Source organism: Rhodopseudomonas palustris, from assembly GCF_003031265.1.
Taxonomy (GTDB): domain Bacteria; phylum Pseudomonadota; class Alphaproteobacteria; order Rhizobiales; family Xanthobacteraceae; genus Rhodopseudomonas; species Rhodopseudomonas palustris_H.
Genome location: NZ_CP019966.1, coordinates 3,978,735 through 4,036,163, shown reverse-complemented (window position 1 = coordinate 4,036,163; position 57,429 = coordinate 3,978,735). Strand labels below are relative to the sequence as shown.

At 65.6% G+C, this 57,429-nt stretch carries 50 protein-coding genes (1 of these 50 cut by a window edge); 26 read left to right on the top strand and 24 right to left on the bottom strand.

Features of this window, described 5'->3' with window-relative positions; all coding sequences use genetic code 11:
* From urtD to RPPS3_RS18755, 10 genes are all read left to right on the top strand, one after another.
* On the top strand, positions 1-522 hold the 3' portion of the coding sequence (gene urtD / locus RPPS3_RS18800; RefSeq protein ID WP_107345422.1) for an urea ABC transporter ATP-binding protein UrtD. Its footprint begins 243 nt before the window's first position; 522 of the gene's 765 nt are visible here — the last part of the coding sequence; its start codon lies off the left edge, out of view; it ends in the stop codon at positions 520-522.
* Positions 523-742: 220 nt separating this feature from the next.
* Entirely contained in the window at positions 743-1,438 is a 696-nt protein-coding gene (gene urtE, locus RPPS3_RS18795) for an urea ABC transporter ATP-binding subunit UrtE (RefSeq protein WP_107345421.1), read from the top strand.
* 250 nt (positions 1,439-1,688) lie between these two features.
* Complete coding sequence (locus RPPS3_RS18790) at positions 1,689-2,528, top strand: urease accessory protein UreD (RefSeq protein ID WP_199852232.1); 840 nt, start codon at positions 1,689-1,691, stop codon at positions 2,526-2,528.
* Between the two features lie 46 nt (positions 2,529-2,574).
* Positions 2,575-2,877 carry an urease subunit gamma gene (locus tag RPPS3_RS18785; protein WP_011159202.1) on the top strand — a complete coding sequence of 101 codons (303 nt, stop codon included), beginning with the start codon at positions 2,575-2,577 and terminating at the stop codon, positions 2,875-2,877.
* A 159-nt stretch (positions 2,878-3,036) separates the two neighbouring features.
* Positions 3,037-3,342 carry an urease subunit beta gene (locus RPPS3_RS18780; protein WP_107345419.1) on the top strand — a complete coding sequence of 102 codons (306 nt, stop codon included), beginning with the start codon at positions 3,037-3,039 and terminating at the stop codon, positions 3,340-3,342.
* Complete coding sequence (locus RPPS3_RS18775) at positions 3,342-3,878, top strand: HD domain-containing protein (RefSeq protein ID WP_107345418.1); 537 nt, start codon at positions 3,342-3,344, stop codon at positions 3,876-3,878. The genes RPPS3_RS18780 and RPPS3_RS18775 overlap by 1 nt, the downstream gene beginning before the upstream one ends.
* On the top strand, positions 3,875-5,587 hold the full coding sequence (gene ureC / locus RPPS3_RS18770; RefSeq protein WP_107345417.1) for an urease subunit alpha: 1,713 nt from the start codon (positions 3,875-3,877) through the stop codon (positions 5,585-5,587). Before RPPS3_RS18775 ends, ureC begins: the two co-directional genes overlap by 4 nt.
* A gap of 293 nt (positions 5,588-5,880) precedes the next feature.
* Complete coding sequence (locus RPPS3_RS18765; RefSeq protein WP_107345416.1) at positions 5,881-6,180, top strand: putative quinol monooxygenase; 300 nt, start codon at positions 5,881-5,883, stop codon at positions 6,178-6,180.
* Between the two features lie 8 nt (positions 6,181-6,188).
* Positions 6,189-6,842 (top strand): urease accessory protein UreE, encoded by a 654-nt coding sequence (locus tag RPPS3_RS18760; protein ID WP_107345415.1) that lies wholly within the window; start codon positions 6,189-6,191, stop codon positions 6,840-6,842.
* Positions 6,832-7,554, top strand: coding sequence for an urease accessory protein UreF (locus RPPS3_RS18755; RefSeq protein ID WP_107345414.1), 723 nt, complete (start codon positions 6,832-6,834; stop codon positions 7,552-7,554). Before RPPS3_RS18760 ends, RPPS3_RS18755 begins: the two co-directional genes overlap by 11 nt.
* Before the next feature lie 152 nt (positions 7,555-7,706).
* Here RPPS3_RS18755 and RPPS3_RS18750 read toward each other — a convergent pair whose 3' ends face one another.
* Positions 7,707-9,269, bottom strand: coding sequence for an AMP-binding protein (locus RPPS3_RS18750; protein WP_107345413.1), 1,563 nt, complete (start codon positions 9,267-9,269; stop codon positions 7,707-7,709).
* A 111-nt stretch (positions 9,270-9,380) separates the two neighbouring features.
* Between RPPS3_RS18750 and RPPS3_RS18745 the strand changes: the two genes are divergently transcribed.
* Both RPPS3_RS18745 and RPPS3_RS18740 read left to right on the top strand, forming a co-directional pair.
* Positions 9,381-10,343 (top strand): NAD(P)H-dependent flavin oxidoreductase, encoded by a 963-nt coding sequence (locus tag RPPS3_RS18745; RefSeq protein ID WP_107345412.1) that lies wholly within the window; start codon positions 9,381-9,383, stop codon positions 10,341-10,343.
* A gap of 79 nt (positions 10,344-10,422) precedes the next feature.
* Positions 10,423-11,475, top strand: coding sequence for an alcohol dehydrogenase (locus tag RPPS3_RS18740; protein ID WP_107345411.1), 1,053 nt, complete (start codon positions 10,423-10,425; stop codon positions 11,473-11,475).
* 112 nt (positions 11,476-11,587) lie between these two features.
* Here the strand turns inward: RPPS3_RS18740 and mobA are convergent, their stop codons facing one another.
* Complete coding sequence (mobA, locus tag RPPS3_RS18735) at positions 11,588-12,208, bottom strand: molybdenum cofactor guanylyltransferase MobA (RefSeq protein ID WP_107345410.1); 621 nt, start codon at positions 12,206-12,208, stop codon at positions 11,588-11,590.
* 126 nt (positions 12,209-12,334) lie between these two features.
* Between mobA and RPPS3_RS18730 the strand changes: the two genes are divergently transcribed.
* Positions 12,335-12,592 (top strand): sulfurtransferase TusA family protein, encoded by a 258-nt coding sequence (locus tag RPPS3_RS18730; protein WP_107345409.1) that lies wholly within the window; start codon positions 12,335-12,337, stop codon positions 12,590-12,592.
* Positions 12,593-12,624: 32 nt separating this feature from the next.
* Here the strand turns inward: RPPS3_RS18730 and RPPS3_RS24900 are convergent, their stop codons facing one another.
* Positions 12,625-13,077 (bottom strand): hypothetical protein, encoded by a 453-nt coding sequence (locus tag RPPS3_RS24900; protein ID WP_159060696.1) that lies wholly within the window; start codon positions 13,075-13,077, stop codon positions 12,625-12,627.
* A gap of 465 nt (positions 13,078-13,542) precedes the next feature.
* Entirely contained in the window at positions 13,543-14,427 is an 885-nt protein-coding gene (locus RPPS3_RS18720; RefSeq protein WP_107345407.1) for a Ku protein, read from the bottom strand.
* A 133-nt stretch (positions 14,428-14,560) separates the two neighbouring features.
* Here RPPS3_RS18720 and ligD point away from each other — a divergent pair, with 133 nt between their 5' ends.
* Positions 14,561-17,305 carry a DNA ligase D gene (gene ligD / locus RPPS3_RS18715; RefSeq protein WP_107345406.1) on the top strand — a complete coding sequence of 915 codons (2,745 nt, stop codon included), beginning with the start codon at positions 14,561-14,563 and terminating at the stop codon, positions 17,303-17,305.
* Between the two features lie 107 nt (positions 17,306-17,412).
* On the opposite strand, the gene RPPS3_RS18710 is transcribed toward ligD, so the two are convergent.
* Positions 17,413-17,577, bottom strand: coding sequence for a DUF3309 family protein (locus RPPS3_RS18710; protein ID WP_013501467.1), 165 nt, complete (start codon positions 17,575-17,577; stop codon positions 17,413-17,415).
* A gap of 178 nt (positions 17,578-17,755) precedes the next feature.
* Between RPPS3_RS18710 and RPPS3_RS18705 the strand changes: the two genes are divergently transcribed.
* Entirely contained in the window at positions 17,756-18,064 is a 309-nt protein-coding gene (locus RPPS3_RS18705) for a polyhydroxyalkanoic acid system family protein (RefSeq protein WP_107345405.1), read from the top strand.
* Positions 18,065-18,461: 397 nt separating this feature from the next.
* Here the strand turns inward: RPPS3_RS18705 and treY are convergent, their stop codons facing one another.
* The 6 genes from treY to RPPS3_RS18675 form a co-directional block, all read right to left on the bottom strand.
* Entirely contained in the window at positions 18,462-21,248 is a 2,787-nt protein-coding gene (gene treY / locus RPPS3_RS18700; protein WP_107345404.1) for a malto-oligosyltrehalose synthase, read from the bottom strand.
* Positions 21,249-23,021, bottom strand: a complete 1,773-nt coding sequence (gene treZ / locus RPPS3_RS18695) for a malto-oligosyltrehalose trehalohydrolase (protein ID WP_107345403.1) — start codon at positions 23,019-23,021, stop codon at positions 21,249-21,251.
* Complete coding sequence (gene glgX / locus RPPS3_RS18690) at positions 23,018-25,099, bottom strand: glycogen debranching protein GlgX (RefSeq protein ID WP_107345402.1); 2,082 nt, start codon at positions 25,097-25,099, stop codon at positions 23,018-23,020. The genes treZ and glgX overlap by 4 nt, the downstream gene beginning before the upstream one ends.
* Before the next feature lie 234 nt (positions 25,100-25,333).
* On the bottom strand, positions 25,334-27,484 hold the full coding sequence (gene glgB, locus RPPS3_RS18685; protein ID WP_107345401.1) for a 1,4-alpha-glucan branching protein GlgB: 2,151 nt from the start codon (positions 27,482-27,484) through the stop codon (positions 25,334-25,336).
* Entirely contained in the window at positions 27,481-30,783 is a 3,303-nt protein-coding gene (treS, locus tag RPPS3_RS18680) for a maltose alpha-D-glucosyltransferase (RefSeq protein WP_107346679.1), read from the bottom strand. Before treS ends, glgB begins: the two co-directional genes overlap by 4 nt.
* 11 nt (positions 30,784-30,794) lie before the next feature.
* Positions 30,795-32,750, bottom strand: coding sequence for an alpha-1,4-glucan--maltose-1-phosphate maltosyltransferase (locus RPPS3_RS18675; RefSeq protein WP_107345400.1), 1,956 nt, complete (start codon positions 32,748-32,750; stop codon positions 30,795-30,797).
* A 207-nt stretch (positions 32,751-32,957) separates the two neighbouring features.
* On the opposite strand from RPPS3_RS18675, the gene malQ reads away from it, so the two are divergent.
* Both malQ and RPPS3_RS18665 read left to right on the top strand, forming a co-directional pair.
* Complete coding sequence (malQ, locus tag RPPS3_RS18670; RefSeq protein WP_107345399.1) at positions 32,958-34,916, top strand: 4-alpha-glucanotransferase; 1,959 nt, start codon at positions 32,958-32,960, stop codon at positions 34,914-34,916.
* A gap of 4 nt (positions 34,917-34,920) precedes the next feature.
* Entirely contained in the window at positions 34,921-36,729 is a 1,809-nt protein-coding gene (locus RPPS3_RS18665; RefSeq protein ID WP_107345398.1) for a glycoside hydrolase family 15 protein, read from the top strand.
* On the opposite strand, the gene RPPS3_RS18660 is transcribed toward RPPS3_RS18665, so the two are convergent.
* The 8 genes from RPPS3_RS18660 to RPPS3_RS18625 form a co-directional block, all read right to left on the bottom strand.
* On the bottom strand, positions 36,726-37,544 hold the full coding sequence (locus RPPS3_RS18660; protein WP_107345397.1) for a Cof-type HAD-IIB family hydrolase: 819 nt from the start codon (positions 37,542-37,544) through the stop codon (positions 36,726-36,728). The genes RPPS3_RS18665 and RPPS3_RS18660 overlap by 4 nt on opposite strands.
* Before the next feature lie 120 nt (positions 37,545-37,664).
* Positions 37,665-38,213 (bottom strand): gluconokinase, encoded by a 549-nt coding sequence (locus RPPS3_RS18655; protein WP_107345396.1) that lies wholly within the window; start codon positions 38,211-38,213, stop codon positions 37,665-37,667.
* Positions 38,197-38,937, bottom strand: a complete 741-nt coding sequence (gene pgl / locus RPPS3_RS18650; RefSeq protein ID WP_107345395.1) for a 6-phosphogluconolactonase — start codon at positions 38,935-38,937, stop codon at positions 38,197-38,199. Before pgl ends, RPPS3_RS18655 begins: the two co-directional genes overlap by 17 nt.
* A gap of 3 nt (positions 38,938-38,940) precedes the next feature.
* A complete protein-coding gene (zwf, locus tag RPPS3_RS18645) occupies positions 38,941-40,455 on the bottom strand; it encodes a glucose-6-phosphate dehydrogenase (RefSeq protein ID WP_107345394.1) in 1,515 nt (504 codons plus the stop codon).
* A complete protein-coding gene (gnd, locus tag RPPS3_RS18640) occupies positions 40,452-41,492 on the bottom strand; it encodes a phosphogluconate dehydrogenase (NAD(+)-dependent, decarboxylating) (protein WP_107345393.1) in 1,041 nt (346 codons plus the stop codon). The genes zwf and gnd overlap by 4 nt, the downstream gene beginning before the upstream one ends.
* A gap of 173 nt (positions 41,493-41,665) precedes the next feature.
* Positions 41,666-44,518, bottom strand: coding sequence for a bifunctional transaldolase/phosoglucose isomerase (locus tag RPPS3_RS18635; RefSeq protein WP_107345392.1), 2,853 nt, complete (start codon positions 44,516-44,518; stop codon positions 41,666-41,668).
* 216 nt (positions 44,519-44,734) lie between these two features.
* Positions 44,735-45,409 carry a DUF4286 family protein gene (locus RPPS3_RS18630; protein WP_107345391.1) on the bottom strand — a complete coding sequence of 225 codons (675 nt, stop codon included), beginning with the start codon at positions 45,407-45,409 and terminating at the stop codon, positions 44,735-44,737.
* A gap of 18 nt (positions 45,410-45,427) precedes the next feature.
* On the bottom strand, positions 45,428-45,910 hold the full coding sequence (locus tag RPPS3_RS18625) for a winged helix-turn-helix transcriptional regulator (protein WP_107345390.1): 483 nt from the start codon (positions 45,908-45,910) through the stop codon (positions 45,428-45,430).
* A 97-nt stretch (positions 45,911-46,007) separates the two neighbouring features.
* Here RPPS3_RS18625 and RPPS3_RS18620 point away from each other — a divergent pair, with 97 nt between their 5' ends.
* Complete coding sequence (locus RPPS3_RS18620; protein WP_107345389.1) at positions 46,008-46,781, top strand: SDR family NAD(P)-dependent oxidoreductase; 774 nt, start codon at positions 46,008-46,010, stop codon at positions 46,779-46,781.
* A 9-nt stretch (positions 46,782-46,790) separates the two neighbouring features.
* Here the strand turns inward: RPPS3_RS18620 and pip are convergent, their stop codons facing one another.
* On the bottom strand, positions 46,791-47,780 hold the full coding sequence (pip, locus tag RPPS3_RS18615) for a prolyl aminopeptidase (RefSeq protein ID WP_107345388.1): 990 nt from the start codon (positions 47,778-47,780) through the stop codon (positions 46,791-46,793).
* A gap of 136 nt (positions 47,781-47,916) precedes the next feature.
* On the opposite strand from pip, the gene RPPS3_RS18610 reads away from it, so the two are divergent.
* From RPPS3_RS18610 to RPPS3_RS18595, 4 genes are all read left to right on the top strand, one after another.
* Entirely contained in the window at positions 47,917-48,174 is a 258-nt protein-coding gene (locus RPPS3_RS18610; protein ID WP_107345387.1) for a DUF6894 family protein, read from the top strand.
* 71 nt (positions 48,175-48,245) lie between these two features.
* Entirely contained in the window at positions 48,246-49,643 is a 1,398-nt protein-coding gene (locus RPPS3_RS18605) for an amidase family protein (RefSeq protein WP_107345386.1), read from the top strand.
* Positions 49,644-49,661: 18 nt separating this feature from the next.
* Positions 49,662-50,138: a glutathione peroxidase gene (locus RPPS3_RS18600; protein ID WP_107345385.1), complete on the top strand. Its 477-nt coding sequence runs from the start codon at positions 49,662-49,664 to the stop codon at positions 50,136-50,138.
* Positions 50,135-50,389 carry a DUF3297 family protein gene (locus tag RPPS3_RS18595; protein ID WP_012497047.1) on the top strand — a complete coding sequence of 85 codons (255 nt, stop codon included), beginning with the start codon at positions 50,135-50,137 and terminating at the stop codon, positions 50,387-50,389. Before RPPS3_RS18600 ends, RPPS3_RS18595 begins: the two co-directional genes overlap by 4 nt.
* Before the next feature lie 843 nt (positions 50,390-51,232).
* Here the strand turns inward: RPPS3_RS18595 and RPPS3_RS18585 are convergent.
* Complete coding sequence (locus RPPS3_RS18585; protein WP_107345383.1) at positions 51,233-51,574, bottom strand: GIY-YIG nuclease family protein; 342 nt, start codon at positions 51,572-51,574, stop codon at positions 51,233-51,235.
* 114 nt (positions 51,575-51,688) lie between these two features.
* Between RPPS3_RS18585 and RPPS3_RS18580 the strand changes: the two genes are divergently transcribed.
* From RPPS3_RS18580 to RPPS3_RS18565, 4 genes are all read left to right on the top strand, one after another.
* On the top strand, positions 51,689-52,075 hold the full coding sequence (locus RPPS3_RS18580) for a hypothetical protein (protein ID WP_107346678.1): 387 nt from the start codon (positions 51,689-51,691) through the stop codon (positions 52,073-52,075).
* 150 nt (positions 52,076-52,225) lie between these two features.
* A complete protein-coding gene (locus RPPS3_RS18575) occupies positions 52,226-53,155 on the top strand; it encodes an SMP-30/gluconolactonase/LRE family protein (protein ID WP_107345382.1) in 930 nt (309 codons plus the stop codon).
* Between the two features lie 163 nt (positions 53,156-53,318).
* Positions 53,319-53,915: a GNAT family N-acetyltransferase gene (locus tag RPPS3_RS18570; protein ID WP_107345381.1), complete on the top strand. Its 597-nt coding sequence runs from the start codon at positions 53,319-53,321 to the stop codon at positions 53,913-53,915.
* Between the two features lie 140 nt (positions 53,916-54,055).
* The gene (locus RPPS3_RS18565) at positions 54,056-54,340 is read left to right on the top strand and encodes a hypothetical protein (protein WP_107345380.1); all 285 of its coding nucleotides are present in this window, start codon (positions 54,056-54,058) and stop codon (positions 54,338-54,340) included.
* Between the two features lie 123 nt (positions 54,341-54,463).
* Here RPPS3_RS18565 and RPPS3_RS18555 read toward each other — a convergent pair whose 3' ends face one another.
* The 3 genes from RPPS3_RS18555 to RPPS3_RS18545 are packed head-to-tail and all read right to left on the bottom strand — an operon-like array spanning position 54,464 to position 57,287.
* Positions 54,464-55,453: a PDR/VanB family oxidoreductase gene (locus RPPS3_RS18555; RefSeq protein WP_107345379.1), complete on the bottom strand. Its 990-nt coding sequence runs from the start codon at positions 55,451-55,453 to the stop codon at positions 54,464-54,466.
* 31 nt (positions 55,454-55,484) lie between these two features.
* Positions 55,485-56,240, bottom strand: a complete 756-nt coding sequence (locus tag RPPS3_RS18550) for a GntR family transcriptional regulator (protein WP_107345378.1) — start codon at positions 56,238-56,240, stop codon at positions 55,485-55,487.
* Positions 56,241-56,243: 3 nt separating this feature from the next.
* Entirely contained in the window at positions 56,244-57,287 is a 1,044-nt protein-coding gene (locus RPPS3_RS18545) for an aromatic ring-hydroxylating dioxygenase subunit alpha (RefSeq protein WP_107345377.1), read from the bottom strand.
* Positions 57,288-57,429 lie beyond the last annotated feature (142 nt).

The following is a 57,429-nucleotide window of genomic DNA, read 5'->3' as shown; positions in this document are numbered from 1 at the left end:
GAGACCGAGATCGCCAAGCTCGGCATCGGCCGCAAATTCCAGAAGCCGACGGTGTTCGAAAGCCAAACCATCGAGGATAATCTGCTGCTGGCCCTCAACGTCGATCACAGCGTCCGCGGCACGCTGTTCTGGCGGCGGAGCAGGGACGAGAGTGAGCGGATCGAGCGCGTACTCGACATCATCCGCTTGCGCGACGCCCGCGACCGGCTCGCCGGCTCGCTGTCGCACGGCCAGAAGCAGTGGCTTGAGATCGGCATGCTGCTGGCACAGGACCCCAAGGTGTTGCTGGTCGACGAACCGGTCGCCGGCATGACCGACGTCGAAACCCAGCAGACCGCGGAGCTGCTGCGCGAGATCAACAGCCACGACAAGACCGTGATGGTGGTCGAGCACGACATGACCTTCGTGCGCGAACTCGGCGTCAAGGTCACGTGCCTGCACGAAGGCACGGTGCTGGCCGAGGGCACGATCGACGACGTGTCTGCCAATGAGCGGGTCGTGGAAGTGTATCTGGGGCGCTGAGGATGATTCTTGCTGGGTTGTTTCTCGCGCCGTCTCCCCACGCTGCACCGTCATCGCCCGCGCTGGCGGGCGACCCAGTATCCCAGGGCGCCGCGTGTTTACCGCAACGCTGCGGCGTACCGGATCCCCCGCATCCGCGGGGGGATGACGGCCGTGGACGGGACGACGGCCGTGCCGAGTACGCCGGCTCTTGCTGAAGTTACATATTGAGGACGAGCCCATGCTCACCGTCGACAACATCAATCTGTACTACGGCGCCGCGCAGGCGCTCCGCGGCGTGTCGATCGCGGCGGAGCCCGGCAAGGTCACTTGCGTGCTCGGCCGCAACGGCGTCGGCAAGACCAGCCTGCTGCGTGCGCTGGTGGGCCAGCAGCCGATCTCGTCCGGCGCGATCACCTTCGACGGCACCGACATCTCGCATCTGAAGCCGTATGAGCGAGCGCGGCGCGGCATCTCGCTGGTGCCGCAGGGCCGTGAGATCTTTCCGCTGCTCACGGTCGAAGAAAACCTCAAGACCGGCTATGCGCCGCTGAAGCGCGCCGACAAGTCGATCCCCGACGACGTGTTCTCGTTGTTTCCGGTGCTCAACTCGATGCTGAAGCGGCGCGGCGGCGACCTGTCCGGCGGCCAGCAGCAGCAGCTCGCGATCGGCCGCGCGCTGGTGATGCGGCCCAAGGTGCTGCTGCTCGACGAGCCGACCGAGGGCATTCAACCGTCGATCATCAAGGACATCGGCCGGGCGATTTCGTATTTGCGCAATCTCGGCAACATCGCCATTGTGCTGGTCGAACAATATCTCGATTTCGCCTGCGAGCTCGGCGACAGCTTCGCGGTGATGGATCGCGGCGCAGTGAAGTACACCTGCGACCGCGCCAGCCTCGACCCCGCCGAGATCAGCCGGCAGATGGCGCTGTAGGACGGCTTTTGACTCATCAGCTTCGGCATCACCACGCGCGCCTCTCTTCACCTCTCCCCGCGCGCGGGGAGAGGTCGATCGGCGTCGCGCAGCGATGCCGATCGGGTGAGGGGGCGCTTCCGCAGAGCCGAGAGTCTGCGACCCGCGTCGCCTCTCGCCCCAGCCCTCTCCCCGCAACAGCGGGGCGAGGGAGCTCGCCGTGCTCGGGACGAGGGAGCTCGCTGCCTTCCTGGCGTCGCGGACGCTCGACATGATCGCGACCGATACCAGCCTCATCACCTCGCAGACCTTCGCCGCCAATCGCGCGGTCGGCGAAGTGGCCGTCGAGGTGCGGGCGGATGACGGCGTCACGCGGCGCGGACCGGTGCACGAAGCCGGATCGCTCCGCGTGCGCTTTCCATCGCCGGAGCAGCAGGGGCTGTCGGCTGTGCTGGTGAATACCGCCGGCGGCGTCGCTGGTGGGGATCGCTTCAGCATCAGCCTCGACGTTCAGGCCGATGCGCGGCTGACGCTGACCACGGCGGCGGCCGAGAAGGTGTATCGCTCGCATGGTCCCGCCGCGCAGCTCGATATCAACCTCAAGGTCGCGAGTGGCGGCCATCTGGCGTGGCTGCCGCAGGAGACCATCCTGTTCGATCAGGCGCGCGCCGAGCGACGGATCGATATCGAGCTTGCGGACGATGCTTCGCTGCTGCTGTCCGAGATGGTGATCTTCGGGCGCTCGGCGATGGGCGAGACCATGCAGCACGGCCGCTTCGTCGACCGCTGGCGGATGCGGCGGGGCGGCAAACTAGTGTTCGCCGAAACCGTGCGGCTCGATGGCGAGATCGGTGCCCTCTTGGCACGCCCTGCAGTGGCCAAAGCCGGCGTCGCGATCGGCACCGCATTGATTGCGCCGGGCGATGCGGCGCTGGTCGAGCGGCTGCGCGAGGCGGCCGATACGTTCGGCGCCGAGCTTGGGATTTCGGCGTGGAATGGGTTTGCAATGGCCCGGTTCTGCGCCCAAAATGCCGCGAAGCTGCGCGCCGACATGATGACCGTTCTCGGCCGCGCCGCCGGCCGCGCGCTGCCACGGTTGTGGCTGAGTTGATCCCGCGTCACGTCCGAATTTCAGGCTCATTCGATCGAGTGCCTTCATGAACCTCTCCCCCCGCGAAAAGGACAAGCTGCTGGTCTCGATGGCAGCGATGGTCGCCCGCCGCCGGCTCGAGCGCGGCGTCAAGCTCAACCATCCCGAGGCCGTGGCGCTGATCACCGATTTCATCGTCGAGGGCGCGCGCGACGGCCGCAGCGTCGCCGAGCTGATGCACGCCGGCGCCCAGGTGATCACCCGCGACCAGTGCATGGACGGCATCGCCGAAATGATTCACGACATCCAGGTCGAAGCCACATTCCCCGACGGCACCAAGCTCGTCACCGTGCACCAGCCGATCAGGTAGTGGCGGTGTGTTTCCCTGTCGCCCATCCTTCGAGACGCGCCCTGCGGGCGCTCCTCAGGATGAGGGCCGTGCGAGTCGAAGCCCTCATGGTGAGGAGCCCGGCGGCGCTCGAAGAGCGTAGTCGGGCGTCTCGAACCATGAGCTTGTAGGAGAAAGTCGATGATCCCCGGTGAACTGTTCATCGAAGACGGCGAGATCGAGCTCAACGCCGGGCGCGCCACGGTAACGCTGACGGTGGCCAACACCGGCGATCGGCCGATTCAGGTCGGGTCGCACTATCATTTCTTCGAAACCAACCCGGCGCTGCAATTCGACCGCGACAAGGCCCGCGGCATGCGGCTCGACATCGCGGCCGGCACCGCCGTGCGCTTCGAGCCCGGCCAGAGCCGCGACGTCCAGCTCGTCGCGCTCGCCGGCAGTCGCACGATCTACGGCTTCCGCGGCGACGTGATGGGCAAGCTGTAATGACGGATCTCGTGCTGGTGTCTCGCGCTGCCGACTTCGCCGCGCGAAAACATGCCGGGACGCGGCGCAAGGGCGCCGACAAGGAGCCTTATGTCAATCACCTCGCCGAGGTTGCGCTGCTGCTGACGGTCGCGACGGAGGGCGCTGATGCGCCGCTGGTGGCCGCCGGCTGGCTGCACGACACCATTGAGGACACCGGCGTCACGCGCGACGATCTCGCCGAGCTGTTCAGCGAAGACGTCGCCGAGCTGGTGGTCGCCTGCACCGACGACAAGACGCTGCCGAAGGCCGAGCGCAAGCGGCTGCAGATCGAGCACGCGCCGCATCTGGCGCCGCGCGCCAAGATGATCAAGCTCGCCGACAAGATCAGCAATCTTCGCTCGCTGATCCTGTCGCCGCCGGACGATTGGGAACGCGACCGGCTGCTCGACTATCTCGATTGGGCCGAAAAGGTCGCGGCCGGCTGCCGCGGCGTCAACGATCACCTCGAACGTTTATTCGACGAAACCGCCGCGCGCGGGAGGGCCGTGTTGTGAGCACCAAGATTGCACGTTCCGTCTATGCCGACATGTTCGGCCCGACCACCGGCGACCGCGTCCGGCTCGCCGACACCGATCTGATCATCGAGGTCGAGAAGGATCTCACCACTTACGGCGAGGAGGTAAAGTTCGGCGGCGGCAAGGTGATCCGCGACGGCATGGGCCAGTCGCAGGTGACCAACGCAGGCGGCGCCGCCGACACGGTGATCACCAACGCGCTGATCGTCGACCATTGGGGAATCGTCAAAGCCGACGTTGCCATCACGGCCGGCCTGATCACCGCGATCGGCAAGGCCGGCAATCCGGACATCCAGCCCAATGTCGATATCATCATCGGCCCCGGCACCGACGTGATCGCCGGCGAAGGCAAGATCCTCACCGCCGGCGGCTTCGACAGCCACATCCATTTCATCTGCCCGCAGCAGATCGAACATGCGTTGATGAGCGGCGTCACCACGATGCTGGGCGGCGGCACCGGGCCGTCTCACGGCACCTTCGCGACCACCTGCACCCCGGGCCCGTGGCATATCGGCCGGATGATTCAGTCGTTCGATGCGTTTCCGGTCAATCTCGGCATCTCCGGCAAGGGCAACGCCGCGCTGCCCGGCCCGCTGAAGGAGATGATCGAAGGCGGGGCCTGTGCGCTCAAGCTGCACGAGGACTGGGGCACGACGCCGGCGGCGATCGACAACTGCCTCACCGTCGCCGACGAATACGACATCCAGGTGATGATCCACACCGACACGCTCAACGAGTCGGGCTTCGTCGAAGACACCGTGAAGGCGTTCAAGGGCCGCACCATTCACGCCTTCCACACCGAAGGCGCCGGCGGCGGCCACGCGCCGGACATCATCAAGGTCGCGAGCCTCGACAACGTGCTGCCGTCGTCGACCAATCCGACTCGGCCGTTCACCAAGAACACCATCGACGAGCATCTCGACATGCTGATGGTGTGCCACCATCTCGATCCGTCGATCGCCGAGGATCTCGCCTTCGCCGAGAGCCGCATCCGCAAGGAGACGATCGCGGCCGAAGACATCCTGCACGACCTCGGCGCGCTGTCGATGATGTCGTCGGACAGTCAGGCGATGGGCCGGCTCGGTGAAGTGATCATCCGCACCTGGCAGACCGCCGACAAAATGAAGAAGCAGCGCGGCGCGCTGCCGCAGGACTCCTCGCGGAATGATAATTTTCGCGTCAAGCGCTACATTGCCAAGTACACGATCAATCCTGCGATCGCCCATGGTGTGTCGAAGCTGATCGGCTCGGTCGAGACCGGCAAGATGGCCGATCTGGTGCTGTGGTCGCCGGCGTTCTTCGGCGTCAAGCCGGACTGCATCATCAAGGGCGGCAGCATCGTCGCGGCGCCGATGGGTGATCCCAACGCCTCGATCCCGACGCCGCAGCCGGTGCACTATCAGCCGATGTTCGGCGCCTTCGGCAAGGCGCTGACGGCGTCGTCGGTGGTGTTCACCTCGCAGGCCGCCGCTGCCGGCAATCTCGCCCGCGACCTCGGCATCGCCAAGAAGCTGGTCCCGATCAGCAACGTCCGCGGCGGCATCTCCAAGAAGAGCATGATCCACAACGACGCCACGCCGAAGCTCGAAGTCGATCCCGAGACCTACGAAGTCCGCGCCGATGGCGAACTGCTGACCTGCGCGCCGGCTGAAGTGCTGCCGTTGGCGCAGAGATACTTTATGTTCTGAGGGGTAAGCGAAGCACAGCAGCCGCCACACCAACAATCGTCATCCCCCGCGAAAGCGGGGGACCCAGTATCCCAGAGCGTTCGCCTTTGGCGCTGGATTCCGCGACGAACGCCCTGGAATACTGGGTCGCCCGGTCAAGCCGGGCGATGACGGTGGTGTGGGCGGCGAGGTGCGCGCTCACTGGCGCCTCAAGCATCGTGCCATCCCCTTTGCATCCCCGACGCATCCGCCTAATGTCCCGCGCGCCGGCGCATGTCCGGCCTTGCAGACACAAACCGCCGGGAGGAATATTCGTGATCTATGTCGTCGCCACTTTGACCGTGAAGCCCGAAATGCGTGCCGAACTGATCGCCGCTGCCAAAGCCTGCATCGCCGAGACGCGCAAGGAGCCCGGCAACATCGCCTACGACCTGCACGAGAGCGTCACCGAATCTTCCAAGATGGTGTTCGTCGAGCAGTGGGAAAACGCCGAAGCGCTGGAGCCGCATCGCAAGGCCGAGCATATGAAGACGTTCGGTCGCGTCGCCGTCACCTGCTTCGCCGCGCCCCCCAAAATCGAGATCATCACGCCGGCGAACGTCGTCACCAGATAGGAGACACCATGATCCGCGCCACCGCCGTCCGCGGCCAGCATCGCTGGACCGACACCCCGGCCGACACCGTCGTGCTCGATTTCGACGATCGGCATCGCCGCCGCATGGCGATGACCGGGACGCGGGGACTGTCGTTCCTGCTCGATCTGGAGCAGGCGGTGGCGCTGCGCGGCGGCGACGCCCTGGTGCTGGAAGACGGGCGTCTGGTGGAAGTGGTCGCGGCTCCGGAGCCGCTGCTCGAGATCCGCGGTCATGATCCGCAGCACCTGGTGCGGCTCGCCTGGCATCTCGGCAACCGCCATCTGCCGACGCAACTGATGGCCAAGGCGCTGCGCATCCGCCGCGACCACGTCATCGCCGACATGGTCCGCGGCCTCGGCGGCAAGGTGGTGGAGATCGAAGCGCCGTTCGATCCGGAAGGCGGCGCCTACGCACCGGCGCACGACAGCGGCGAGGCGGCGCACGCGCACCACGATCATGCTCACCACGATCATGCTCACCACCATGATCATGGCCATCACGATCATGGTCATCATGGTCACGCGCATCACGACCACGACCACGATCACGGTGATGGCGGCTGCTGCGGGCATGACCATCATGGCCACGACCATCATGTCCATGACGAGCACTGCGGCCATTCGCACAAGCATGAGCACTGAGCCGGAGGCGTCGGCGCAGCCGCTGCCGGCGGAGCAGAGCGCCGCGCTGTTCCGGCTGATGACCTGGCTGTCGCCGGCATTTCCGGTCGGCGCGTTCTCGTATTCCAGCGGCATCGAATGGGCGGTGGAGGCGGGCGACATCACCGACGCTGCCAGCTTGCGCGATTGGCTCGACGCGATGCTGCAGCATGGCGCCGGGTTCTGTGACGCAGTGTTGCTCAGCCACACCTATCGCGCCACCGAGCGCAGCGACGATGCCGGCCTGTCCGCCGTCGCCGAACTCGCCGCGGCGTTCGTCACCTCGGCGGAGCGCCAGCTCGAAACGCTGTCGCAGGGCCGCGCCTTCATCGAGATCGCCCGCAAGGCCTGGGACAGCGACGGCCTCGGCCGTGCGGTGGCGGCATGCGGCGAGGCGATCGCCTATCCGGTTGCGGTCGGTCTCGTCAGCGCCTCGCACGGCGTGCCGCTGTCGGCGACGCTGCACGGCTTCCTGCATGCGGTGACGTCGAACTGGATCTCGGCCGGCGCCCGCCTGATCCCGCTCGGCCAGACCGACAGCCAGCGCGTGCTCGCCGCATTGGAGCCCGCGGTGATCGCCACCGGGACCCGCGCGCTCGCCGCATCACTCGACGACCTCGGCAGCGCCACCTTCCGCGCCGACCTCGCCAGCCTGCGCCACGAGACGCAGTACACGCGGCTGTTCCGGTCGTAGGACCACCCCGTCATTCCGGGGCGCTTGCACAGCAAGCGAACCCGGAATCTCGAAGTCGCCAGCCTGTCAGATTCCGGGTTCGCGCTGCGCGCGCCCCGGAATGACCACGGTGGGGGAATGAGAACTCGCCGCACGAAGGCGAGTGATCGGAACTACCCCACCATCCGGTCGCGGCCGGCCCAGAAGCCGGCGCGCAGGACTTTCTTGTCGATCTTGCCGACGCCGGTCATCGGCAGTTCGGGGACGAACTTGACCTGTTTCGGCGCATGCGCCGAGCCCTTGCGGGTTTTCACCAGCTCGATCAGTTCGCGCTCGTCGGGCTTAGTGCCGGGCTTGGCGACCACCACCGCGGTGACGGCTTCGCCCCATTTGTCGTCGGGCACGCCGACCACCGCGACCATCGCGACATCCTGATGCGTCGACAACACGTCCTCGACCTCGCGCGGGAAGATGTTGAAGCCGCCGGACACGATCATGTCCTTCTTGCGGTCGAGAATATACATGTAGCCGCGGTCGTCCTGCTTGGCGATATCGCCGGTGTGCAGCCAGCCGCTCTTCAGCGTTTCGGCGGTCTGCTCCGGGCGCTTCCAATATTCCGCCATCACGTGCGGCGCGCGCACGCAGATCTCGCCGGCCTCGCCGAGCGGCACTTCCTGATCGTTCTCGTCGAGAATCCGGGCATCGCAGGCCGCGATCGGGAAGCCGCACGACAGGAACAGCTCCGGCTGCTTCGGATCGTGATCGGCCTTGCGCAGCACCGACACCGGATAGCACTCGGTCTGGCCGTAGAGCTGCGAGAACACCGGGCCGATCCGCTCGATGCCTTCCACCAGCCGCGTCGGCGACATCGGCGAGGCGCCGTACAGCACCAGATCGAGCGACGACAGATCGGTCTTGGGAAGAGACGGATGATCGAGCAGCACATAGACCATCGTCGGCACGAACAGCGTGAAATTGATCTTTTCGCGCTCGATCGTCTGCAGCACCGCTTCGGGATCGAAACCCTTCATCATGTGGATAGTGCCGCCGCGGATCAGCGACGGCAGCACCTTGGTGCCGGCGACGTGGCTGATCGGCGCCACGGTGAGATAGCGGGGATCGAACGGGATCTCGAAATCGGCCAGGATCGCATTGGCGAAACCGGCGTTCTCGCGATGGTGGCGCAGCGCGCCCTTGGACTTGCCGGTGGTGCCGCCGGTGTAGTTCAGCACCGCGACGTCATCGAGCCGCGCAAAGTCGCGCGCCGTGGCGCTGCCGGCCTGATCCAACGCGATCAGCAGATCGAGCCCGTAGTCGGCACGGCCGACGGTGAAGACGTGGCGCAGGCCGGTCGCCTGGGCGGCAAGCTCGCCGCCGCGCTCCAGGAAGGCTGCGGCGTCGACGATCAGCACCGCGGCTTCGGAGTCCTCGATCTGATCGAGCTGATCCTGGCGCGAGCCGAGCGGATGCAGCCAGGTGATGGCGAAGCGGCAGAGCTGCGCCGCGACGCCGGCGCACCAGGTCTCGGCGCGATTGGCGGTGAGCAGCGCGACCCGCGTGCCGGGCTGCAGGCCGAGCCCCATGAATACCTTCTGGATGCTGCCGATCATGTCGGTGGCGCCGCGATAGCTCAAGCTGCCGCCGGGCCAGGCGAACGCGGTGCGCGACGGATAGCGCGCCAGCGCTCGCAACGTTTGCGTGCCTGCGGTCGGAAAGGCGTTGAGCTCGGCAGTCATGGCGTCGTGTCTCCCTTGTCTTTGTCATCGGCTGTTGGGCGTGCCAATGTTCGGCAACGACACTAGCACGGCAGACCCGTGCCGTTGCAAACAGAGCAGGAGGAAACTGCCGTGAAATCATCCGACCGTCTGGCGCGCTTCGGCGATCGTCTCAGTTTGCCGCTGATTGCGGCACCGATGTTTCTGGTGTCGGGCGTCGATCTGGTGGCTGCGGCGTGTAGTAGCGGCGTGATCGGATCGTTTCCCACGGTGAATTGCCGTACGACGGAACAACTCGGTGACTGGCTCGGCGAGATCAACCGCCGAATCGCGGCGCACGAGCAGGCGAGCGGCCAGCGCGCCGCGCCGTGGTGCCCCAACCTGATCGTACACCGCTCCAACGCGCGGCTCGGCGACGACCTGAAGCTGCTGCTGCAGCATCGGCCGGAGGTGGTGATCACCAGCGTCGGCTCGCCGCAACCGGTGATCGCGCCGCTGCACGATGTCGGCGCGATGGTGCTGGCCGACGTTGCGAGCATTCGTCATGCCGAACGCGCGGCAGCGGCCGGGGTTGACGGCCTGGTGCTGCTCACCGCCGGTGCCGGCGGCCAGACCGGGTGGCTCAATCCCTTCGCCTTTGTGCGTGCGGTGCGGCAATTCTTCGACGGCGTGATCGTGCTCGCCGGCGGCATCAGTGACGGCGTGGCGCTGCGCGCCGCGATGACGCTCGGCTGCGACCTCGGCTACATGGGCACCAAGTTTATCGCCACCGAGGAGAGCGTTGCCGATCCGCGCTACAAGGCGATGCTGGTGGAGGCGAGCGCCGATGACATCCTGCTCACCAAGGCGTTCACCGGGCTGCAGACCAACATGCTGCGGCCATCGATCGTCGCCGCAGGGCTCGATCCCGACGATCTGCCGGAGCGCGGCGGCATCGATATCGGCAAGGATATCGATGTCGGCGCACGGGAGGATCGACCGAAGCGGTGGCGCGATATCTGGAGCGCAGGCCATTCGGCGTCGGGCATCGGCGGCATCGTGCCGATCGCCGAGCTGGTGGCGCAGACCACGGCCGAATTCCGCAGCGCGGCGTAAGCTGCGCCGGCCATCGACGGCCGTGCGGCGCCGTGGCATGCTTCGGCGATAAACAAAAACACTCTCGGGAGACTACGCCATGAGGAGCTTTCGCGTCACCGATTTCGGCAAACCGCTGAGCGAAGACAACCGGCCGACGCCGGAATTGACCGGCACGCAAGTGCTGGTGCGCGTCAAGGCCGCCGGCATCTGCCACAGCGATCTGCACATCTGGGAAGGCGGCTATGAACTCGGCCACGGCCGCAAGCGGCTGTCGCTGCAGGATCGCGGCGTCGCGCTGCCGCTGACGATGGGGCACGAGACCGTCGGTGAGATCATCGCCGCCGGTCCTGATGCCAAGGACGCCAAGATCGGCGAGATCGCGCTGGTGTATCCGTGGATCGGTTGCGGCGAATGTGATGTTTGCAAAGCCGGCGACGAAAACATGTGCCTGAAACCGCGGTTTCTCGGCGTGTATTGCGACGGCGGCTATTCGGACGAACTGATCGTGCCGCATCCGCGCTATCTGCTCAGCCTCGATGGTCTCGATCCGGTCACCGCGGCGCCCTATGCATGCTCCGGCATCACCACCTACAGCGCGCTGAAGAAGCTCGACTTCTGCCTCGACAGCCCGATCGTGATCTTCGGCGCCGGCGGACTCGGACTGATGGCCCTGGAGCTGCTCAAAGCAATGGGCGGCAAGGGCGCCATCATGGTCGATATCGACGCAGCCAAGCGCGACGCGGCACAGAAGGCCGGCGCGCTCGGCACCGTCGATGCTGCGGCCCCCGAGGCGCTGGCGCAGATCGCCGCCATCGCCAAAGGCCCGGTGCGCGGCGCGCTCGATCTGGTCGGCAATCCGCAGACCGCGCAGCTCGGCTTCGATTGTCTCACCAAGGGCGGCAAGTTGGTGATCGTCGGCCTGTTCGGCGGCGGCGCCCCATGGGCGCTGCCGTTCATCCCGATGCGCGCCATCACCATCCAGGGCAGCTACGTCGGCAATCTTGCGGAGACGCAGGAATTGCTCGACCTCGTCCGCGCCAAGAAGGTGTCGCCGATCCCGGTCACCAAGGTGGCCTTGCCGCAAGCCTATGACGCGCTGCTCGATCTGCAGAAGGGCAAGCTGGTCGGCCGCGCGGTGCTGACGCCGTAGGCTCGTACATCGCCTCCGTCATTGCGAGGAGGCGAAGCCGACGAAGCAATCCAGTTCGGTGCACGCGGCTGGATTGCTTCGCTCCGCTCGCAATGACGGGGGAGATTGCCTGCTATTTGTCGCCCGCCGCGATGCGTTCGGCTTCCGCGACATCTTCCGGCGTATTGGCGTTGAAGAACGGATCGAATGGCGTCACCGGCCATTCCACCTCGGTGCGCCGATAGCGCGCGGTGAAGCGTTCGACCTTGCGGATGTCCTCGTCGACCAAGGCGGTTCGCAGCGCCTCGCGCAGCGCAACCGGCCACAGCGCGATCACCGGATGCAAGTGGCCGTCGGATGCCGCCACGGCAATCTCGGCATTCTGAGCGAGTCGGGCCTGACCGAGCCGAGCCACCAGATCGCGCGGCAGAAACGGACAATCGCCCGGCACGGTCAAAACATGCTGCGCGTACGGCTGCGCCGTCGCCGCCCATTCCATCGCTGCCAGCACGCCGGCGAGCGGGCCGGGGAAGTCGTGCACCGTATCGGCGATCACCGGCAGGGCGAAGCGGCCGAACCGGCTCGGGTCGCCATTGGCGTTGAGCGCCAGCGCGCCACATTGCGGCTGCAGGCGCTCGATCACATGAGCCAGCAGCGGCCGGCCGGCGATCGACCGCAGTGGTTTGTCGCCGCCGCCCATCCGGCGGGCAAGGCCGCCGGCCAGGATGACGGCGGGTGGTCGAACATCAGCCATTGCGCACTCCGCACCACGTCGTCACTCGGCAATGCCCGTCGTTAGCTCACCATGGCGCGGCTCGGCAATAAGAACGAGGCCGAAGGCAATTGACCGCGCGCCGCGGCTTCGTCATCGTCCGCCGCCATGGCCAAGACTGTTCTCGATCTCACCGGGCTGAAATGCCCGCTGCCGGTGCTCAAGACCCGCAAGGCGCTGCCGCGTTTGCAGCCCGGCGATGTGTTGGAAGTCCGCTGCACCGATCCGATGGCGCTGATCGATATTCCGGTGCTGATCGGCGAGACCGGCGATCGCATCATCACGAGTGAGCGCAGCAACGAGGTGATCGTGTTCGTCATCGAGAAGCTCGCCAGCGCACCGGCTGTGGACGGTGAGCAGGACTGATAGCTCCGCCAAGGAACCATCGCCGACCGGTATCATTGATCATCGTTCCATAGGGAGGAGATCATGGCCCGGAAATATTCCAAGAAAGCGTCCGCCAAGGTCGGCCGCGCGATGAAGAAGCGCAAGGCCGGTACGCTGAAGAGCGGCGGCTCCGGCAGGAAGGTCAAGAGCCGCAAACAGGCGATCGCGATCGGTCTGTCGGAAGCTCGCGCCGAAGGCGCGAAGGTGCCAAAGAAGAAAGCCGGTAAGAAGGCTGCAAAGGCGTCGACCAAAAAGGCCACTAAGTCCGGCCGTAAGACGACGAAGAAGACGACCAAGAGGACGACCAAGAGGACGACAAAGTCCAGCAGCACGCGGGCCGGGACGAAGAAGTCATCGGGCCGCAAGTCGTCGAAGTCATCCAGCACGCGAAAAACATCCAGCGCGCGAAAATCGTCTAGCCGCAAATCGTAGTCGCGCAAGTCTGGCAAGAACAAGTCTGCCAAGAAGAAGTCGTCGGCCTGAACACGTACCACTCAAGCGCGAGTCATTCCGGGGCGCCGCGCAGCGGCGAACCCGGAATCTGGAGATTCAGGGTACTGACGGCTCGGCCGCGCAGCCGCAAAATAACTTCGAGATTCCGGGTTCGCGAGCTAGAGCGCTTCATCGATTGGTTGAAGCGGATTTGGCCTTTGCCAAGCGTCCGAAGTCCTCATCCTGAGGAGCTCGGCCTTGCCGGGCGTCTCGAAGGATGAGGAGCCACATCGCCTGCGGCGCATGGTTCGAGACGGCGCTTCGCGCCTCCTCACCATGAGGTTCTACAAGCTGCGACCGCTAGGAAGTGCGGTCCTCATTCTGTCAAAAGCAGAGATGCTCTAGCGCTCGCGCCCCGGAATGACGTGTGTGGGAGACGTCGCGAGATGTCGACCATGCGTCAGAGGTTCGCTGGGAGACGCCGTATCTAAGCCAACTCACCCCGCCTTGCGCTGCCTCGCGTTGGAGCGGCGGGCTTTGGTGGTGGTGCGGGAAGAGCGGGAGGCTTTGCGGCGGCTATGGGCCTTGCCGGTTTTGGTGCCGGATTTGCCGCCTTCGAGACTCTGCTTCAGCGCGTCCATCAGGCTGACGACGTTGCTCTCCTTCTCCTCCGGTTCGGGCAGCTTGATCGACTTGCCGGAGGCCTTGCGCTTGACCAGCGCCTTCAGCGCGGTCTCGTAGTCGTCCTTGAACTTCTTGGGATCGAAATGCGCCGCCTTGGTCTCGAGGATGTGGCCGGCGAGCTCGATCATGTCCTTGGAGATTTTCGGCGACTTGATGCCGTCGAAATACTCGTCCGCATCGCGCAGCTCGTAAGGGTAGCGCAGCGTGGTCGCCAGCAGCCCCTTGCCGAACGGCTCGATCGCCAGCACATGCTCGCGGTTGGTGAGCACGATGCGGCCGAGCGCGACGCGGCCTTTGTCCTTCATCGCGTCGCGGATCACCGCGAAGGCGTCGACGCCGGCCTTGCCGTCCGGAACGATGTAGTACGGATGATTGAGGAAGCGCTGGTCGATTTCATCGGCCGGCACGAAGCTGTCGATGTCGATGGTGTGGGTGCTCTCGATCTGAACCGCTTCGAGTTCGTCCTTTTCGATCTCGATGTACTTGCCCTTGCGCACCTCGTAGCCGCGGGCCTTCTGATCCTTCTCGACCACCTCGCCGGTGTCTTCGTCGATCATCTGCTGCTTCAGCCGATTGCCGGTTTCCGCATTGATCATGTGGAAGCGGGTCTTCTCGACGCTGGTCGTGGCCGGATATAGCGCCACCGGGCAGGTGACGAGGGACAGCTTCAGCGTGCCCTTCCAGTAGGCGCGAGGCATGGGAATTCTCCGAGGGCTCGAGCAGTCGCGACCGGGCGGTCACGTCGATGCTATCATGGGTGGAACTTGAACGGGCATCCCGGGTTTTGGTTCCGACCAAGCCCAGCCTGTCGGCGGTGAGTAAGGAGCGACGGTGGCCAGCAACAAGCTCAGCATCTACCGCAAGAAACGCGATTTCGAGCAGACCGCGGAGCCGCGCGGCGACGCCAAGGTGGCGCCTTCGAAGCAGCGACGGTTCGTGATCCAGAAGCACGACGCTACCCGTCTGCACTACGACCTGCGCCTGGAATATGGCGGCGTGTTCAAGTCCTGGGCAGTGACCAAGGGACCGTCGCTCGATCCGCACGACAAGCGTCTCGCTGTCGAGGTCGAGGATCATCCGCTGGACTACGGCGACTTCGAAGGCACGATCCCGAAGGGCCAGTATGGCGGCGGCACGGTGCAGCTCTGGGACCGCGGCTATTGGGAGTGCGACGATCCCGAGCGCGGCTTCAAAAAGGGCGACCTGAAGTTCACCCTGCACGGCGAGAAGCTGCATGGCAGCTGGGTGCTGGTGCGGATGCGGCACGACCGCAATGGCGGCAAGCGCACCAATTGGCTGCTGATCAAGCACCGCGACGACGACGCCCGCGAGGGCGACGCCAACACCGTGCTCGACGACGACCGCTCGGTCGCCTCGGGACGCGCCATGGCGACGATCGCGGCGGGCAAGGGCAAGGCACCGAAGCCGTTCATGCTGCGCAAGGCGGCCGCGAAGGTGACGGCGGACGCGGTGTGGGATTCCAACACCGGGCTTGCGGCCGATCAGCGCGCGGAGACGGGCGCTGCGAAGAAGGCGACGAAAGCCAAGCCGAAGACGCCCGCCAAAGCGAAAGCTGCGAAGTCCGCGAAACCCGCGGTGCGGAGTAAGTCTGCTGTTCGTGACACCCGCGCGGCCATGCCGGATTTCGTGCCGCCGCAGCTCTGCACCTCGGTGGAACGGCCGCCCGGCGGCGAAGGCTGGGGCCACGAGATCAAGTTCGATGGCTACCGGATGCAGCTCCGCATCGAGCAGGGGCAAGCCAAGCTGCTGACACGCAAGGGCCTCGACTGGACGGGCAAATTCAGCGCGATCGCGGAAGAAGCGACGTCGCTGCCGGACGCGATCATCGACACCGAGGTGGTGGCTCTGGATTCGCACGGCCAGCCGGATTTCGCCGCGCTGCAGGCGGCGCTGTCGGACGGCGACACCGACAACCTGATCTGCTTTGCATTCGATCTGCTCTATGCGGAGGGTGAGGATCTGCGCCGGCTGCCGCTGTCGGAGCGCAAGGAGCGGCTCGCCGCTTTGCTGAAGGCCGCACGTGGCCGTCGCAAGGAAGGCCTGATACGCTACGTCGAGCATTTTGAAACCGGCGGCGACGCCATTCTGCAGTCGGCCTGCAAGCTGTCGCTCGAAGGCATCGTCTCGAAGAAGCTCGATGCGCCGTATCGCTCCGGCCGCAGCGGTGCCTGGACCAAGGCGAAGTGCCGCGCCGGCCACGAGGTGGTGATCGGCGGCTGGAAGACCACCAACGGCAAATTTCGTTCGCTGCTGGTCGGCGTTCACCGCGGCGATGACCTCGCCTATGTGGGCATCGTCGGCACCGGGTTCGGCCAGGACGTGGTCAAGCGCATCCTGCCCGAGCTGAAGGCGCATGAAGCCGATCGCAATCCGTTCAGTGGCGCCAATGCGCCGAAGAAGACGCGCGACGTCCACTGGGTGACTCCGGAGCTGGTCGCCGAGATCGAATTCGCCGGCTTCACCGGCGGCGGCATGGTGCGTCAGGCGGCCTTCAAGGGGCTGCGCGCCGACAAGCCGGCTGCGGAGGTCGAAGCCGAGGAGCCGCAGCAGGTCGAGCTTGCCGAACCAAAGCCGAAGCGCCGGGCCGCCAAGACGGCGAAGCCGCGAAAGGCTGCGGGCAAGCGCGCCGCGCCCCGCCGCGCCGACGCTGCCCGGTCCGAGGTGATGGGCGTGGTGATCTCCAAGCCCGACAAGGAGCTGTGGCCGGAGAGCGAGATCAGCGGCGCCGTGACCAAGCGCAATCTGGCCGATTACTTCGCCGAAGTGGGCGACTGGCTGATCCCGCACATCAAGGGGCGGCCGTGTTCGATCGTGCGCGCGCCCGACGGCATCGGCGGCGAGCTGTTCTTTCAGCGGCACGCCATGCCGGGAATGTCGAATTTGATCGAACTGGCCAAGGTTTCCGGCGATCGCAAGCCCTATGTGCAGATCGACCGCCTCGAAGGCCTGATTGCCGTGGCGCAGATCGGCGGCGTCGAGTTGCATCCCTGGAACTGCGCGCCGAACCGCTACGACGTGCCGGGACGGCTGGTGTTCGATCTCGATCCGGCACCCGAGGTCGGGTTCGACGAGGTGATCGTGGCCGCCAAGGAAATGAAGCAGCGCCTCGAAGCATTGGGGCTTGCGACGTTCTGCAAGACCACCGGCGGCAAGGGCTTGCACGTCGTGGTGCCGCTGAAGCCCGACGACAGTGTCGACTGGAAGGCGGCCAAGACGTTTGCCCAGACGGTGTGTGCGCAGATGGCCGAGGACAGTCCCGAGCAGTATCTGCTCAACATGTCGAAGCAGAAGCGCACGGGAAAGATCTTCCTCGATTACTTGCGCAACGACCGGATGTCGACGGCGGTCGCGGTACTGTCGCCGCGAGCCCGCACCGGCGCAACCGTGTCGATGCCGGTGACGTGGTCGCAGGTGAAGGCCGGTCTCGACCCCAAGCGCTACACCATCGAGACGGTGCCCGCGTTGATGAAGCGGCCCAAGGCGTGGGCCGACTACGACGAGGCGGCAGCCCCGCTCAGGCCGGCGATCAAGGCGTTGACGTCGGGCGCATCATGAGCCCGGCGTGACGCGAGTCCATACCGCTGAAACTGTGCCGCATACGTGGATGCCCGGGACGAGCCCGGGCATGACAGCGTCGATCGGCAGATCGAAGATAGGTTGCGTCAGATCTTGCCGAGCAGCAGCAGGATCAGCAGGATCACGATCACCAGACCGAGGCCGCCGCCGCCGTAGTATCCGGTGCCGTAGAACGGTCCGCCGCCGACGCCGGTGAAGCCGCCCAGCAAGGCGATGATCAGAATGATGAGGATGATTGTGCCGATGGACATTTCCGCTCTCCTTATCGCGGCGGGTCGCCCGAGTGCTCCGCCTGCTGGGAGTGAGAACACGGCGTAACAACGAAGGTTCCGAAGCGGAAACTTGAGATATGGCGCGCGGCCCTGTTGTTTTCGCAATGCTCACTTAGATAGGGGAGTAATCAACCCACGCAGTGACGAGGACGCCCCAATGTCAGCTCCGCTTGTCGTATCGATCCCTCATCGCCTCGGCCGCGACGAAGCGCGCCGCCGGCTGCAGACCGGCCTCAGCCGCGCAGCGATCAACGTGCCGATCCTGAAGGTGGATGAGGAGACCTGGCGCGGCGACCAGATGCTGTTCCGCGTCCGCGCGCTGGGCCAGGTCGCGGCCGGCCATGTCGACGTTGCCGAAGATCACGTCCGGCTGGAAGTGCGCCTGCCGTGGCTGCTGCAGAAATTCGCCGATGCGGCGCGCGTCGTGATCCAGAAGCGCGGACACTTGTTGCTCGAGAAGAAGTAACAAGTTGCGTGCGTCGCACCAAATTATGGCGCTGCAGCAAGTACTTATCGGTAGATTGCATTAAGTTGTAAGTAACCGAATCTTGGAATGCTGGTCGTGCGGGTGAGGGAACCGATTTCCTGATCGGCACAAACCCCGTCAGGCCGTCCGGCTCCAGCTCCCGGGCGGCCTCGGTGTTTGTGGGCGCGCGATCGTTCGCCACTGCCGATGGCCGGAGTCTTGCACAGTCTCTCCCGAGTCATTCCGGGGCGCGCGCAGCGCGAACCCGGAATCTCGCAGCGAGCAGAGCTTTGCGGCGGTCGGTGCCCGCAGCAGATTCCGGGTTCGCTCGCTACGCGAGCGCCCCGGAATGACGAGGCGGGGCTGCGTTGACAGCTCTGCAGACCATGGGGCCTGCTCAGCCGCGCCGGACTCGCTTCGTGCCTATCAGGCGCGCGCGATGCACGGCGACGGGGAGGTGGCGGAACAGGTCGCGGAGCTGCAGTTCGCCCGACGCGTTTTCGCCATCGCCGGTTTCGACCGCATAGCCTTTGGTATCGATCGTGCCATCATACGCATCGGCGGTCGGCCAGTGCCGGCCATCATCGGACAACGGAGCGAGGCCCTTCGCCACGACGACGATCACTGCGTCGCTGCCGCGGGTGCGGGCGAATGCGACGATGCGGTCGCGGTGGACGCCTTTGACAGCGAGCGGCCGGTAGTCGCCATCGGCGAACAGCTCGGCGTGGTCGCGCCGGAGCCGCAGTAACTGATGCGTCCAGGCCAGCTTGACGCGGCCGTCGCTCCAATTCGCGGTCAGCGTTTCCCAGTCGGGCTGGTCGTGCAATGACTCCAGCGCTGCGGAACGCGCGTCGAAATCCACCGGACGGCGGTTGTCGGGATCGACCAACGAGAAATCCCAGAACTCGGTGCCCTGATAGAAATCCGGCACGCCGGGCATCATCGCCTTCAGCGTCACCTGACCGAGCCCATTGAGCGCACCGAGCAGCGACAGCCGGCGGTGCAGCGTCTCGACCGACTCCAGGAACGCACCCGACAGTGTCGGATCGAGGATGCGGTCGATGAAGGTGCGCACGCCTTCTTCGTAAGCGAGGTTCGGATTGAGCCAGTTGGTTTCCTGCTTGCCCTCGCGAGCAGCCTTCAGCGCGAAGCCCTGGAAGCGATCGGCGAAATCCGGATCGGGCGTCAGCGGCCAGGCGCCGAGCAACGCCTGATACAGCATGTATTCGAACGCGGGCGAGGGGGCGCGCATCTCGCCGTCGACGACGAGATGCGGCGCGTTGAGCAGCTTCCATTTGCCGACGGCGCTGGCCCATTCGCCGGGGATTTCGGCGAGCGACGACAGCCGCGCGCGCGCGTCTTCGCCGCGCTTGGCGTCGTGCGTCATCGTCGCGGTCATGCCGTGCGGCCAATCCTGGGCGCGGCTCTGCATTGCGGCGTGGAATGCGGCGGTCGGCATCTCCGGCGCGGCCGGATCGCCGCCGACCTCGTTCAGCGCCAGCAGCCGGTGATAGCGATAGAACGCGGTGTCCTCGAGCGACTTCGCCATCGTCGGCCCGGTGAACTGCTGCACCTTGAGGGCGAAGCGGCGCACCCGCGGCTTGGAGTGTGGCGCGCGGCCCGGCTTCACCAGGTCCATCGTCAGCACGTCTTTGAGGAATTCGAAGATGCCGTCGTCGGCGCCGAACCAGTCGGCCCGCGCCTTGGCGATGGTGTCTTCGATCAGCCGGCGGTCGAGCTGGGTCGGGCTGTTGCCGGTCAGATAGGTGCGATACACCGGGAAGTGCAGCACGTAGAGCTCGAACGCCTGTCGCAGATTGTCGGCGGAAAAATCGCGGGTCGAGTAGTGCCCCGATGCGATCCGCGCCAGCAGCCTGGTGAGCACAGTGAACTCGCTCAGCAGCAACGTCTCCAGCACGCGGCGCTTGGCGGCCTTGAGCACCGGATCGAATGCCGGCGACAGATTGCTGGCCTGGCGCCAGGTCTCGTCGAGCGGCTTCAGGCCATTGCCGTCGAGCAGCACGCGGGTGATGACGTTGAGCCATTCATAGCCGGTAGTGCCGTGGACGCCGGCGAACCGATGCAGCGCCTCGCCTTCGCCGAGGATCTTCTCGATCACCGTGTAAAGCGGCGGAGCGTTAGCGCCTTGCGCCTCGCGGGCCAGCCGACGCAGCCGCTGGAAGTACTGCGCCGGGTCGCGCAGGCCGTCGATGTGATCGAGCCGCAGGCCCTGCAGCTGGCCGTCGGCCAGCAGCTTCTTCACCCGGCTGTGGATCGCCTCGAAGGTGCCGGCGTCTTCGACCCGCAAGCCGGCGAGGGTGTTGACGTCGAAGAACCGGCGGTAGTTGATCTCGCTCGACGCCAGCTGCCAATGACCGAGCTTGTAGTGCTGGCGCTCCAGAAGGTTGTGCAGCGTCTGGATCTGCTGGGTGCGGCCTTCGCCGGCGCGGTAGGCGTCGAGCCCGCGCGCGATCACGTCCGCAGCGCCGGAGATCGTCTGCAGCGCCGCCTTGAATTCGGGGGCTTCCTTGCGCGTCGGACGGCGCAATCCGGTGTAGCGCGCGGCAAGCTCCAGGATCGCGCGGCCGGCGTCGGTCTCGGCGGCGTCCGCCTCGCGCACGATGGTGCGCAGGATCTCGCTGTAGCGCTGCGGCGCGATCGGCAGCCGGTGTTCGTAGTACCAGGCCGAGAAGCTGCCGTCGGCAGGGTCGTAGCGCAGCTCGATCTCGCCGCCTTCCAGCGCTTTGCCGTAGGACGAGCCGATGATCGGCAGCAGCACGCCGCCGCGGGCGCGGAACGGCAGCATCTCCCAATCGATGTCGAACGACGCCGCATGCGGCGAGGCCGGGCCCCATTCCAGGACGTCGAGCCACCACGGGTTGTCGGCGTAGTGCACGCCGACATGGTTGGGGACGAAGTCGAGGATCAAACCGATGTCATGCTGCTTCAGCACGGCGCTGAGCCGGGCGAAGCCTTCTTCGCCGCCGAGCTCGGGATTGAGTTGGGTGTGATCGACGATGTCGTAGCCGTGGGTCGAGCCCTTGCGCGCCTTCATGAACGGCGACGCGTAGAGATGCGAAATCCCGAGACGCTTCAGGTAGGGGACGATTGCGGCGGCGTGGTCGAAACCGAAATCGGCGGTGAGTTGCAAACGGTAGGTGGCAGTCGGAATGACAGGAGGCATTTAGGATTGCTCGAGGCGCCAGGTCACCGCCCACGGCGGAATGATCCGGTTCCAATCGTCGCCCCACAGAATCGTTCCAACGCCTGGGCCAGCGGCGCCGGCTTCGCGCTCGCTGTCCGTCAGATTTGCCGCAAGCCGCAACGTCGACCCATCGCCGAGCCGCCAGTTTGCGGTCAGCATTCCATCATCGGCAACCGCCGCTGTGCCGAACCGTGCGCCGGCGAGCCGCGGCACGATCATGTTGCGGCGAAGCTGCAGCAGCCGCGACACCAGCGCCAGCCGCTGCGCGCCGGCGCCGTCGTCGCGCTCGCGCCAATCGAGCACGGCGCTCTTGAACGTCTCCTCGCTCAGCGGATCGGGGACGTCGTCGCCGTACTTCTCGTAGGCGCCGGCGAACTCCTTGCGGCGGCCGGCACGGACCGCTTCGGCGAGTTCGCCGTGGAAATCGCAGAAGAACGGGAATGGTGCCTGCGATCCCCATTCCTCACCCATGAACAGCATCGGCACCATCGGTGCCAGCAGCGTGATCGCCAGCGCCGCTTCGATCGCTTCGGGCTTGGCGAGGCTCTCCAGCCGATCGCCGAGCGCGCGATTGCCGATCTGGTCGTGGTTCTGCAGGAAGTTGACGAAGGCCAGCGGCGGCAATTTGCCGCTCGGCTCACCGCGCGGCGTGCCGCCGCGATGCGCTGAAGGTTCGCCCTGATACGCAAAGCCGGAGCCGAGCGCGCGGCACAGATGCCCGAGCGGCGCATCGGCATAATCGGAGTAGTAGCCCTGGCGCTCGCCGCTCAGCGCGACATGCCAGGCGTGGTGATAATCGTCGTTCCACTGCGCCCGATACTGCCCGCGCGGTGGATCGGTGACCGGATCAAGCACCGCGGCGATATTGTCGTCGTTCTCCAGCACCAGATGGATATGCCGGCCGGTCTCGGCCGCGAGCTTGCCGGCCTCGCGGGACAATTCGTGCAGCATCGGGATCTCGCCCTGATCCGGGATCGCATGCACGGCGTCGAGCCGCAGCCCGTCGAACCTATAGTCGCGCAGCCAATGCAGCGCGTTCTCGATCGCGAACGCGCGGACTTCGGGAGCATAGTAGTTGATCGCGTTGCCCCAGGGCGTATGCGAATCCGAGAAGAACCCCGGAGCATAGCCGCCGAGGTAATTCCCTTCCGGTCCGAAATGGTTGTAGACGACGTCGAGAAACACCATCAGCCCGCGCAGATGCGCTTCGTCGATCAGCGCTTTCAGATCCTCGGGGCGTCCATAGGCGCTGTCGGGTGCGTACCACAGCACGCCGTCGTAGCCCCAATTGCGCCGCCCCGGGAAATCCGCCAGCGGCATCAATTCCAGCGCGGTGAATCCGGTCGCCACCAGATGATCGAGCTTGTCGATCATCGCGCGGAAGCTGCCCTCCGGCGTGAAGGTGCCGACATGGGTCTCCAGCAGCACCGTCTCGGCCCACGGCCGGCCGCGCCAATCGGCGGCGCGCCAGGCATAGGAGCCGTGGTCGATCACTTCGCTGGGCCCGGCGATATCCTCGGGCTGAAACAGCGAGCCTGGATCAGGGACTTCGAGATCGCCGTCGAGGCGGAAGCGATAGCGCGCGCCGACGCCGATTCCGGCAATCTCGGTTTTGTGCCAGCCCTTGTCGTCGCGCTGCATCGGATGCGGCGCGCCGTCCAGCATCACTTCTGCCTTTTTCGCGTTGGGCGCCCACAGCCGGAATTCGGCGCCGCTCGCAGTAAGACGCGGACCGAAGCTGCGTCCGGTCATGCGATCGTCCCGGCGAAGGCCAGCACCGAGCGGGGCGGCGCCGCACTCGCACTGCCGCACTTCAGCGGCGCGACCTGCACGGTGTCCTTGGTGGTGTCGAACAGCTGGTGCCAGACCGGATAGTCGCTGGTCTTCGGCAGGTGGAAATCGATCGTCTCGACGCCGGAATTCAGCACGATGAGAATCGCATCGCCGCCGGGCTCGCTCGGGCTCAGCATGTAGGCGAGGAAGCGGCCGTCGGGAAACGCCCAGTCCTGCTCGGTCATCTCGGCGGCCGACGGCGTCAGCCACAACACGCCGTAAGAGCCGTCCGCGCGGCGACCGTCGAGCCAGCGCCGCGAGCGCAGCTGCGGGAAGCGGCGGCGGATGTCGGTCATCAGTCCGACGAACTCCACCATGTCGTCTTCGGTATTGGCGCCGTCCCAGCCGACCCAGCCGATTTCGTTGTCCTGGCAATAGGCGTTGTTGTTGCCGGACTGCGAATTGCCGACCTCGTCGCCGGCGAGCAGCAGCGGCACGCCCTGCGCCAGGAACAGACAGGCGAGCTGGTTCTTGCGGAGCTGGCGACGCATCCCGAGAATCTTCGGATCGTCGGTCGGACCTTCGATGCCGCAGTTGTTGCTGTGATTGTCGTTGGAGCCGTCGCGATTGTCTTCGCCGTTGGCAATGTTGTGCTTGTGCTCGTAGCTGAACAGGTCGGCGAGCGTGAAGCCGTCGTGCACGGTGACGTGGTTGATGCTGGCGCGCGGCATCCGGCCATCGTGGTTGAACATGTCGGACGAGCCGGTCATCCGCCGCGAGACTTCGCCGATCAGGCTGCCTTCGCCGCTCCAGTAGCGCCGCATCACGCTGCGATAGCGGTCATTCCACTCCGACCATTGCGACGGAAACGCCCCGACCTGATAGCCGCCCATGCCCAGATCCCACGGCTCGGCGACCAGCTTGACGCCTGCGAGGATCGGATCCTGGCGGATCGCGGTGAAGAAGCCGGAGTTGCGATCGAAGCCGTTCGGGCCGCGCGCCAGCGTGGTGGCAAGATCGAACCGGAAGCCGTCGACATGGCAGACTTCGACCCAGTAGCGCAGGCTGTCCATCACCATCTGCAGCACCCGCGGATGGGTCAGGTTCATCGAATTGCCGCAGCCGGTGAAGTCGTCGTAGTAGCGCGGATTGTCCGGCTTCAGCCAGTAGTATGAGGCATTGTCGATGCCGCGAAACGACAGCGTCGGACCGAGATGATTGCCCTCGGCGGTGTGGTTGTAGACGACGTCGAGCAGCACCTCGATCCCGGCATCGTGCAGCCGCGCCACGGTGGTGCGGAACGAGTCCAGCGGATTGTCCTTGTCCGGCGCGTAGCGGACCTCGGGCGCGAAGAACGAGATCGTGTTGTAGCCCCAGTAATTCACCAGCTTCTTCTCGACCAGGATGCGGTCATCGACAAAGCCGTGAACTGGCAAAAGTTCAATTGTGGTGACGCCCAGCCGTTTGAAATGCGCGATCATCGACGGGCAGGCGAGGCCGCCGAATGTGCCGCGCAGCCCGGGCGGCACATCTTCGCGCTGCTGGGTCAGGCCTTTGACGTGAGCTTCGTACACGATGGTGTCTTCCCAGCGCACGCCGGGCCGGGTCTCGCGCCGGCCGCTGCCGACGGTCTCGTCGACCACCACCGCCTTTGGCATGCCGCGCGCGCTGTCGCGGCGGTCGAACGACAGGTCCTCGCGGGGCGAACCGGTGCGATAGGCGAAGTGCGCCTCGCTCCACACCAATCGGCCGTTCAGCCGCTTGGCGTAGGGGTCGAGCAGCAGCTTATGGGCGTTGAAGCGGTGGCCGCGATCGGGATCGTAGGGACCATGCACCCGATAGCCGTAGAGCTGGCCGGGCGAGACGTCGTTGAGGTAGCCGTGCCAGACGTCCTCGGTGCGTTCCGGCAGTTCGATCCGTTCCAGTTCGCGGCGGCCCTGGGCATCGAACAGGCAGAGCTCAACCTTGTGGGCATTGGCGGAGAACAGCGCGAAGTTGGTGCCGCGCCCGTCCCAGGTCGCTCCGAGACGGGAGTCGGTTCCGGCGGTGAGGCGCATAGCGAGTGTCCCGATCACGAAGTTCGCATAGCCTGCGACTGTCTTTGTTAGCGAACTTCGAAATCGAAGAACACTAGTAAATCTGCCATTCTGACGTGGCTTTGTGCAAAACGATGCCCGATCGCGCGGGCATCGCCAAACCGTCACACTTGCGCGTGCGGGATTTCACGAGACGGATACTCGCCGATCGTTGCCGGCCCGCGCGCGAGCTTGGCGCTGCGCGCGGCATAGGCGTCAATCCTCCGGCGTCAGGAAGATCGCGGCCAGCGGCGGGATCGTCAGGCTGAGCTCCGGCACCAGACCTTCGAGGGTGCGGACCTCGCCGCCATTGCCGACATTGCTGCCGCCGTAGCCGGCCGCATCCGAATTGAACACTTCGCGCCAGCGACCGGGGAACGGCACGCGCACGCGATAGTCCTGATAGACGTTCGGCGAGAAGTTGACGATCACCAGGCAGCGGGAGCGGGTATCGTTGCCCTTGCGCATCCAAGCAAACACATTGCGGTTGGCATCTTCGGTGATCAGCCATTCGAAGCCGAACGGATCGCAATCGAGCTGATGCAGCGCCGGCAGCGACCGGTACAGCTTGTTGAGGTCGCGCAGCAGCGCCTGAATGCCGGCATATTTCGGATATTCGAGCAGGTGCCAGTCGAGCGAGCGATCGTGGCTCCACTCGCGCTCCTGGCCGAACTCGCTGCCCATGAACAGCAGTTTCTTGCCGGGATGGCCGAACATGAAGGCATAATACGCGCGCAAGTTTGCGAAGCGCTGCCACTCGTCGCCCGGCATCCGGCCGAGGATCGAACGTTTGCCGTGGACCACCTCGTCGTGCGACAGCGGCAGAATGAAATTCTCCGAGAAGGCGTAATGCAAGCCGAACAGGATCTGGCCGTGGTGATATTTGCGGTGGATCGGATCCTTGCTGATGTAGTTCAGCGTGTCGTGCATCCACCCCATGTTCCACTTGTAGCCGAAGCCAAGTCCGCCGAATTCGACCGGGCGTGACACCTGCGGCCAGGCGGTGGATTCTTCCGCAGCGGTGGTGGCGTGCGGGAAATTGTCGAACACCTGGCTGTTGAAGCGGCGAATGAAATCGATCGCCTCGATATTCTCGCGGCCACCAAACTTATTCGGGATCCAGCCGCCGGCGGGGCGGCTGTAATCGAGATACAGCATCGATGCCACGGCATCGACGCGGAGGCCGTCGATCCCGTAACGCTCCAGCCAGAACAGCGCGTTGGCAGTGAGGAAATTGACGACTTCGGTGCGGCCGTAATTGTAGATCAGCGTGCCCCAATCGAGATGCCGCCCCTGCATCGGGTTGGCATGCTCGTACAGCGCGGTGCCGTCGAAATTGCCGAGGCCGTGCGGATCGTCCGGGAAGTGGCCCGGCACCCAGTCGAGGATCACGCCGATGCCGGCGGCATGGCAGGCGTCGACCAGCGCGCAGAAATCTTCCGGCGAGCCGAACCGCGAGGTGGGGGCATAGAGACCGGTGGGCTGATAGCCCCACGAGCCATCGAACGGATGCTCGCTGACGGGGAGGAATTCGACGTGGGTGAAGCCCATGTCGCGAACGTAGGCCGGCAGCTGCTCGGCGAGTTCGCGGTAGGTCAGCCACTGGTCGCCGTCCTTGCGGCGCCACGAGCCGAGATGCACCTCGTAGATCGACATCGGCGCCGACAGCGCGTTGATGTTCTCCGGGGCCGGCCGCGGCTTTGGCAGCTGGGTGGCATCGACCACGATTGAAGCGGTCTTCGGCCGCATCTCGGCGGCGAAGGCGAGGGGATCGGACTTCTGCGGCAGCTGCTCGCCATGCGGGCCGGAGAGGTCGAATTTGTAGTGATCGCCGGCACGGGCGCCGGGGATGAACAGCTCCCAATAGCCGTTGCCGCGCACCCGCATCTGGTGGCGGAGCGGATTCCAGTAGTTGAAATCGCCGACCACGCTGACGCGGCGCGCATTCGGCGCCAGCACCACGAAGCCGACGCCGGCGACGCCTTCCAGCTCCATCGGATGGGCGCCGAGCTTGTCGTACAGCCGTTGGTCGGTGCCTTCACCGAGCAGGTAAAGATCGAAGTCGGTCAGGATCGGCGGGAAGCGGTAGGGATCCTGCAGCTCGATCGTCGCGTCGCCGAACCGGGCGCGCAACGTGTAGCGCGGCGAACCGCCGGGCAGCTTGCCGGTGAACAGTCCGGCCGGATGCGCCTGCTCGAGCGGGGCGGATTCGCCGTTGTCGCCGACAACGTCCACCGCCGCCGCATCGGGCAACAGCACGCGGACCACGGTGCCGCCATCCTCCGGGTGTGCGCCGAGATAGCGAAACGGATCGGCGTGACGGCCTTCGAGAACTGCGTAGGCTTCGTCGCTCAGTTGCACGGTCATGGAAGCTCCTCGGGAGGCGGCGACAGGATGCGCAGGAGGCCGGCAAGCGGCACGCGCACCCAGTCGGGACGATGTGCGATCTCGTAGTCGATCTCGTACAGCGCCTTTTCAATCAGGAAGAAGTCGAGCACGCGGTCCGCAGCTGCGGTATCCGCCGGCCACACCGGGCTGTCGCCCATGGTTCGGCGATAGCCGTCGAGGAATGCCGCGGTGGCGCGAATCCGCCATAGATCCAGGGCCTCGGTGAGCCGGCCGGACTCTTCGGATGCGGCCTTCAGCGCGCGATCGAGCGCCGCGGTGGTCGAATAGTCGATCGAGCGCACCAGGCCGGCGACGTCGCGCACCGCCGGCGCCTTGGCGCGGCGCTCGGCCATAGTCCGGCGCGGCTCGCCTTCGAAGTCGATGATGTAGATGTCGTCTTTGACGATCAGCATCTGACCCAGATGGAAGTCACCGTGATGGCGGATGTTGAGCCCGCCATCGTCGCCAAGCAAGCCATGGATGCGCGACATCAGCGTCTCGCGGGCTGCCAGCAGTTCATCGACCAGCGGCCGATCGGTATCTTTCAGCGTGTCGCGACGCCGGCGGAGTTCATCGAGCACGCGCTCGGCCGACGCCGCCACGGTCTCGGCCCAGCCGCGCGAGGCTTCGGCGTTGATCGGCTCCGGTGCGAAGTCGGCCACTTCCGGATGGCTGGCGAGCGCGATGTGCATCTCCGCCACCCGCTGGCCGGTCCGCTCCATGAAGTGCAGATAGGGCGTGAGCTGATCGCCCTCGGCCTTTTCTTCGCTTCTGACCAGCACCCGCTGCTCGTCGATGTAGCGATCGAGATAGGCGGAGGTGACGGTCCAACCGTCGCCCTGATTGCGGGCGAATTCGTGCACCACCGCCACCGCGCTGGTCTTGTCGCCTTCGATCAGCTCGACGCTGCCGAGCAACGCGGGGGTGTTGGTGTAGCCGGCGACTTCGGTGAGGAAGCGCCCCATCTCCAGCTCTGGATTGATGCCGGTCTGCAGGCGCCGATACAGCTTGACCACGTAGTCACCGTCGACCAGCGCGGTCGAATTCGACTGTTCGGTCTCCACGGCACGGATGTTCTGGAACGGCCCGGCCGGCCGTTCCGCCAGCTTGGAGCCGGGCCGGAATTCCAGCCGGTCGCCGTTGTCGCCGGTCACGGTGAGGGAAGCGCGGACGTTCTCCAGCAGGAGAGCGATGAACGACGGATCGGCCGCGACATCCAGTAGGGTGCCCTCGCGGGCGCCCTGACGGACCGCGGCATAGGCCCGCGGATTGTAGCGCTCGCGGTCGAACCGCACCCAGTCAATCTGCATCGGCAGCAGATAGCGCGAGGTGGTGCCGCGCTGTGTCGCCTCGAAGAAGGCGAGCCACGGCCGGTTGTCGCCGTCATTGGCAAACGGAATCGCCGAAGTGAGCCGCGGATGGATCGCGCGTGGATTGCGCTCCGGAAACCAGCGGGTGCGGGACAGGAATGTCGGCAGCACCTCGTGCTCGAACATCGAGCGGGTGCGGCCGAGCGTCATCCAGGTCGAGCCGAGCGGCACCACCAGGGTCACGAATTCCGACACAGCCGACACCGGCGCGACGTGCGGCGCAGTGCCGGGCTCCTGCAGCTTGAACCAATAGAAACCGAAGGGCGCCAGCGTGATCATGTAGGGCAGCTCGCCGATCGGCGGGAATTTGGTGCGGCCGAGCATTTCCTGCGGCACGCGCTCCTTCCACGGCGACAGATCAAGCTCGGTCGCCTGCGCGGCGCGCGACAGGTTGGCGACGCAGAGAATGACTTCGTCCTCATACTGCCGGACATAGGCCAGCACGGCGCGGTTGCTCGGGCGGATGAACGTCATGCTGCCGCGGCCGAAGGCCAGCGTCGACTTGCGCACCGCGATCAGCCGCTTCATCGCGCTGAGCAACGACGACAGGCTGCGCTGCTGCGCTTCGACATTGACCGAGGCGTAGCCGTACACCGGGTCCATGATCGGCGGCGCATACAGCCGCGCCGGGTCGGCGCGCGAGAAACCGCCGTTGCGGTCGGGCGACCACTGCATCGGGGTGCGGACGCCGTTGCGGTCACCGAGATAGATGTTGTCGCCCATCCCGATCTCGTCGCCGTAATAGATGATCGGCGTGCCGGGGAACGACAGTAGCAGCGAGTTCATCAGCTCGATCTTGCGGCGATCATTGTCCATCAGCGGAGCGAGGCGGCGGCGGATGCCGACATTGATCCGCGCCCGCGGATCGGCCGCATAGGTCTTCCAGAGATAGTCGCGCTCCACATCGGTGACCATTTCGAGTGTCAGCTCGTCGTGGTTGCGCAGGAACATCGCCCACTGGCAGTTGGCCGGAATCTCCGGCGTCTGCCGCATGATGTCGGTGATCGGGAAGCGGTCTTCCTGCGCGATCGCCATGTAGATCCGCGGCATCAGCGGGAAGTGGTAGGCCATGTGGCATTCGTCGCTGTCGCCGAAATACTGCTGGACGTCCTCCGGCCACTGGTTGGCTTCGGCGAGCAGCAGCTTGCCCTTGGCATAGGCGTCGAGTTCGGCGCGCAGCTGCTTGATGACCGCGTGGGTCTCGGGAAGGTTCTCGTTGTTGGTGCCGTCGCGCTCGCACAGATAAGGAATGGCGTCGAGCCGAAAACCGTCGACACCGGTGTCGAGCCAGCGCTTCATTACCTTGACGACGGCGCCGACCACGCGCGGATTGTCGAAGTTCAGATCCGGCTGATGCGAGAAGAACCGGTGCCAATAATACTGGCCGGCTTCCGGATCCCAGGTCCAGTTCGATTTCTCGGTGTCGGTGAAGATGATCCGGGTGCCGAGATATTTCTGGTCGGTGTCGCTCCAGACGTACCAGTCGCGCGCGCTGGAATTCTTCGGGCTGCGCCGGGCTCGCTTGAACCAGGCGTGCTGATCCGAGGTGTGGTTGATGACCAGCTCGGTGATGACGCGCAGATTGCGCTTCTTGGCTTCGACGATGAAGCGGCGGAAGTCTTTCATCGTGCCGAAGTCGGGATTGATCGAGCCGTAGTCGGCAATGTCGTAGCCATCGTCGCGCTGCGGCGACGGATAGAACGGCAGCAGCCACAGCGTATTGACGCCGAGCTCCTGAAGATAATCGAGCTTTTCGGTCAGGCCGGCGAAGTCGCCGATGCCGTCATTGTTGCTGTCGGCGAACGCCTTGACGTGCAACTGATAGATGATGGCGTCTTTGTACCAGAGCTCGTCGGAGGTTTCCGCGTCAGATCCGTCGATCGTCGTGATCGGTGTCATTTCATTCATGGCTTCCGCACTCACGCCAGGCAACGGAACAGCAGCGCCGGGTCTCGATGCGGGTCCATCCGCAGGCTGATCCCGCCCCAATCGAGCGCGTGGCGTTCTCCGGTCAGCAGGTTCTCGACCGCAGCGACCGGCCGGCGCTCCCCGGCGACCTCGATCTGGACGTCGCCGAGTGGCAGCCAGAATTCATGGTAGTCGCTGCTGAGCGCGATCGCGACGGCGACCGCGTTGGTGCCGTCGACCGAGGTTTTGACGAAGCCGGTCACATTCGGGTCCTGCACGTCGAGGAAGCGGAGATTGCTGGTCTGCTGCAGCGCCGGGTTGGCGCTGCGGATGCGGTTGATGTCGCGAATGTAGGGCTTGATGTTGCCCGGCTTGTCCCAATCGCGCACCTTGATCTCGTATTTCTCGGAATCGAGATACTCCTCCTTGCCGGGGATCGGTTCGTGCTCAAGCAGTTCGAAGCCGTTGTAGATGCCATAGGTCGATGACAACGTTGCGGCGAGAACGAGGCGCGACTTGAACATCCACGGCTCGCCACCCTGCAGATGGAAGGGCAGGATGTCCGGCGTATTGGTGAAGAAGTTCGGTCGATAGAAGTCGCGCTCCGGATAGTCGGTGAGTTCGCGCAAATATTGCTCGATCTCCCACTTCTGGGTGCGCCAAGTGAAGTAAGTGTAGGACTGCGTGAAGCCGAGCTTGGCCAGTCCCTTCATCAGCTTCGGCCGGGTGAACGCTTCGGCCAGGAAGATGACGTCGGGGTGACGGAGCTGCACCTCGCGGATCAGCCATTCCCAGAACCGCAGCGGCTTGGTGTGGGGATTGTCGACCCGGAAGATTTTCACGCCATGATCGGCCCAGAACAGGATCACGTCGCGCAGCGCGTTCCACAGCGAGCCGGCGTCCTCGCAGGAGAAATCCGGGTTGACGATGTCCTCGTATTTCTTCGGCGGATTCTCGGCGTATTTCATCGAGCCGTCGGGCCGGCGCTTGAACCAGTCCGGATGCTGCTTCAGCCACGGATGATCCGGCGAGCACTGCACGGCGATGTCGAGCGCAACCTCGATGCCGACCACCTCGCAGGCGTCGACGAAGGCGCGGAAGTCCGCCAGCGTGCCGAGCTCCGGATGCACCGCATCGTGGCCGCCTTCCTCGGCGCCGATCGCATACGGGCTGCCGGGATCACCAGGCTCGGCCCAAAGCGCGTTGTTGCGGCCCTTGCGGTTGGTGTGGCCGATCGGATGGATCGGGGTGAAGTACACCACGTCGAAGCCCATCGCGGCGACGTCCGGCAGCCGCGCGATACAATCGCGGAAAGTACCATGGCGGCCGGGCTCGGTGCTCTGGCTGCGCGGCACCATTTCGTACCACGCGCCGTAGCGGGCGCGGGGCCTGTCGATCATCAGCGGCAGCGGTTCGGTGCGGGTGAGGTCGTGCCGCGCCTGGCTGCTGCCCATGGCGTCGCGCAATTCCGGCGATAGCAGCGGCGTGATATCGCCGGTCCGTAGATATTCCTCGCAGCGCTGCTGGATCAGCCGCAGCACCTCAGGATCGTCGGTCTGCGCTTTGGTGAGCAGCCCTGCGCCCTCAAGGGCGTCGAGCGACAGATCCTGGCCGGCCTTCAGCTTGAGTTCGGCACCATGTCGCCAGGTCGCAAACTCGTCCGTCCAGGCTTCGATCGCATAAACGTGACGGCCGAGCTGCTGCGGCGTGAACGTCGCAGACCAGCGATCATTGACGGCGTGCACCATCGGCACCCGCTGCCATGTGCTGTCCTGCTCACGCCGCCAGACCAAAGCCGCGGCAATGACTTCGTGGCCGTCGCGGTAGATGTCGGCCCACACCTCGATCGGCTCGCTGACAATGCGTTTCACCGGGAATCGTCCGCCGTCGATCAGCGGATAGATGTCTTCGATGTGAAAGGCGCCGCGAGTGGCGGCGGTTTGAAGCGCTTGTGTCGACTTGTTCACAATAGCCCACGATCGATTGAGTAAGGTGATGCCCACGATCTAGGACGCACGTCCCATAGTGAACCGGGCGGTTCTCGATTACAAAGCTTCCAGGACGCGCTGGTTCCAATGGAACTCACCCTACGCAATCGCGTTCGATATGACTATCCTGTCGGCGGACAGGCGGATTCGCGGCGCACCCCGCGCGGCGTGTAGACAGCGTGCCTTATGGATTTATTCACCAAAGCTGCCGAGCTGGGCATCCAGACCGAGTTTTATGACGGTCAGGGCCGCCGCCACGTCACGCCGCCAGAAGCCCTAGGGCTGATCATCGACGCGATCCCGGAGGCGGCGGAGCGGCGATTGCTCGATCGGATCGTGGTGATCCGGCAGGGCGAGCCGAACCGTTCGGAGCTGGGGGCAGGCGCGGCCCTCCCGGTGCGCTGGGTGATCATGGCCGCGGCGGCGACGCTGGCCGAAGGCACCGCCGAAGATCGATCCATCGCATGGCCGCAAGATCTGCCGAGCGGCAGCTATCGGGTGCGGCTGACGGACGCATCAGGCCACGCCGAAGAGGTGCCGCTTTTGGTCGCGCCGCCGCACGCGTTTGGCGGCGCCTTCGATCGCTCCTGGCTGGTCGCCGTGCAGCTCTACAGCCTGCGATCGTCACGCAACTGGGGCATCGGTGATTTCACCGATCTGGCCAATCTGATCGAGCTCGCTGCCAGCCTCGGCGCCGGCGGCATCGGCCTCAATCCGCTGCATGCGCTGTTCGACGATCGGCCCGGCGATTGCAGCCCGTATTCGCCGAACAGCCGGCTGTTTCTCAATCCGCTGTATGTCGACGTCGAAAGTCTGCCGGAGTTTTCCGGAAACGATCGGCCAGTCGATGCCCAGACGCTGGCGTCGCTGCGCGATGGCGAACTGATCGACTACGCCGCAGTGGCGGCGGTGAAGTGGCGCGGCCTGCGCGCCGCCTACGAGACATTCCGCACCTCGGCGTCGGCCGCCCGGCGCGATGCGTTCGAGGCGTTTCGCCGCGAGCGCGCGCCGCTGCTGACGCGGTTCGCGTGCTTCGAAGTGCTGCGGCACAAATTCGGCCACCCGTGGTGGGACTGGCCGGAGGAGTGGCGACATCCGGATGATACGCGCTGCGCGCAGTTGCGCGCCGGCCCAGACGGTCCAGAGGTCGAGTTCTTCGAATTCGCGCAGTGGTGCGCCGACGATCAGTTGCGCGGCTGCCGCGATCTCGCGGCCGCCCGCGGCATGAACGTCGGTCTTTATCTCGACGTCGCAGTCGGTGTGCAGAGCGACGGCTTCGATGCCTGGAACGAGCCGGCCGCGATCTCGCGGCTGCTATCGGTCGGCGCGCCGCCCGATCCGCTCAACACCGCGGGCCAGAATTGGGGCCTCGCCGGATTCAACGCGCCGGGGCTTGAGCTGACCGGCTTCGCGCCGTTCCGCGACATGCTGCGCGCCTCGATGCGCTATGCCGGCGCGATCCGGCTCGACCATGTGCTTGGGCTCAACCGGCTGTATCTGGTCCCGCACGGCTTTGCCGCCAATCAGGGCGTCTATGTGCGGATGCCGCTCGAGGCCCTGCTGGCTGTCACCGCGCAAGAAAGTGTCGCGCATCGCTGCGTGGTAATCGGCGAAGACCTCGGCACGGTGCCCGACGGATTCCGCGATCGGCTGGCTGCGTGGGGGATCTGGTCGTATCGCGTGATGATGTTCGAGCGCGACTTCCACCAGGGCTGGTTCTTCGGGCTCGATCACTATTTGCCGAACGCACTGGTCACCTTCAACACCCACGACCTCGCAACCTATTCGGGATGGCGTGCCTCGACCGATCTGCATCTGAAGCGCTCGATCGGGGTCGATCCCGGCGAGAGCGACGACAGCCGCCGGCACGCGCTGGCGATGCTCGGCGATGTGCTCCGCAATCAGGGGATCGAGCAAGACGATATCTACGCGGTGCTGACGTTCCTGGCGCGCACGCCGTCGCGCCTATTGGCGATCGCGCTGGAAGATCTGCTCGGCGTGCTCGATCAGCCGAACGTGCCGGGCACGGTGTCGGAACATCCGAACTGGCGGCGGCGGCTGCCGAAGGCGATCGAAGACATCCCCGCCGTGATCAACCGCCAAGCGCTGCTCGCGGCGACCGCCGACCGTCGCACCGCGGGGTGACGTTTTGCCGAATCCGATCGAAGACTACGCGCTGATCGGCGACTGCGAGACCGCGGCCCTGGTCGGCCGCGACGGCTCGATCGATTGGCTGTGCTGGCCGTCGTTCGATTCCGAAGCCTGTTTTGCCGCGCTGCTCGGCACCGAGAATAACGGCCGCTGGCGGATCGCACCTGCCGAAGAGATCGTGCGTTGCAGCCGGCGCTATCGCGGCGACAGCCTGATCCTGGAGACGACGTTCGAAACCGCGACCGGCAGCATCACGCTGATCGATTTCATGCCGCCGCGCGGCTCGGCATCCGACGTCGTCCGACTTGTGCGCGGCGATCGCGGCCGGGTCAAAGTGGCGATGCAGCTGGTGATCCGGTTCGGCTACGGCGCGGCGATCCCGTGGGTGCGACGCGGCGACGACGGCGCGGTGCTGGCGGTCGGCGGTCCCGACATGCTGGTGCTGCGGACGCCGGTGGCGACCCACGGCAAGGACATGACGACAGTCGCCGAATTCGACGTCGGCGAAGGCGATCAGATCCCGTTCGTGATGACTTACGGGCCGTCGCATCTGCCGGTGCCGGACTCGATCGATCCGGTCGCGGCGCTGAAGGATACCGAGGATTTCTGGGCCGAATGGTCCGGTCGCTGCACCTATCAGGGCGACCATCGCGATCTGGTGATGCGGTCGCTGATCACCCTGAAGGCCCTGACCTTCGCGCCGTCGGGCGGCATCGTCGCGGCGCCGACCACATCGTTGCCCGAGCAGCTCGGCGGCTCGCGCAACTGGGACTACCGGTTCTGCTGGCTGCGCGACGCGACCTTCACGCTGTTCGCGCTGATGAACAACGGTTACACCGAAGAAGCCGCGGCCTGGCACGACTGGCTGCTGCGCGCGGTCGCGGGCGATCCGGCCGGCATGCAGATCATGTACGGCATCTACGGTGAACGCGGTCTACTGGAATGGCAGGCGGATTGGCTGTCCGGTTATCAGGGCGCCCAGCCGGTGCGGATCGGCAACGCCGCGCACGCCCAGCTGCAGCTCGACGTCTATGGCGAACTGATCGACGCCTTCCACCAATGGCGCAACGCCGACCTTGCACTCGACGGCGAGTCCTGGGCTCTGGAATGCAAGGTGCTGCAGCATCTCGCCAAGATCTGGGACCAGCCCGACAGCGGCATCTGGGAGCTGCGCGGCCCCCGCCAGCACTACGTGTCGTCCAAGGTGATGACCTGGGTGGCGTTCGATCGCGGCATCAAGAGCGCGGAGAAGTTCGGCCTCAAGGCGCCGGTCGCCGAGTGGCGTGCCTTGCGCGAGAGGATTCACGCCGACGTCTGTGCTAACGGCTTCGATGCCGAGCAGAACGCCTTCGTCGAGCATTACGGCGCCAAGGTGCTGGATGCTTCGGTGCTGCTGATCCCGGCGGTCGGATTCCTGCCGCCGGATGATCCAAGGGTGCTGGGCACGCTCGAGGCGATCGAGCGCCATCTGATGAGCGATGGCTACGTGATGCGTCACGATCCGCGCGCCAGCAAGGACCCGAGCGTGCCGGCAGAGGGCGCGTTCCTCGCCTGCAGCCTGTGGCTCGCCGATGCCTATGTGCTGGCCGGGCAGATCGATCGGGCGAAGGCGCTGTTCAATCGTGTCGCCGGCATCGCCAATGATCTCGGCCTGCTCGCCGAGGAATACGACACGGTCGAAAAGCGTCAGACCGGCAACTTCCCGCAGGCGCTGACCCACATCGCGCTGATCAACACCGCCAACAACTTATCCGCAGCCAAGGCCGCCGCCGAGAAGCCGGCGGTGCAGCGCTCGAAGCAGAATTAGCCGCCCAGACGCGCGTTCCGCTCCAGGATGAAGTCGATCGCGGCGGCGAAGCCGTCGTCGTCGTTGCGGCCGGTGACGTGCGCGGCCTGCTGCTTGATCTCGTCGGCAGCGTTGCCCATTGCGATCGACAGGCCGCTGACGCCGAACATCGGCAGGTCGTTCTGCATGTCGCCGAGCGTGGCGATCGCGGCCGTCGGGATGCCGAGCCGCTCCGCCATCGCGGCGACGAACGTTCCCTTGCTGCGGCCGGGCGGGGTGACGTCGAGATAGTAATCCTGCGATCGCACCGCCAGCGCGCGGTCGCCGAGCGCAGCCTGCAGCTCCGGCTCGCAGCGTTTGAGCAGCTCGAAGTCGGCACTGACGCCGACGATCTTGCAGGCCTTGCCGGCGAACGACGTCAGGTCCGCCTCCATCGTCGGCGAAAACCGGATGGTGCGCTCCTCATGGGCGACGTATTTGCCGTCGTCACGGCGGATGTACCAATTGTCGTTGGTGAACAGCCAGATGTCTATGCCGCTGCGCTCGAACAGCTCGATGCTGGTCGTCACCGCGCTGTCGGGGATCAGATGCTGTTCGAGCACGTCGAGCGTCGGCGTGACGATCGAGCTGCCGTTGAACGGACCGAGCGGCAGCGTGATGCCGAGCGGATCGCTGTACATCCGCATCCCGACCGGCGGCCGGCTCGAGGTGAGGGTGAAGCCGACGCCGCTGGCTTCCAACCGCGCCACCGCATCACGGGCACGATCGGTGAGCCGCTTGTCGGTGGTGACCAGAGTGCCATCGACGTCGGAGATTACGAGCTGGATGCGGGTCATGGATCGAACCTCAAGGTGGAGCCTTCGTCATTGCGAGGAGCGAAGCGACGAAGCAATCCAGAATCGTGCGCGGAGCTTCTGGATTGCTTCGCTTCGCTCGCAATGACGGTGAGCATCGATTTAATCGCGGATGGGCGTCGGAAGCTGACCGACGATGTCGTCGACGATTGCTTCAACGGGCGCGTCGATCGAGGCGATGATTGGGCGCTCGTCTGGGCTGGGGCGCTCCAGCGTGGCGAACTGGCTGTCGAGCAGGCCGGCTGGCATGAAGTGGTTTTTCCGGGCCGCCATCCGGCCGCCGATCAGCTCGCGGCTGCCGTCGAGAAACACGATCCGAATGTCGTCGCGGCCGTGCACCAGCACGTCGCGATACGCGCGCTTCAGTGCCGAGCAGCCGAACACGATCGAGCCACCGTCCGCGATGACGCGGTCGATCTCGGCAGCGATCGCCTTGAGCCAGGGCCAGCGATCGTCATCGCTGAGCGGCTGGCCGGCGCTCATCTTGGCGACGTTGCTTGCAGAGTGGTAGGCGTCGGCGTCTTCGTAGCGCCAGCCGAGGCGCTGGCCGAGCGCTTCGCCGACCGTGCTCTTGCCGGAGCCGGAGACGCCCATCACGATCAGCGCGCGCGGCTGCGGCTCGGAAGTCATCGGCTCAGGCGACACCGGCATTCTCCGGCAGCGCATCTTGAGTCACCAGCCACACCGTCTCGCCGTGCGAGCGGGCGCGTGCGGACGGCAGATCCTCGCCGGCGAATACGCGGGCAAGGATGTCGCGCTTGGCAGCGCCGTGCACCAGGAACAGCATCTCGGCACAGGAGGCGAGCGCCGGCAGAGTGAGGGTGACGCGCGGCACCAGCGGCTCGACCGGGGCCGTGTCGACACCCGCGACCCAGCGGTCCTGGATTGCGAGCTGCGGTCGCTCCGGAAATAGAGAAGCGGTGTGACCGTCCGGTCCGACGCCGCCGAGCACCAGATCGAACAGCGGCCGGCCAGGTGTGAGCTGGTCGCTGCCGTAGAACGCTTTCAGCTCGGCCTCGTAACGGAGGGCCGCCTCGCCCGGTGTCGCCGCATCGGTAGGGATCGCGTGAACGTTCTGCGGCGGTGCGCGGCCGTCCAGAAACGCGCGCTTGGCCGCGCCGATATTGCTGAGCGGATCGCTCTCCGGCACGAACCGTTCGTCGCTGATGAACCAGTGCACCCGTTGCCACGGAATCCGGTTCTCGAACTCGCCGGCGAGCAGTTCGAACATCTTCTGCGGCCCGGAGCCGCCGGTCAGGCAGATCGCCGGACGCTCGTGGTTCAGGTCGATCCGGGCGATCAGCCGCTGCGCGGCGAGGCGGGCCTGCGCATCGGCGTCGGCCGCGACCACGAGGCGATGATCGGTGCCGCGCATCGGCTAGCCCGGCTTGCGCCAGTCGCGGCCGTCGCGGGCCAGCAGCTCGTCTGCGTCTTCCGGGCCGTCGCTGCCGGCACGATAGATCTGCAAGCCGTGGGCGCCGGCGTTCTTCCAGGCATCGAGGAACGGCTGCACCACGCGCCATCCGGCTTCGACGCCATCGGCGCGCTGGAACAGGATGTTGTCGCCGATCATGCAGTCGTGCAGCAGCGTCTCGTAGCCGTTGCTCGGCGCCACCTTGAAGTAATCCTTGTAGCGGAACGTCATCTCGACGCCGTCGATGGCGATCACCGGGCCGGGCACCTTGGTGTTGAACTGCAGCGAGATGCCTTCGACCGGCTCGATCCCGATCACCAGGTAGTTCTGCGACAATTCCTGCACCGGCGTGCAGCGGAACATCGAGAACGGCGCTTCCTTGAATTTGATCGCGACCTCGGTGCGTTTGCCCGACAGTGCTTTGCCGGTGCGCAGATAGAACGGCACGCCGGCCCAGCGCCAGTTGTCGATCGACAGCTTCAGCGCCGCGAACGTCTCTGTGGTGCTGTCGGTCGCGACATCCTTGGCGCTGCGATAGTCCGGGATATCGGTGTCGCCGATCCGGCCCGAGGTGTATTGGCCGCGCACCGAATTGCGCAGCGCTTCCTGTTCGGTCTGGATCTGGATCGCCGCGAGCACGTCGGCCTTGGCGGAGCGAACCGCGTGGGCGTTGAAATGCGCCGGCGGCTCCATCGCCACCAGCGACAGCAGCTGAAACAGATGGTTCGGCACCATGTCGCGCAGCGCGCCGGTCTTGTCGTAGAAGCTGCCGCGATGGCCGACGCCGAGCTTTTCCTCGACCGTGATCTGGATGTGGTCGATGTGCTCCCGGTTCCAGATCGGCTCGAACATGCCGTTGGAGAACCGCAGCACCAGGATGTTCTGCACCGTCTCTTTGCCGAGGTAGTGATCGATCCGGTAGAGTTCGTGTTCGGAGATGATGCTGAGCAGATGATCGTTCAGCGTCTTGGCCGAGGCGAGGTCGGTGCCGAACGGCTTTTCCACCACCAGCCGGCGCCAGGCGCCGCTGGTTTCCTCGAGCAGCCCGGCGCGGCCGAGCTCGCTCGCGATCGGTGCGAACGCATCCGGCGGGGTGGCGAGATAGAACAGCCGGTTGCCGCCGGTGTTGCGGTTCGCTTCCAGCTTTTCCAGTCGCTCGCGCAACTTGTCGAATGATTGGGGCTCGCTGGGATCGGCGCTGACCGCGGTGACGCAGTAGAGCAGCTGATCGGCGACTTTGCCGTCGACCGGGCGGGTGGCGTATTTGCGCAGGCCCTGCATCAGGCTGTCGCGCAGACCGTCGCTGGACATCTCCTTGCGGGTGACGCCGACGACGCAGAATTTTTCGGGCAGCAGCTTGGCTTCGGCGAGATTGTACAGCGCCGGAATCACCAGCCGATGGGTGAGGTCGCCGGTGACGCCGAAGATGACGAACGCGCAGCCCTCGGGGACCTGGTTGCTGTTGGCTTGCGTGGTCACGCGCGCTCCGATTTCGGTTTCAGTTTCTGCTGCGGAGCCGCCTGCTGCGCCGGCTCGGGATGCTGCTGCGGCTCCTTATGGCCGCCGAAGCCTGCTCGCATCGCCGAGAGAATTTTCTCCGCGAACGTATGTTCCCGGCGCGAGCGGAAGCGCGCGAACAGTGCGGCGGTGAGGACTTCGGCAGGCACTGCTTCTTCGATCGCGGCATTGATGGTCCAGCGACCTTCGCCAGAGTCCTCGACGAAGCCCGAGTAGTTGTCCAGCTGATCGTTCTTTGCGAGCGCCGTTGCTGTGAGGTCGAGCAGCCATGACGGGATCACGCTGCCGCGTCGCCAGACTTCGGCGATGTCGGCGATGTCGAGATCGAAGCGGTGAGCGTTGGGCAGGACGTCGCTGTTGGCATTCTTGAGGATGTCGAAGCCCTCGGCATAGGCCTGCATCAGGCCGTATTCGATGCCGTTGTGGACCATCTTGACGAAGTGGCCGGCGCCGACGGGACCGGCGTGGAGATAGCCTCGCTCGACACGTGGATCGCGCTCCTCGCGGCCGGGCGTGCGCGGGATATCGCCGATCCCCGGCGCCAGCGTCGCGAAGATCGGATCGAGCCGGTCGACGACGGCTTTGTCGCCGCCGATCATCATGCAGTAGCCGCGTTCAAAGCCCCAGATGCCGCCGGAGGTGCCGACATCGACGTAATCGATGCTGGTCTCTTTCAGCGTCTTGGCGCGGCGGATATCGTCCTGCCAGAAGGTGTTGCCGCCATCGATGACGACGTCACCGGCGGCGAGCAGCTTGGCAAGCTGCTCGATGGTGGTCTCGGTGATATGGCCCGCCGGAAGCATGACCCACACGGCCCGCGGCGCGTCGAGCTTGCGCACCAGCTCCTCGAGCCCGCCGGCCCCGGTTGCGCCCTCGCGCGTCAGCGCCTCGACCGCTTGCGGGTCCCGGTCGTACACCACGGCATGATGGCCATCCTTCATCAGGCGCCGGACGATGTTTCCGCCCATCCGGCCGAGGCCGATCATGCCGATCTGCATGCGCAAGTCTCCGTGATTTCTTCTGGGCTGTGCGCGGTGGCGCAGTCCCATTGTCGGTTAGTTACTCCTCGATCTCTTCGTCATTGCGAGGAGCGAAGCGACGAAGCAATCCAGATGCCTCGCGCGGAGCCTGGATTGCTTCGCTTCGCTCGCAATGACGGCGAGATGTCGTCTCACTCCAGCGCTTGTTTGATCGCTGCGCCGAGCGACTTCAGCCCGGCGCCGAGATCGCCCTTGAGGTGAACCCGCAGGGCGCGGCGGCCGCGTTCGGTGAGAACGTCGAAATCGCCGCGCGCCTGTGCCGCTTTAATGACGCCGAAGCTGGCGGTCTGGCCCGGCACCGGCAGGTCGGCAGCATCGTCGGCGGTGATCTGCAGGAAGACGCCGCTGTCCGGTCCGCCTTTGTAGGCCTGCCCGGTCGAGTGCAGGAACCGCGGGCCGAATTCGGCACAGGTCGCCACCCGGCGTTGGTCGCGGACGCACAGCCGGATGTCTTGCAGCGCGTCAATATGCGCGGCGTTGCGCTCGATATAGGCGAGCACGGCGAAATAGTCGCCGGCATTGACGCGCGACAGATGCGCCTTCAGCCAGGACGCGACCGTGCCGTCGGCACCCGCTTTGCGCAGCGCCGCGGCGTTGGCGGCGTCGGTGTAGAGATCGGCTTCGGTGGTCGACAGGGCAGGGGTCTCTGCCGGTAGCGCACCGGACTTCTCGAACGCCGCAGTGAGTTCGCGGGTCTTGATCTTGGCGCTTTCGACGTCGGGTTGATCGAACGGGTTGATACCAAGCACCGCCCCCGCGACCGCGGTCGCCAGTTCGAAGCGGAAGAACTCCTGGCCGATCGCCTCGGTCGATTTCAGCACGATCCGCACCACCGGATGGCCGGCCGCTTCCAGCGCCGCGAGCTTCGACTCTTGGGCCGCATCGGTCTCGGCTTCGGTGCGCAGATCGATGAACAGCCGGTCGTTGCCATAGGCCGACGGCTCGGCCAGCGGCTCGCCGTCGATCGGGATCAGACCCTTGCCTTCCTTGCCGGTCGACTCAGCGATCAGCTGCTCGGCCCAGGCGCCGAAATCCGCAATCGCTTTCGACGACGTGATCGTCACCTTGTCGCGGCCTGCAAGCCCGGCGCAGCCCATCACCAGACCGAGCTGCACCGCAGGGTTCTGCTGCGGCGGCACGTCGGTGCCGCTGGAGCGGACCATCGCCAGCGTGGTGTCGAGCAGCTTGGCAAGGTCGAGGCCCGCGGCCGCAGCCGGCACCAGGCCGAACGGCGACAGCACCGAGTAGCGTCCGCCGATCGTCGGATCGCCGTGGAAGATCTTGGCGAACTTCTGCTCGGTCGCGACCTTCTCCATCGACGAACCGGGGTCGGTGACGGCGACGAAGTGGCGACCGGCCTGATCGGCGCCGATCGCTTCGGTGACACGCGCGAAGAAGTAAGCCTTCATCACGTTCGGTTCGGTGGTGCCGCCGGACTTCGAGGACACGATGAACAGCGTCGAGTCGAGCTTGACGCTGGCTTCGAGCGCGCGGACCTGCGCCGGATCGGTCGAGTCCAGCACGTGCAGCTTCGGGAAACCGTCCTGCCGCGGGAAGGTCTCGGCGATCACTTCGGGGCCGAGGCTGGAGCCGCCCATGCCGAGCACCACCGCGTCGGTGAAGCCCTGGCTCTTCACCCATTTGGCGAAGTCCTGATATTCAGTGAGCTTGGTCTTGGCGACCGACGGCGCGTGCAGCCAGCCGAGCCACTTGGCTTCGTCGTGATCGGTCCACACGGCTTCATCACGTGCCCAGATCTTGCGGATCTTGCCGGCGCTGCGCCACGCTTCGGTCTGCTGCTTGACGCTGTTGCCGAGTTCGCCCGGCAGCGACAGCGTCTGCTTGCCGACGCGGCCGGCCAGCACGGTCTCGCGCTTGAACGCCACCGCGCCGAGCAGCTTGTCGAACGCATCGGCAAACAGCTGCACGCCCTCGGTGACCAGCTTGTCGGTGATCGCATCGAGCGACACGCCGGCACTGGCGAGGCCCTTGATCACGGCGCGGGCGTCGTCGATGTCTTTCTCCAGGCTGTCCTTCGGCTTGCCGTGATCGCGGAAGGCGTCGAGCGTCGCCGGCGGCACGGTGTTGACGGTGTCCGGCCCGATCAGCTCTTCAATGTACAGCACATCGCTATAAGCTTTGTTCTTGGTGCCGGTGGAGGCCCACAGCAGCCGCTGCGGCTTGGCTCCGCAGGCTTCGAGCTTCGCCCAGCGGTCTCCGCTGAACAGCCGCTTGTAGTCCTGGTAAGCGAGCTTGGCGTTGGCGATCGCCACTTGGCCCTTCAGCTCTTCCAGCCGCTCCTTTTCGGACGGATCGTTCGCCTTGGCGATTTTGTCGTCGAGCGCGGCATCGACCGCGCTGTCGATCCGGCTGATGAAGAAGCTGGCGACGCTGGCGACATGCGCCGGATCACCACCGGAGGCGATCAGCGCTTCGAGGCCGGCGATGTAGGCCTCGGCGACCTGGACATAGACCTTCTGCGAGAACAGCAGCGTGACGTTGACGCTGATGCCCTTGGAGACGAGCTGCCTGATCGCGGGCAGACCTTCGCGGGTCGCCGGCACCTTGATCATCAGATTTTCGCGACCGACCGCGCGCCACAGCCGCTCGGCTTCCGCCAGCGTGCCTTTGGTGTCCAGCGCCAGATAGGGCGAGACTTCGAGGCTGACGAAGCCGTCGCGGTGCTCGAGTTTGTCGTAAACCGGACGCAGCACGTCGGCGGCGTTTTGGATGTCTTCGACGGCGAGTGTCTCGTAGAGATCGCCGACCGAGCGGTCGCCCTTCTTCAGCGCCTCGCCGATCGCGCCGTCATATTCGTCGGTCGCCCCGATCGCTTTTTCGAAGATCGAGGGATTGGAGGTGACGCCCTTCACCCCGTCGGTCTCGATCAGTTTCTTCAGGTCGCCGTTGGCGATAAAGCCGCGGGCCAGGAAATCCAGCCAGATCGCCTGGCCGTGTTTTTCGAGCGCTTTGACGGGATTCATGGTGCCTTGTCTGCTGGTTCGGTGCGATGACGGCCTCGCTCGCATTTCCGTCCGGGGATCGAGGCTTGTCAACACGTCCTGACCGGCGCCTTGCACGCCGGCCGATTACCGCCCAATGCGAAGATGACGTCTGAACCGGCAAACGGTTCCCTGACGCCAATCTATCGCAGGGATGTGATGCCAGGATTACAGGCAAATCCAGGCGAAATTCGCTCTTCAGCGATCGAGATCGGCCTTCGCCAAATCCCACAGCAGCGCATACGTCCCAGCCGCAATCAGCTCCGCGCCGGCGGCGGCAATCGCGGTCTCGAACCGGCCGGCAAGCGCCGCCTGGACAGCCGCAGCGCTGGTGCCGTCGATCAGCACGAACCAGTCGGACGCGCCTGGGCTGGTGACGCCGGGCGGATCGGTCAGCGGCTTCGACAGCGTCGGATCATTTTCGAGCAGGTGCATCGAAATGATGCCGTCGAGCGGCAACGGATCGAGCTTGGCCGATAGCCCGGTGCGCAAGGCGTCCTCCCGGCCCGCGACGGGACGGATGCGGACGAGACCAAGCACCGCGCCGCGGCCCTGACCGCGGCTCAGCGTGATCCGTGCGACTCCCCGGATCATGTTCTTGAATTTGGCGATATTGCGTCTCGACCAGTCGGTCTGATTGGCGAGCGCCGTTCGATACGCATCGCTGCTCAGCACGTCGAAGCGCTCGGTCGAATACAGCCCGAGATATTTCGGCGCTGCTTCGAGCGCGACGTAGCGGCGCGCCTCGACGAAGCCATCGATCGCGACTCGCTCGGCGATGTGCTCGCGGTCGTACCAGCGATTGAAATCAGCCTCGTACTCAGGCGCGATGTCCATCGAGGTCAGCAGCATGCCTTGTCCGGCAATCGGCATCGGATGTCCTTTGAGTTGCTATTGGGGGAGCTTGCGCCGCTTGCCCGTCTTGACGGCGTCGCGCGGCTTCAACGTGGTCTGGTGGGGCGCGAGCAGACGGCCGTCCTCAGCGTGAAGCTCGAGCTTCTTGACTGGCCTGCCGTGCTCGACGTCGACAAGGACGGTCGCGATCTCGGTGGGGTGGGCGTCGAATTCTTCGCTCCATTGCCGTAGCGCGACCAGCACCGGAAACACACCGCGGCCTTTCGGAGTGAGCACATATTCGTGATAGGCGCTACCGTCCGATGCTGGCGCCAGCTCCAGGATGCCGTGTTCGATCAGCGCGCGTAGCCGCACCGACAGGATGTTCTTGGCGAGGCCGAGTCGCGCCTGAAACTCGTTGAATCGCCGCACGCCGAACAGCCCCTCGCGAATGATCAGCAGCGACCACCAGTCGCCGATCGCGTCCAGTGCGCGCGCCACCGGGCAGGCGTCTTTCTCGAAGCTGGTTCGCTTCACCATGGTGAGACCGTCCCGATCACGCTGTTGTGTGGTTGCATTATAAAACTATGTGGCGTAAGTGCCAATCAGTTTAAACATGCAACCAGACGAGACGAGCATGAGACTGAGCGGCAAGACGGCCTTGATCACCGGCGGCAACAGCGGCATCGGTCTTGCGACGGCCAAGCTGTTCGTGGCCGAAGGCGCACGCGTGACGATCACCGGCCGTGATCGGGCGAGGCTGGATGCGGCCGCGCACGAGCTCGGCGCGCAGGCGCTCGCGGTCGAGGCCGACGTCACCGACATCGCGGCGATCGAGAACGCGGTCGCCCGCGCGGCGGAGCGGTTCGGCAAGCTCGACATCGTGTTCGCGAATGCAGGCATCCCCGGCGCGACGCCGCTCGGCGGCACTTCGCTGGCGGCGTTCGAGCAGGTGATCCGCACCAATCTGACGGCGGTGTTCTTCACCGTGCAGGCGGCGCTGCCGTATTTGAACGACGGCGCCTCGATCATTCTCAACGGTTCGGTGATCTCGGTGCTCGGCAATCCGGGCTTTGCGGCCTACGCGGCGAGCAAGGCCGGGCTGCGCGGAATGGCGCGGGTGATGGCTTCCGAACTGTCGCCGCGCAACATCCGCGTCAACGTGGTGGCGCCGGGCGGCGCGCGGACACCGATCTGGAAGGACGCCGCGCCGACCGATCAGGCGATGGCGGTGCTCGAACAACGCATCGCGGCGGCGACGCCGCTCGGCCGGATCGCCGAGCCGGAGCACATCGCCAAGACCGTGCTGTTTCTCGCCTCCGACGATGCCGCCCACATCCAGAGCGCCGAAATATTCGTCGATGGCGGTGCCACCGGATCTCCCGCGGGCGTGCCGGCGTTTCGCGGCTGACGCGCGGCCTCAGCCGGCGATCTTGGCAGCGACGTCGGTGATTCCGGCGATCACCGCGTCGCGGATGCCGGGGTCGTAGAGCAGGTGACCGGCGGCATCGATGGTGCGCAGCTCGGCCTCCGGCCATCGCGCCGCGAGGCGCTGCGCGGTGGACGGTGGGCACAAGAGGTCGTAGCGGCCTTGCACGATCACGCCCGGAATGCCGGCGAGCTTTGGTGCATCGCGCAGCAGTTGGTCCGGCTCCAGGAAACAATCGTCGGCGAAGTAGTGCGCCTCCATGAACGGCGTCATCGGCAGCGGCCCGTTGCCAGTCAGCGCGGCGCGGTCGAGCCGCGTTCGCCGCGGCGAGATGGTCGAGAGAATGCCTTCGGTCTCTCCCCAGGCGCGCGCCGCGGGCGCATGCACGGCGGGATCGGGATCGAGGATCCGGCGCCAATAGGCGCCGAGCGGATCGGCGCGCTCGGCTTCGGGAAGTACGCTCAGGAAGTCGTCATTGAGCGCCGGATAGAACCGCGGCAGCGTCGACAAAAACGCGGTTTCAAGCTCCGCGCGCGTGCCCAGAAACGTCGCGCGCAGCACCAGGCCGGTGACGCGCTCTGGATGCGTCTCGGCATAGGCCAGCGCCAGCGTGGCGCCCCACGAGCCGCCGACCACCAGCCAGCGTTCGAAGCCGTAATGGCGGCGGATCGCCTCCATGTCGGCGATCAGATGCGGCAGCGTGTTGGCGTCGCGCCCGCCTTTGGGGCGGCTGCGGCCGGCGCCGCGCTGATCGAACAGCACGGCATGAAAGCGTTGCGGATCGAACAGCCGGCGATGATCGACCTGGCAACCGCTGCCTGGGCCGCCGTGCAGATACACTGCGGGGATGCCATCGGCGCGGCCGTTGCTTTCGACATAGAGTTCGTGGCCGTCACCGACCGCGAGCATCTGCGAGGACAGCGGCGCGTCAGCGCCGGGGCGCTGGTTGGACGGAGCTTCGGCTTCCGGATCGAGCGGCATCCGAACCTGTTAGCGCGAAACCGCGCGGTTTGCGAGCACCGCACGGCGCAGCGCGCGAAGGGCAGGGCTGCACCACAAGGGTTGCGGATCGGCGCCGTGATGGCCACCTGTCAGAGGTGTTCAATCGGGAGCCGGAATGCCGCGATATTTCTTCAACACCCGGATCGGCGAGGAACTGATTCCGGATCCGGAGGGCGAGGAGCTGCGCGACGCCGACCACGCCTGGGAAGTGGCGCGTGCCACGATCCGCGAAATCGTCAAGACCGAGAGCGCGCAGCTCGACCTGATCCGCGCCAGCCTCGAAGTCACCGACGAGGAGGGCGACGTGCTGCTCGAATTTCCCTTCAGCGAGGCGATGCTCGATCTGCCGGAGTCGCCGCGGAACAGGCATTGAGCGGCTGCTGAATTGGCGGTGGCGCGCCTGATCCTGCCACGCTATCACATCTGTCTCGCAACGGAGTGATCATGCAGGACATCTGGCGCCTTCCCGCGACTGAACTGGCCGATCTCGTCCGCAGCCGCCGCGTCTCGGCGCGCGAAGTGGCCGAGGCCGCGCTGCACCGGCTCGACGCCGTCAATCCTGCGATCAACGCGGTGGTCGATCACAAGGCCGAAGACGCGCTGGCGCAGGCCGATGCGGTCGATGCCGCGCTCGCCAAAGGCGAGACGCCCGGCGTGCTGGCCGGTGTGCCGGTGACCGTGAAGGTCAATGTCGATCAGCAGGGCTTTGCCACCACCAACGGCGTGACGCTGCAGCGCGACTGGATCGCCAAGACCAACAATCCGGTGGTCGACAATCTGCGCAAGGCCGGGGCGGTGATCATCGGCCGTACCAACACGCCGGCGTTCTCCTATCGCTGGTTCACCGCCAACAAGTTGCACGGCGAGACGCTGAACCCGCGCGATTCCTCGATCACGCCGGGTGGCTCGTCCGGCGGCGCCGCCGCTGCAGTTGCAGCCGGGATTGGCGCGATCGCCCACGGCACCGACATCGCCGGCTCGGTACGCTACCCGGCCTATGCCTGCGGCGTGCACGGACTGCGCCCGACCATCGGCCGCGTCGCGGCCTACAACGCCTCGTCGCCGGAGCGGCCGATCTGCCCGCAGATCAGCGCCGTCTCCGGCCCGCTGGCGCGGACGATCGCTGATGTGCGGCTTGGACTGCAGGCGCTGGCGCAGCCGGACGCGCGCGATCCGTGGTGGGTGCCGGCGCCGCTCGAAGGCCCGCCGCGCGACAAGCGCGCCGCGCTGTGCATTGCGCCGGACGATCTTGCGGTGGTGCCGGAGGTCCGCGATGCGCTGAAAGACGCCGCGCGCCGGCTCGAAGCCGCCGGTTGGATCGTCGAGGAGATCGCCAACACGCCGCCGCTGCGCGAGGCTGCGGAGCTGCAGGCGCAGTTCTGGCTCGGCGACGGTTACCAGGCGATGCTGGATGCGGCCGAGCGTGAGGGCGACGAAGGCGCGCTGGCGTGTCTGCACGGCAATCGCGACAAGGCGATCGGCGATCTCGCCAGCTACTCGAAGCTGTTGACCCGCCGCGCCACGCTGACGCGCGACTGGCAGACCTTGTTCGAGACCTATGCGGTGCTGCTGATGCCGGTGTGCGGCGAACTGCCGTTCCCGCAGCGACTCGATTTGAAGGACGAGGAGTCTTTCAAGCGGGTGTGGGCGGCGCAGATGCCGCAGGTTGGCCTGCCGTTCATGGGCCTGCCCGGGCTGACCGTGTCGACCGGGATGGTCGGCCGCGTGCCGGTCGGCGTGCAGGTGGTGTCGGGACGCTATCGCGAGGATCTGTGCCTGCTCGCGGGTGGAGCGATCGAGGCCGGCGGCGCGCCGCCGTCGCCGATCGATCCGGTGGCTTGAGACGGAAGCGAGGGGACAATGGCGTCGATCTATGATTTCACCGCCAAATCGCTGGCGGGCAAAGACGTCGCGCTGAAAGACTTCGAAGGAAAGGTGCTGCTGATCGTCAACACCGCCAGCGCCTGCGGCTTCACTCCGCAATATAAGGGCCTCGAAGCGCTGCAGCAGAAATACGGCCCGCGCGGCTTTTCGGTGCTGGGCTTTCCGTGCAACCAGTTCGGCGCCCAGGAGCCCGGCGACGAAGCCCAGATTGCGCAGTTCTGTTCGACCAATTACGGCGTCAGCTTCCCGATGTTCGCCAAGATCGACGTCAATGGCGCCGGCGCGCATCCGCTGTACAAGTTTCTGAAGGACGAAAAGGGCGGCTTGCTCGGCTCGGCGATCAAATGGAATTTCACCAAGTTCCTGGTCGATCGGTCCGGGCGCGTGGTATCGCGGCATGCGCCGACCACCACGCCGGAGGCGCTTTCGAAAGAGATCGAGACCTTGCTATGACCGACACTCAGAACATTGAACTGCCCGATCGTCTGTCGATCGAACCCTCCAGCCCTTACTACAACGCCGATCTGCTCGAGCTCGACGTCGGCGTCCGCTTCAAGGGGCAGGACAAGACCAACGTGATCGAATACTGCGTCAGCGAGGGCTGGATCCGCGTCGCGGCCGGCACCGCCAAGGATCGCTTCGGTAATCAGCTCGCGATCAAGGTCCACGGCCCGGTCGAGCCGTATATCCGCCCGCGCAGCTGAGCTTCGCGTTCCCGGCTGGCGCTCCGCGCGCGGCCGGGACTTTTCTCATCACCTTGCAGCAATGCCGCCCGCTGGTGCGCTTCCGCGCGCCGGCGTGCGTTGGCGCGTCCGGTTTGTGCTTGGACGTTAACGATGTGGAGGAGCGGATGATCTCTCGCGAGAACACCGCCGCACAGATGTTGCGCGCATCCGCGATGGCCGACGGCGATATCTGGTGTCGGCCCCGCGCGAGCATGTGATTCGCGCTGATTCGTCGGTGCTTTGTTCCGCCCGCGTTCCAAAGCTTAAGATCGAGCACGGCGAGTGTCGCATCCGGGGACAACGCCGGTGAGGAGGCACGTACGCACTCGGTGACGATCTCTGCAACGCCGGCAAGCGACGTTCGCCGTGCACTGCTCGGCCGCGTGTTAACGATTTTTGCCGCGATCAGCGCGGTCGCGTGAACACGCGCGTGCAGGTGTTGTGCTCCATCGTCTCGGCGTCGCCGAGATCTAGGGAGCGCGCCACTACGAGAGCTGATTCGCAGTGATTCGGGCCGGCTTCGTTCTACCCGCGTTCGAAACGTTAAGGTCGTGCAGGCGCGGTGTCGCATTCGGGGACATGCGATCCGGCATGATTGCTCGTGCGCCGTCGCGTGCAGCTTCGATGAGGAGGTCGGCTGAGGTCGAGCGCACGAGCGCGAGTATTAACCCATTTTGCCATAGTCGCGGCTTCGCGCGCTAACAGCCGCAGCAGGTGTTGTGCCGTCGCTGTGCCAGCTCGCACGAGATCTGGTGCGGAGTTCGTGTCGCGAGCTGATTCGCAGTGATTCGGGCCCGCTTCGTTCAGGCCGCGTTCCAAAGGTTAAGATCGATCACGCGTCTTGTTACGCGCTGGGACAGTCTTGCGGGCTTTCGGCGCTTTGGCGACGCGCGCTTGCGCTTCGGCGGCGAGGCGGCGGCGGAAGGCGCGGTCGCGCTTGAGATGCCACTCGCGGCTCATTGCGTCGCGGCGACAAGTGAAGCGCTCTGAATGGATCAGCACCCAGGCACGGCCGCGGGTCGATCGCGCGCCGGTGCCGGCGTTGTGCTGGGCGAGGCGGCGGTCGAGATCGAGCGTCCAGCCGACATAGGTGAGATAGCGGCCGGCGCTGGCGCAGCCGAGCACATAGACGAAGCACTCTTCTTCGGCGGAAGCCTCCTGCATGGCGCGAACCTCGCACGGCTGCCCTGAGTCCGGCAATCCGCCGCGGGATGGAGCGGTTGACGGCCGACGCGCCAGCGGCTTCGCTGCCACCAGATGCAACCGAAGGAGACGACGATGGCCGGCAAACCGATGATCGCGCTGGCGCTGCTGGCGCCGCTGCTGTGGAGCCCGGCCGCGACTGCCCAGGACGTGCTGGGCATCGAGATCTGCACCGTGGAGAAAACCATGGAGCGGCGCACCAGCTGCCTGCAGAGCAATGTCGACTTCCTGCACAAGAGCCTCGACAAGGCGCGGCTCGATCAGCAGCAGAAGCTCGATGCGGCCCGCGCGCAGATCGCCGCGCTGAGTGCCGCGGTAGCGGCGCTGCAGAAGCAACTCGCCGAACTACAAGCCGCGCAGAAGCCGGCCAAAACCGAGCCTGCGGCGGCCAAGGATGCGACGCCGTCCAAGGATGCAGTGCCGCCGAAGGACGCGACGCCGCCGAAAACCGACGCGAAGTAGTTCCGCGCTGTCTTCTCCGGCGTCTGCCGCTTGATGGAATATCGCGCTTGCTTGGCAAGGCGCGACGACATGACTTACAACTCGTTCCCGAGACAATAAGCGCGGGGGAGTCTCATCTCCCGCGCACAACAAACATCTCGGGAGAAAACCATGTCCAACGTCCGCATTCTCGCCACCGATCTGGCGTTTCCCGAAGGCCCGGTGGTGATGCCGGACGGCTCGGTGGTGCTGGTCGAGATCCGCGCCCAGCAACTGACGCGGGTGTGGCCGGACGGGCGCAAGGAAGTCGTCGCCAAGGTGCCGGGCGGGCCGAACGGCGCCGCACTCGGCCCTGACGGCAAGATGTACATCTGCAACAACGGCGGCTTCGGCTGGTTTCCATCGCGCGGCACGATGATGCCCGGCGCGCCGGCGCCGCACGAGTATATCGGCGGCTCGATTCAGCGGGTCGATCTGCAAAGCGGCCAAGTCGAGACTCTGTTCGACAAATGCGGCGAGCACCCGCTGAAGGGGCCGAACGATCTCGTATTCGATCAGCATGGCGGCCTGTGGTTCACTGATCTCGGCAAGCGCCGCGCCCGCGACATGGACGTCGGCGCCGCCTACTACATCAAGCCCGGCATGACCGAGATCACCGAGCAGGTGTTCGGCACGCTGCCGCTGAACGGCATCGGCCTGTCGCCCGACGAGGCGACGATGTATGCGGCCGAAACCCCGACCGGACGGTTGTGGGCGTTCGATCTGTCGGCGCCGGGCGAGGTGAAGCCGCGCGACGTGATTTATCGCGGCGAGAAGGGCAAGCCGATCTGCGGGCTCGGCGGCTATCAGATGTTCGATTCGCTGGCGGTCGAGGCCGGCGGCAACGTCTGCGTCGCCACGCTGGTGTCCGGTTGCATCTCGGTGATCGCACCGGACGGCACCCTGGTCGAGCAGGTGCCGACCGGCGACCGCGTCACCACCAATATCGCGTTCGGCGGCCCCGATCTGAAGACCGCCTACATCACTCTGTCCGGCAAGGGCGAACTGATCGCGATGGATTGGTCGCGGCCCGGTCTGCCGTTGAATTTTCTGAACAAGTAGCGAGTCGTCGTCATTGCGAGCCATCGGTCCGGCCTTCGGCCGGCCCGATGACAGGCTCCGCGAAGCAATCCAGCGCTGCGCACGAAGCTCGATTGCTTCGTCGCTTCGCTCCTCGCAATGACGTATGAAAGGCACCGCTGCCATTTCTTGAAGAGGACCTGACATGCCCTGGCTCGAACCCATCACTCTCAGCGGCCCGCACGCGACCTTGGTGCCGCTGGAGCCGGCGCATTGCGACGGTCTGACCGAGGCGGTGCGGGACGGTGAGCTGTGGAAGCTCTGGTACACGTTCGTGCCCGCTCCGGAAAAGATGGAAGCGGAGATCGCGCGGCGGCTGGCGTTGCAGGCGCAGGGCGCGATGCTGCCGTGGACGGTCAAGGATGCGGCCGGCAAGATCGCCGGGATGACAACCTACATGAACGTGGATGCCGGCAATCGCCGCGTCGAGATCGGTTCCACCTGGTACGCGTCCCGCGTGCAGCGGACCGGACTCAACACGCAATGCAAGTTGCTCCTGCTGCAACATGCGTTCGAGAAACTGGACTGTATCGCGGTCGAGTTCCGTACACACTTCTTCAACCATCAGTCCCGGCGCGGGATCGAGCGGCTCGGCGCCAAGCAGGACGGCATCCTGCGCAATCACCAGATCGCACCGAATGGAACGCTACGTGATACCGTGGTGTATTCGATCGTCGCCGCGGAATGGCCGACCGTGAAGGCGCATCTGAACTATCAACTGTTCGACAAGCCCGGCCGCTGAGCCCGCGGGGCGCGGGTTCCCTTGATTTTTATCAAGATTCTGCTTGCTAATCGGCTGATGATCAAAAGAATAGCGCCCCCGATGGGTCTCGTTTGATCTGCGTCATTTTGCGAGGCCTTCGCCGACGCCATTCTACTGCTATGCCGTTCTATCGATTTCATGTCCGCGATCCGATCAACCGCGTCGATGGCCCTGGCCACGACGGCGCGGCGCTCGCCGACGATATCGATGCGACGCTGTTCGCCGCCGGGGTGATCCAGCGGCTCGTTCAGGTGCATCCGGAAGTGCCGCGGACCTGGTCGATCGAAATCATGCAGGACCAGCGCCGCGTCGGACTGCTGCCGTTCGACAAAGGCTGCCAGGTGATGCTGCGACCGGATTGGGTGTGCGATCAGCCGATCGACGTCCACGAAGGCTGGCGCTGAGTCTCAGGTTGGCGGTTCTCGTCATTGCGAGCCGAAGGCGAAGCAATCCAGGGGCTCCATGCACGGGGCTCCTGGATTGCTTCGTCGGCTTCGCCTCCTCGCAATGACGCGAGAGATGCGCTGCTACGCAGCCCCCGGCAACTGATCCGGCCGGTACAAGGTGTCAATCGTCACCGTGCCGCGGGCGCGGGAGACGCACGCGCACATCTTGCCGCTGTCGTGCTTCTGATGCTCGCTGAAGAACACGTCGCGGTGGTCGATCTCGCCGTCGACGGCGGTGACATCGACGGCGCAGACGCCGCATTCGCCACGTTCGCAATCGGAGATGACCTCGAACCCGGCAGCGTTCAGCGCGTCCAGCATCGAGCGGTCGTGCGGCACCACAATCTCGCTGCCGGTGGCGGCGATGCGGACGCGGAATTCGCTGGTCGGCAGCCGGCCGCTGGAGCCGAAGGTCTCGAAGCACAGATCGCTCGCCGGGCGGCCAGCCTGATGCCAAGCGTGGCGGGCCGCCTCCAGCATCCGCAGCGGGCCGCACAGCACCGCCACCGCGCCCTCGGGAAGCGCGCGGAAAGTGGCGTCGAGGTCGAGCCGGGCGCCTTCGTCGCCGGCATAGAGCCGCAGCCGGTCGCGCAGCAGGCTGCGCAGCTCGTCGTGGAGCGCGGCGTCGCTGCGCGATTTCACCGCGTAGTGCATCGTCAGCGCAGTGCCCCGCCGGGCAAGCGCCGCTGCGATCCCCAGCATCGGCGTCACACCGATGCCGCCGGCGATCAGCGCGTAGTGCTTGCGGCTCCAATCGATTTCGAACAGCGAGGTCGGATGGGTGATGTCGATCCGCTGACCCGGCTTGAGTGCCCACATCGCTTGCGATCCGCCGCGGCTGTCACCGGCGAGCCGCACCGCGATCCGCAGGCGTCCTTGCTCCGGCGCGCCGACCAATGAGTAGCTGCGCTTGTCGGGCTGGCCGTCGATCAGCACCGCGACGTTGATATGGCTGCCGGGCGCGCAGGTGGTGACTGCGACGTCAGGCTCAAGCACGATCTCACGGATCGACGGCGTCAGGTCGCGAGTCGAAACAACGGTGCTGCTGGTCCACTGTTCGGCGAAGCGCATCGCGGGCTCCTGTCGATGAGGGGGAAGCTGACTATCTGTCGGCGGCCTGGGTCACCAGCGTCAGCGCCGGCAGCAAGTCGAGATGGGTGCGGCTCCTCAGCGCCAGCCGCAAATTGCGCACCGCGAGCCGGGCGTGTTCGCGCATCACCGCTTCGGCGCGCGCGCCTTCGCGGTTCTCGATCGCGTCGATCACGGCGCGGTGGTGATCCTGCGCAATCAGCAGGATCTGGTGTGCCTCCGGCAGCCCCGATTGCGCCATCACGAAAGCACTCGGCGAGGCGAAGGGCAGGGCGGCGACGCGATCGATCTGCCGCATCACCGGCGCCGAGCCGCACAGCTCGTTGAGCAGCGCGTGAAACCGCGCATTCAGCGCCACATAGGCCGAGAACGCGTCGACCGAGATCGGGTCCTGCCGCACCAGTTCGTCGATATCGCCGAGGCATTGCTTCAGCGGCTCGAGCTGCCGGACGCTGGCGCCGCGCTCGGCGGCGAGCCGCGCGGCGAGGCCTTCCATGGTGCCGCGCAGTTCGATCGAGTCGAGGATGTCGCGCTCGGAGAACGCTTTCACCATGAAGCCGCCGGACGGGATCGCCTGCAGCAGGCCTTCGTCCTCCAGCCGGACCAGCGCCATCCGCACAGGCGTGCGCGACACTCCGGTGATGTCGACCGCCTGCAGTTCCGAGATCCGTTCGCCGGCGCGGAGCTGGCCGGACAGCACCATGTCGCGCAGTGCCAGCTGCGCGCGCACGGTCTGCGACATCGAGCGGTCGGCGGCCTTATCGTTCATCGCTTACTCCGCCGCCTGCAGTTTCGGCGCGTTCTCCTGTGCGACCATGCGGTCGATCAGCTTGCGCGACCACATCGCGCCGGCGTCGATGTTCAGGTTGTAGAACACCCGATCGGGGTTCTCGAGCATCGCGCGCTGCTGCGCTTCGAGGATGATCTCGTCCTCGCGGAAGATGCCGGAGACGCCCTCGCGGATCTCGGTGGTGAGCCGCTGTTCGGTGAGCCGGTAGTTGCGCACGAAGGCCCAGAAGTAGTGGCAGGTGGTGTCGGTCTCGGGCGTCATGGTGTTGAGCACGAAGCCGTTGACGCCCTGCGAGCGATCGCCCTCCGGCGCGCCGGTGCCGGTCGGCGCCACGCCGACGTCGATCGTCACCGTGCCCGGCGCTTCGAACCGGATGATCTGCCAGCGATCCACCAGGCCCGGCTTGCCGAGCTGCGCGGCCCAGAACGGCGGCGGTTCGATGCCGTGCATCCAGCGCGTCACGGTAACGGTGCGGTCGCCATGGGTGACATCGAACGGCGCCTCGGCCACCGCCTCGTTGCCGATCGACGAGCCATGCACATAGGTCTCGTGGGTGAGGTCCATCAGATTGTCGACGACGAGGCGCCAGTCGCATTTGGCGTAGATCGTCTTGCCGTCGCCGGCCCAGGCTGGATCGTTGTTCCAGTGCATGTCGGGGACGAGCGCCGGATCGGCCATCGTCGGATCGCCCATCCATAGCCAGACGAAGCGATGCCGCTCGACCACCGGATAGGAGCGCACGCAGGCCGACGGATTGATCGTCTCCTGCGACGGCATGTAGGTGCAGCGGCCCTGCGGATTAAACTTCAGCCCGTGATAGCCGCAGACCACGGTGTCGCCCTCGAGTCGGCCCTTCGATAGCGGCACCAGACGGTGCCAACAGGCGTCTTCCAGCGCGGCGACGCTGCCGTCCGCCTTTCGATACATCACGACATGCTTGCCGCAGATCGTGCGGGGAAACAGCGCGTGCTTGATGTCGGCGTCCCAGGCCGCCGCATACCAGGCGTTGAGCGGAAAGGCGGGCATCGTGGCCTCCCTGTGCATTATTGATTGGGTTCAGATTGTATACAGGAAAGGTAGAATGACAAGGACAGGCTGCAAAATTGGCCGCGCATTGGTGGCTGATGTATACATAGAGTCGGTCGAGGAGCGTTGCTCGGCTGCGCTG

Coding starts and splice junctions, on each gene's coding strand:
- urtE (WP_107345421.1), top strand. CDS start 743: ATGCTCACCGTCGACAACATCAATCTGTACTACGGCGCCGCGCAGGCG.
- RPPS3_RS18790 (WP_199852232.1), top strand. CDS start 1,689: ATGATCGCGACCGATACCAGCCTCATCACCTCGCAGACCTTCGCCGCC.
- RPPS3_RS18785 (WP_011159202.1), top strand. CDS start 2,575: ATGAACCTCTCCCCCCGCGAAAAGGACAAGCTGCTGGTCTCGATGGCA.
- RPPS3_RS18780 (WP_107345419.1), top strand. CDS start 3,037: ATGATCCCCGGTGAACTGTTCATCGAAGACGGCGAGATCGAGCTCAAC.
- RPPS3_RS18775 (WP_107345418.1), top strand. CDS start 3,342: ATGACGGATCTCGTGCTGGTGTCTCGCGCTGCCGACTTCGCCGCGCGA.
- RPPS3_RS18760 (WP_107345415.1), top strand. CDS start 6,189: ATGATCCGCGCCACCGCCGTCCGCGGCCAGCATCGCTGGACCGACACC.
- RPPS3_RS18755 (WP_107345414.1), top strand. CDS start 6,832: ATGAGCACTGAGCCGGAGGCGTCGGCGCAGCCGCTGCCGGCGGAGCAG.
- RPPS3_RS18750 (WP_107345413.1), bottom strand. CDS start 9,269: ATGACTGCCGAGCTCAACGCCTTTCCGACCGCAGGCACGCAAACGTTG.
- RPPS3_RS18740 (WP_107345411.1), top strand. CDS start 10,423: ATGAGGAGCTTTCGCGTCACCGATTTCGGCAAACCGCTGAGCGAAGAC.
- mobA (WP_107345410.1), bottom strand. CDS start 12,208: ATGGCTGATGTTCGACCACCCGCCGTCATCCTGGCCGGCGGCCTTGCC.
- RPPS3_RS18730 (WP_107345409.1), top strand. CDS start 12,335: ATGGCCAAGACTGTTCTCGATCTCACCGGGCTGAAATGCCCGCTGCCG.
- RPPS3_RS18720 (WP_107345407.1), bottom strand. CDS start 14,427: ATGCCTCGCGCCTACTGGAAGGGCACGCTGAAGCTGTCCCTCGTCACC.
- RPPS3_RS18710 (WP_013501467.1), bottom strand. CDS start 17,577: ATGTCCATCGGCACAATCATCCTCATCATTCTGATCATCGCCTTGCTG.
- RPPS3_RS18705 (WP_107345405.1), top strand. CDS start 17,756: ATGTCAGCTCCGCTTGTCGTATCGATCCCTCATCGCCTCGGCCGCGAC.
- treY (WP_107345404.1), bottom strand. CDS start 21,248: ATGCCTCCTGTCATTCCGACTGCCACCTACCGTTTGCAACTCACCGCC.
- treZ (WP_107345403.1), bottom strand. CDS start 23,021: ATGACCGGACGCAGCTTCGGTCCGCGTCTTACTGCGAGCGGCGCCGAA.
- glgX (WP_107345402.1), bottom strand. CDS start 25,099: ATGCGCCTCACCGCCGGAACCGACTCCCGTCTCGGAGCGACCTGGGAC.
- glgB (WP_107345401.1), bottom strand. CDS start 27,484: ATGACCGTGCAACTGAGCGACGAAGCCTACGCAGTTCTCGAAGGCCGT.
- treS (WP_107346679.1), bottom strand. CDS start 30,783: ATGAATGAAATGACACCGATCACGACGATCGACGGATCTGACGCGGAA.
- malQ (WP_107345399.1), top strand. CDS start 32,958: ATGGATTTATTCACCAAAGCTGCCGAGCTGGGCATCCAGACCGAGTTT.
- RPPS3_RS18660 (WP_107345397.1), bottom strand. CDS start 37,544: ATGACCCGCATCCAGCTCGTAATCTCCGACGTCGATGGCACTCTGGTC.
- RPPS3_RS18655 (WP_107345396.1), bottom strand. CDS start 38,213: ATGCCGGTGTCGCCTGAGCCGATGACTTCCGAGCCGCAGCCGCGCGCG.
- pgl (WP_107345395.1), bottom strand. CDS start 38,937: ATGCGCGGCACCGATCATCGCCTCGTGGTCGCGGCCGACGCCGATGCG.
- gnd (WP_107345393.1), bottom strand. CDS start 41,492: ATGCAGATCGGCATGATCGGCCTCGGCCGGATGGGCGGAAACATCGTC.
- RPPS3_RS18635 (WP_107345392.1), bottom strand. CDS start 44,518: ATGAATCCCGTCAAAGCGCTCGAAAAACACGGCCAGGCGATCTGGCTG.
- RPPS3_RS18630 (WP_107345391.1), bottom strand. CDS start 45,409: ATGCCGATTGCCGGACAAGGCATGCTGCTGACCTCGATGGACATCGCG.
- RPPS3_RS18625 (WP_107345390.1), bottom strand. CDS start 45,910: ATGGTGAAGCGAACCAGCTTCGAGAAAGACGCCTGCCCGGTGGCGCGC.
- RPPS3_RS18620 (WP_107345389.1), top strand. CDS start 46,008: ATGAGACTGAGCGGCAAGACGGCCTTGATCACCGGCGGCAACAGCGGC.
- pip (WP_107345388.1), bottom strand. CDS start 47,780: ATGCCGCTCGATCCGGAAGCCGAAGCTCCGTCCAACCAGCGCCCCGGC.
- RPPS3_RS18610 (WP_107345387.1), top strand. CDS start 47,917: ATGCCGCGATATTTCTTCAACACCCGGATCGGCGAGGAACTGATTCCG.
- RPPS3_RS18605 (WP_107345386.1), top strand. CDS start 48,246: ATGCAGGACATCTGGCGCCTTCCCGCGACTGAACTGGCCGATCTCGTC.
- RPPS3_RS18600 (WP_107345385.1), top strand. CDS start 49,662: ATGGCGTCGATCTATGATTTCACCGCCAAATCGCTGGCGGGCAAAGAC.
- RPPS3_RS18595 (WP_012497047.1), top strand. CDS start 50,135: ATGACCGACACTCAGAACATTGAACTGCCCGATCGTCTGTCGATCGAA.
- RPPS3_RS18585 (WP_107345383.1), bottom strand. CDS start 51,574: ATGCAGGAGGCTTCCGCCGAAGAAGAGTGCTTCGTCTATGTGCTCGGC.
- RPPS3_RS18580 (WP_107346678.1), top strand. CDS start 51,689: ATGGCCGGCAAACCGATGATCGCGCTGGCGCTGCTGGCGCCGCTGCTG.
- RPPS3_RS18575 (WP_107345382.1), top strand. CDS start 52,226: ATGTCCAACGTCCGCATTCTCGCCACCGATCTGGCGTTTCCCGAAGGC.
- RPPS3_RS18570 (WP_107345381.1), top strand. CDS start 53,319: ATGCCCTGGCTCGAACCCATCACTCTCAGCGGCCCGCACGCGACCTTG.
- RPPS3_RS18565 (WP_107345380.1), top strand. CDS start 54,056: ATGCCGTTCTATCGATTTCATGTCCGCGATCCGATCAACCGCGTCGAT.
- RPPS3_RS18555 (WP_107345379.1), bottom strand. CDS start 55,453: ATGCGCTTCGCCGAACAGTGGACCAGCAGCACCGTTGTTTCGACTCGC.
- RPPS3_RS18550 (WP_107345378.1), bottom strand. CDS start 56,240: ATGAACGATAAGGCCGCCGACCGCTCGATGTCGCAGACCGTGCGCGCG.
- RPPS3_RS18545 (WP_107345377.1), bottom strand. CDS start 57,287: ATGCCCGCCTTTCCGCTCAACGCCTGGTATGCGGCGGCCTGGGACGCC.